The sequence below is a fragment of the [Pseudopropionibacterium] massiliense genome, assembly GCF_900607225.1.
In the GTDB taxonomy this organism is placed as follows: domain Bacteria; phylum Actinomycetota; class Actinomycetes; order Propionibacteriales; family Propionibacteriaceae; genus Arachnia; species Arachnia massiliensis.
The window spans coordinates 3,376,535-3,433,425 of the sequence record NZ_LR027842.1 but is presented as its reverse complement, the minus strand read 5'-3'; the positions used below and the strand labels follow the sequence as shown (position 1 = coordinate 3,433,425).

General features: G+C 65.0%; 55 protein-coding genes, 2 tRNA genes, 1 pseudogene and 1 riboswitch (1 of these 59 cut by a window edge). Of the genes and pseudogenes, 35 read left to right on the top strand and 23 right to left on the bottom strand.

Translation table 11 applies throughout. The features are described 5' to 3' along the window. The 6 genes from E0E39_RS15370 to E0E39_RS15345 all read left to right on the top strand — a co-directional run. Nucleotides 1-364 carry the end of an alpha/beta hydrolase gene (locus tag E0E39_RS15370; RefSeq protein ID WP_130875540.1) on the top strand. Its footprint begins 728 nt before the window's first position, so the window shows 364 of its 1,092 coding nt (coding positions 729-1,092); its start codon lies beyond the left edge, outside the window; it ends in the stop codon at nt 362-364. 121 nt (nt 365-485) lie between these two features. Beyond that, entirely contained in the window at nt 486-686 is a 201-nt protein-coding gene (locus tag E0E39_RS15365) for a hypothetical protein (RefSeq protein ID WP_130875539.1), read from the top strand. 176 nt (nt 687-862) lie between these two features. Next, a complete protein-coding gene (locus E0E39_RS15360; RefSeq protein WP_130875538.1) occupies nt 863-1,075 on the top strand; it encodes a hypothetical protein in 213 nt (70 codons plus the stop codon). Between the two features lie 287 nt (nt 1,076-1,362). Continuing rightward, a complete protein-coding gene (locus E0E39_RS15355; RefSeq protein WP_207302525.1) occupies nt 1,363-2,289 on the top strand; it encodes an ATP-binding cassette domain-containing protein in 927 nt (308 codons plus the stop codon). Further along, nucleotides 2,286-3,059, top strand: coding sequence for a hypothetical protein (locus tag E0E39_RS15350; protein WP_130875537.1), 774 nt, complete (start codon nt 2,286-2,288; stop codon nt 3,057-3,059). Before E0E39_RS15355 ends, E0E39_RS15350 begins: the two co-directional genes overlap by 4 nt. 59 nt (nt 3,060-3,118) lie before the next feature. Further along, nucleotides 3,119-3,751, top strand: coding sequence for a response regulator transcription factor (locus E0E39_RS15345; protein ID WP_130875536.1), 633 nt, complete (start codon nt 3,119-3,121; stop codon nt 3,749-3,751). 168 nt (nt 3,752-3,919) lie between these two features. On the opposite strand, the gene E0E39_RS15925 is transcribed toward E0E39_RS15345, so the two are convergent. Continuing rightward, complete coding sequence (locus tag E0E39_RS15925; RefSeq protein ID WP_165444840.1) at nt 3,920-4,078, bottom strand: aureocin A53 family class IId bacteriocin; 159 nt, start codon at nt 4,076-4,078, stop codon at nt 3,920-3,922. A gap of 427 nt (nt 4,079-4,505) precedes the next feature. Here E0E39_RS15925 and E0E39_RS15335 point away from each other — a divergent pair, with 427 nt between their 5' ends. After that, on the top strand, nt 4,506-5,645 hold the full coding sequence (locus tag E0E39_RS15335) for a sensor histidine kinase (RefSeq protein WP_130875534.1): 1,140 nt from the start codon (nt 4,506-4,508) through the stop codon (nt 5,643-5,645). Here the strand turns inward: E0E39_RS15335 and E0E39_RS15330 are convergent. The 3 genes from E0E39_RS15330 to E0E39_RS15320 all read right to left on the bottom strand — a co-directional run bounded on the left by E0E39_RS15330 (nt 5,583) and on the right by E0E39_RS15320 (nt 8,806). Next, entirely contained in the window at nt 5,583-6,959 is a 1,377-nt protein-coding gene (locus E0E39_RS15330) for a PH domain-containing protein (RefSeq protein WP_207302524.1), read from the bottom strand. The two genes, E0E39_RS15335 and E0E39_RS15330, sit on opposite strands and share 63 nt — an antisense overlap. Before the next feature lie 7 nt (nt 6,960-6,966). Continuing rightward, the gene (locus E0E39_RS15325; RefSeq protein WP_165444838.1) at nt 6,967-7,488 is read right to left on the bottom strand and encodes a PH domain-containing protein; all 522 of its coding nucleotides are present in this window, start codon (nt 7,486-7,488) and stop codon (nt 6,967-6,969) included. A gap of 142 nt (nt 7,489-7,630) precedes the next feature. Continuing rightward, the gene (locus E0E39_RS15320) at nt 7,631-8,806 is read right to left on the bottom strand and encodes an MFS transporter (protein WP_130875531.1); all 1,176 of its coding nucleotides are present in this window, start codon (nt 8,804-8,806) and stop codon (nt 7,631-7,633) included. A gap of 102 nt (nt 8,807-8,908) precedes the next feature. Between E0E39_RS15320 and E0E39_RS15315 the strand changes: the two genes are divergently transcribed. Continuing rightward, the gene (locus E0E39_RS15315) at nt 8,909-10,189 is read left to right on the top strand and encodes a thymidine phosphorylase (protein WP_130875530.1); all 1,281 of its coding nucleotides are present in this window, start codon (nt 8,909-8,911) and stop codon (nt 10,187-10,189) included. A gap of 76 nt (nt 10,190-10,265) precedes the next feature. Then, nucleotides 10,266-10,339, top strand: a tRNA-Pro gene (locus E0E39_RS15310). A 53-nt stretch (nt 10,340-10,392) separates the two neighbouring features. Here E0E39_RS15310 and E0E39_RS15305 read toward each other — a convergent pair. After that, nucleotides 10,393-10,698: a hypothetical protein gene (locus E0E39_RS15305; protein ID WP_130875529.1), complete on the bottom strand. Its 306-nt coding sequence runs from the start codon at nt 10,696-10,698 to the stop codon at nt 10,393-10,395. A 460-nt stretch (nt 10,699-11,158) separates the two neighbouring features. Here E0E39_RS15305 and E0E39_RS15300 point away from each other — a divergent pair, with 460 nt between their 5' ends. Continuing rightward, on the top strand, nt 11,159-12,358 hold the full coding sequence (locus tag E0E39_RS15300) for a hypothetical protein (RefSeq protein WP_130875528.1): 1,200 nt from the start codon (nt 11,159-11,161) through the stop codon (nt 12,356-12,358). A 6-nt stretch (nt 12,359-12,364) separates the two neighbouring features. Here the strand turns inward: E0E39_RS15300 and E0E39_RS15295 are convergent, their stop codons facing one another. Further along, the gene (locus tag E0E39_RS15295; protein WP_245988378.1) at nt 12,365-13,045 is read right to left on the bottom strand and encodes a metal-dependent transcriptional regulator; all 681 of its coding nucleotides are present in this window, start codon (nt 13,043-13,045) and stop codon (nt 12,365-12,367) included. Between the two features lie 282 nt (nt 13,046-13,327). Here E0E39_RS15295 and E0E39_RS15290 point away from each other — a divergent pair, with 282 nt between their 5' ends. The 4 genes from E0E39_RS15290 to E0E39_RS15275 all read left to right on the top strand — a co-directional run bounded on the left by E0E39_RS15290 (nt 13,328) and on the right by E0E39_RS15275 (nt 18,138). Beyond that, complete coding sequence (locus E0E39_RS15290) at nt 13,328-13,900, top strand: manganese efflux pump MntP (RefSeq protein WP_165444837.1); 573 nt, start codon at nt 13,328-13,330, stop codon at nt 13,898-13,900. Nucleotides 13,901-14,020: 120 nt separating this feature from the next. After that, entirely contained in the window at nt 14,021-14,992 is a 972-nt protein-coding gene (locus E0E39_RS15285; protein WP_130875526.1) for a sugar-binding transcriptional regulator, read from the top strand. A 54-nt stretch (nt 14,993-15,046) separates the two neighbouring features. Further along, the gene (locus E0E39_RS15280) at nt 15,047-15,964 is read left to right on the top strand and encodes an enoyl-CoA hydratase/isomerase family protein (protein WP_130875525.1); all 918 of its coding nucleotides are present in this window, start codon (nt 15,047-15,049) and stop codon (nt 15,962-15,964) included. Nucleotides 15,965-16,020: 56 nt separating this feature from the next. Next, the gene (locus E0E39_RS15275) at nt 16,021-18,138 is read left to right on the top strand and encodes a prolyl oligopeptidase family serine peptidase (protein ID WP_130875524.1); all 2,118 of its coding nucleotides are present in this window, start codon (nt 16,021-16,023) and stop codon (nt 18,136-18,138) included. A gap of 165 nt (nt 18,139-18,303) precedes the next feature. Here E0E39_RS15275 and E0E39_RS15270 read toward each other — a convergent pair whose 3' ends face one another. From E0E39_RS15270 to E0E39_RS15260, 3 genes are read right to left on the bottom strand one after another with little or no spacing between them, the layout of a single operon-like run. Next, on the bottom strand, nt 18,304-18,612 hold the full coding sequence (locus E0E39_RS15270; protein ID WP_130875757.1) for an AzlD domain-containing protein: 309 nt from the start codon (nt 18,610-18,612) through the stop codon (nt 18,304-18,306). After that, entirely contained in the window at nt 18,612-19,298 is a 687-nt protein-coding gene (locus E0E39_RS15265) for an AzlC family ABC transporter permease (protein ID WP_130875523.1), read from the bottom strand. The genes E0E39_RS15270 and E0E39_RS15265 overlap by 1 nt, the downstream gene beginning before the upstream one ends. After that, nucleotides 19,295-19,897 carry a TetR/AcrR family transcriptional regulator gene (locus tag E0E39_RS15260; RefSeq protein ID WP_130875522.1) on the bottom strand — a complete coding sequence of 201 codons (603 nt, stop codon included), beginning with the start codon at nt 19,895-19,897 and terminating at the stop codon, nt 19,295-19,297. Before E0E39_RS15260 ends, E0E39_RS15265 begins: the two co-directional genes overlap by 4 nt. A 137-nt stretch (nt 19,898-20,034) precedes the next feature. Between E0E39_RS15260 and trxB the strand changes: the two genes are divergently transcribed. Genes trxB through E0E39_RS15245 form a run of 3 tightly spaced genes read left to right on the top strand, consistent with a single transcriptional unit; the run spans nt 20,035 to nt 22,125 of the window. Then, nucleotides 20,035-20,967: a thioredoxin-disulfide reductase gene (gene trxB / locus E0E39_RS15255; protein WP_130875521.1), complete on the top strand. Its 933-nt coding sequence runs from the start codon at nt 20,035-20,037 to the stop codon at nt 20,965-20,967. A gap of 34 nt (nt 20,968-21,001) precedes the next feature. Continuing rightward, nucleotides 21,002-21,322 (top strand): thioredoxin, encoded by a 321-nt coding sequence (gene trxA / locus E0E39_RS15250; RefSeq protein ID WP_130875520.1) that lies wholly within the window; start codon nt 21,002-21,004, stop codon nt 21,320-21,322. Further along, nucleotides 21,322-22,125: a hypothetical protein gene (locus E0E39_RS15245; protein ID WP_130875519.1), complete on the top strand. Its 804-nt coding sequence runs from the start codon at nt 21,322-21,324 to the stop codon at nt 22,123-22,125. Before trxA ends, E0E39_RS15245 begins: the two co-directional genes overlap by 1 nt. 562 nt (nt 22,126-22,687) lie before the next feature. Here E0E39_RS15245 and E0E39_RS15240 read toward each other — a convergent pair. The 8 genes from E0E39_RS15240 to rpmH all read right to left on the bottom strand — a co-directional run bounded on the left by E0E39_RS15240 (nt 22,688) and on the right by rpmH (nt 31,317). Continuing rightward, entirely contained in the window at nt 22,688-23,605 is a 918-nt protein-coding gene (locus E0E39_RS15240; protein ID WP_130875518.1) for a ParB/RepB/Spo0J family partition protein, read from the bottom strand. Next, nucleotides 23,605-24,618, bottom strand: coding sequence for a ParA family protein (locus tag E0E39_RS15235; protein ID WP_130875517.1), 1,014 nt, complete (start codon nt 24,616-24,618; stop codon nt 23,605-23,607). The genes E0E39_RS15240 and E0E39_RS15235 overlap by 1 nt, the downstream gene beginning before the upstream one ends. 3,596 nt (nt 24,619-28,214) lie before the next feature. Beyond that, nucleotides 28,215-28,835 carry a 16S rRNA (guanine(527)-N(7))-methyltransferase RsmG gene (gene rsmG, locus E0E39_RS15230; RefSeq protein ID WP_165444836.1) on the bottom strand — a complete coding sequence of 207 codons (621 nt, stop codon included), beginning with the start codon at nt 28,833-28,835 and terminating at the stop codon, nt 28,215-28,217. A 112-nt stretch (nt 28,836-28,947) separates the two neighbouring features. Further along, nucleotides 28,948-29,448 carry a Jag family protein gene (locus E0E39_RS15225; protein ID WP_425470695.1) on the bottom strand — a complete coding sequence of 167 codons (501 nt, stop codon included), beginning with the start codon at nt 29,446-29,448 and terminating at the stop codon, nt 28,948-28,950. After that, complete coding sequence (gene yidC, locus E0E39_RS15220; RefSeq protein ID WP_130875514.1) at nt 29,445-30,542, bottom strand: membrane protein insertase YidC; 1,098 nt, start codon at nt 30,540-30,542, stop codon at nt 29,445-29,447. Before yidC ends, E0E39_RS15225 begins: the two co-directional genes overlap by 4 nt. After that, the gene (gene yidD / locus E0E39_RS15215; RefSeq protein ID WP_245988376.1) at nt 30,543-30,818 is read right to left on the bottom strand and encodes a membrane protein insertion efficiency factor YidD; all 276 of its coding nucleotides are present in this window, start codon (nt 30,816-30,818) and stop codon (nt 30,543-30,545) included. It lies immediately after the preceding gene. An 8-nt stretch (nt 30,819-30,826) separates the two neighbouring features. Then, nucleotides 30,827-31,171, bottom strand: a complete 345-nt coding sequence (gene rnpA / locus E0E39_RS15210; RefSeq protein ID WP_130875512.1) for a ribonuclease P protein component — start codon at nt 31,169-31,171, stop codon at nt 30,827-30,829. Between the two features lie 8 nt (nt 31,172-31,179). Next, nucleotides 31,180-31,317 (bottom strand): 50S ribosomal protein L34, encoded by a 138-nt coding sequence (rpmH, locus tag E0E39_RS15205; protein WP_130875511.1) that lies wholly within the window; start codon nt 31,315-31,317, stop codon nt 31,180-31,182. 326 nt (nt 31,318-31,643) lie between these two features. Between rpmH and dnaA the strand changes: the two genes are divergently transcribed. From dnaA to E0E39_RS15160, 9 genes are all read left to right on the top strand, one after another. After that, on the top strand, nt 31,644-33,011 hold the full coding sequence (dnaA, locus tag E0E39_RS15200; protein ID WP_130875510.1) for a chromosomal replication initiator protein DnaA: 1,368 nt from the start codon (nt 31,644-31,646) through the stop codon (nt 33,009-33,011). Between the two features lie 550 nt (nt 33,012-33,561). Further along, a complete protein-coding gene (gene dnaN / locus E0E39_RS15195) occupies nt 33,562-34,722 on the top strand; it encodes a DNA polymerase III subunit beta (protein ID WP_130875509.1) in 1,161 nt (386 codons plus the stop codon). Between the two features lie 101 nt (nt 34,723-34,823). Next, nucleotides 34,824-35,033 (top strand): hypothetical protein, encoded by a 210-nt coding sequence (locus tag E0E39_RS15190; RefSeq protein WP_130875508.1) that lies wholly within the window; start codon nt 34,824-34,826, stop codon nt 35,031-35,033. A 75-nt stretch (nt 35,034-35,108) separates the two neighbouring features. Further along, nucleotides 35,109-36,275: a DNA replication/repair protein RecF gene (gene recF / locus E0E39_RS15185; RefSeq protein WP_130875507.1), complete on the top strand. Its 1,167-nt coding sequence runs from the start codon at nt 35,109-35,111 to the stop codon at nt 36,273-36,275. After that, complete coding sequence (locus tag E0E39_RS15180; RefSeq protein ID WP_130875506.1) at nt 36,268-36,819, top strand: DciA family protein; 552 nt, start codon at nt 36,268-36,270, stop codon at nt 36,817-36,819. Before recF ends, E0E39_RS15180 begins: the two co-directional genes overlap by 8 nt. 344 nt (nt 36,820-37,163) lie before the next feature. Next, nucleotides 37,164-38,072, top strand: coding sequence for an ABC transporter ATP-binding protein (locus tag E0E39_RS15175; RefSeq protein WP_130875505.1), 909 nt, complete (start codon nt 37,164-37,166; stop codon nt 38,070-38,072). Beyond that, the gene (locus tag E0E39_RS15170) at nt 38,069-38,854 is read left to right on the top strand and encodes an ABC transporter permease (RefSeq protein WP_130875504.1); all 786 of its coding nucleotides are present in this window, start codon (nt 38,069-38,071) and stop codon (nt 38,852-38,854) included. Before E0E39_RS15175 ends, E0E39_RS15170 begins: the two co-directional genes overlap by 4 nt. A gap of 112 nt (nt 38,855-38,966) precedes the next feature. Next, on the top strand, nt 38,967-39,224 hold the full coding sequence (locus tag E0E39_RS15165) for a type II toxin-antitoxin system VapB family antitoxin (protein WP_130875503.1): 258 nt from the start codon (nt 38,967-38,969) through the stop codon (nt 39,222-39,224). After that, nucleotides 39,221-39,622, top strand: coding sequence for a type II toxin-antitoxin system VapC family toxin (locus E0E39_RS15160; protein ID WP_130875502.1), 402 nt, complete (start codon nt 39,221-39,223; stop codon nt 39,620-39,622). The genes E0E39_RS15165 and E0E39_RS15160 overlap by 4 nt, the downstream gene beginning before the upstream one ends. Nucleotides 39,623-39,666: 44 nt before the next feature. Here the strand turns inward: E0E39_RS15160 and E0E39_RS15155 are convergent, their stop codons facing one another. After that, nucleotides 39,667-40,554, bottom strand: coding sequence for a hypothetical protein (locus tag E0E39_RS15155; protein ID WP_130875501.1), 888 nt, complete (start codon nt 40,552-40,554; stop codon nt 39,667-39,669). 377 nt (nt 40,555-40,931) lie between these two features. Here E0E39_RS15155 and gyrB point away from each other — a divergent pair. The 9 genes and pseudogenes from gyrB to E0E39_RS15105 form a co-directional block, all read left to right on the top strand. Next, nucleotides 40,932-42,896 (top strand): annotated as a pseudogene (gene gyrB / locus E0E39_RS15150) (DNA topoisomerase (ATP-hydrolyzing) subunit B); the annotation flags it as partial. 109 nt (nt 42,897-43,005) lie between these two features. Next, nucleotides 43,006-45,567 carry a DNA gyrase subunit A gene (gene gyrA, locus E0E39_RS15145; protein WP_245988492.1) on the top strand — a complete coding sequence of 854 codons (2,562 nt, stop codon included), beginning with the start codon at nt 43,006-43,008 and terminating at the stop codon, nt 45,565-45,567. A 40-nt stretch (nt 45,568-45,607) separates the two neighbouring features. Next, entirely contained in the window at nt 45,608-46,552 is a 945-nt protein-coding gene (locus E0E39_RS15920; protein ID WP_165444835.1) for a DUF3566 domain-containing protein, read from the top strand. A 55-nt stretch (nt 46,553-46,607) separates the two neighbouring features. After that, nucleotides 46,608-46,681: transfer RNA gene (locus tag E0E39_RS15130), tRNA-Ile, on the top strand. 160 nt (nt 46,682-46,841) lie between these two features. Next, nucleotides 46,842-47,023, top strand: a riboswitch (cobalamin riboswitch). 146 nt (nt 47,024-47,169) lie between these two features. Further along, complete coding sequence (locus E0E39_RS15125) at nt 47,170-48,711, top strand: ABC transporter substrate-binding protein (protein WP_130875496.1); 1,542 nt, start codon at nt 47,170-47,172, stop codon at nt 48,709-48,711. A 15-nt stretch (nt 48,712-48,726) separates the two neighbouring features. Beyond that, nucleotides 48,727-49,650, top strand: a complete 924-nt coding sequence (locus E0E39_RS15120) for an ABC transporter permease (RefSeq protein WP_165444834.1) — start codon at nt 48,727-48,729, stop codon at nt 49,648-49,650. Next, complete coding sequence (gene nikC / locus E0E39_RS15115; RefSeq protein WP_130875494.1) at nt 49,647-50,474, top strand: nickel transporter permease; 828 nt, start codon at nt 49,647-49,649, stop codon at nt 50,472-50,474. Before E0E39_RS15120 ends, nikC begins: the two co-directional genes overlap by 4 nt. Next, the gene (locus E0E39_RS15110; RefSeq protein WP_207302523.1) at nt 50,461-51,273 is read left to right on the top strand and encodes an ATP-binding cassette domain-containing protein; all 813 of its coding nucleotides are present in this window, start codon (nt 50,461-50,463) and stop codon (nt 51,271-51,273) included. Before nikC ends, E0E39_RS15110 begins: the two co-directional genes overlap by 14 nt. Beyond that, on the top strand, nt 51,270-52,049 hold the full coding sequence (locus E0E39_RS15105) for an ABC transporter ATP-binding protein (protein ID WP_130875493.1): 780 nt from the start codon (nt 51,270-51,272) through the stop codon (nt 52,047-52,049). Before E0E39_RS15110 ends, E0E39_RS15105 begins: the two co-directional genes overlap by 4 nt. A 75-nt stretch (nt 52,050-52,124) precedes the next feature. Here E0E39_RS15105 and E0E39_RS15100 read toward each other — a convergent pair whose 3' ends face one another. From E0E39_RS15100 to E0E39_RS16200, 5 genes are all read right to left on the bottom strand, one after another. Next, on the bottom strand, nt 52,125-52,988 hold the full coding sequence (locus E0E39_RS15100; RefSeq protein ID WP_130875492.1) for a metal ABC transporter permease: 864 nt from the start codon (nt 52,986-52,988) through the stop codon (nt 52,125-52,127). Continuing rightward, nucleotides 52,985-53,890, bottom strand: a complete 906-nt coding sequence (locus E0E39_RS15095; RefSeq protein ID WP_130875491.1) for a metal ABC transporter permease — start codon at nt 53,888-53,890, stop codon at nt 52,985-52,987. The genes E0E39_RS15100 and E0E39_RS15095 overlap by 4 nt, the downstream gene beginning before the upstream one ends. Beyond that, nucleotides 53,887-54,603 (bottom strand): metal ABC transporter ATP-binding protein, encoded by a 717-nt coding sequence (locus tag E0E39_RS15090; protein ID WP_130875490.1) that lies wholly within the window; start codon nt 54,601-54,603, stop codon nt 53,887-53,889. The genes E0E39_RS15095 and E0E39_RS15090 overlap by 4 nt, the downstream gene beginning before the upstream one ends. Beyond that, complete coding sequence (locus E0E39_RS15085; protein WP_130875489.1) at nt 54,600-55,559, bottom strand: metal ABC transporter solute-binding protein, Zn/Mn family; 960 nt, start codon at nt 55,557-55,559, stop codon at nt 54,600-54,602. The genes E0E39_RS15090 and E0E39_RS15085 overlap by 4 nt, the downstream gene beginning before the upstream one ends. A 165-nt stretch (nt 55,560-55,724) precedes the next feature. Next, complete coding sequence (locus tag E0E39_RS16200) at nt 55,725-56,363, bottom strand: PadR family transcriptional regulator (protein WP_207302522.1); 639 nt, start codon at nt 56,361-56,363, stop codon at nt 55,725-55,727. Nucleotides 56,364-56,891: the final 528 nt, after the last annotated feature.

Here is a 56,891-nt window from a genome sequence, read left to right as displayed (position 1 = left end):
CGAGCTTCTCGGCGGTACCATCTACGGAGCCCCGGAAAGCAAGTGGCGTCAAGATCTCATCACCGCGGATAACCCCATCGAGAACCTCGAGAGCTACCGCAACAAGCGCATCTTCCTCGTCGCCGGCACCGATCGACTCAAGCCCGTGTGGGAAGGGCATGCCAAGGTGTCCGGGCTGCAGGAGCTCTTCAGCGTCTTGAACGAGGACACCGTTCTCAACACCCAGCGCGAGTTCGCAGAAAAACTCGATTCGGCGGGAATCAAGTACGAACGCTACGAGGAACAAGGTGGCCACTTCGTCCGCCTCGAACGCCTGCAGCAGGACATCGACGGCATCGTCGCCCACCTCCGCAAGGCCGAATGACAGTCCTTCCCGCGCCGCACCGGGAAATCAGAAACAAAACTGAATAAAGAAAAGAAAAGGATTTGACATCAGAGATCATCTGACATCAAATTCCTTCCACCACTCAACTCCAAGGAGAAAAATGCTCAAGCGCAAACTCGCAGCCATCGCCGGAGTCACCCTGACCTTGGCAACCCTGCTCGGAACCCCGGCAGCTGCACACGCGGATGATGGAGCGGACCCAGGCTGGGACCCGAAACTCAACCACACCTCGACGGGAGAAGAATTCCGCGGACTCTCCTTCTACTTCTGCAAGTACCTGGGAATCTTCTGCCGTAAGTGACTGATTCTCACACGACCCGTTCGCGCACCTCGCAGGTTTGGCGAAGCTCCGGGTCCACCCGTCACCGGGACGTGTCATGGCCAGTACCGCCGGAACCACCAATCACCGATCCCGTCGACGCGAATCCCATAGGGATGAAAATCATCTCAACCAACGAGAAATCCAAGGAGAAAGACATGCTCAAGCGCAAGATCGCCGCCGCCATCGGAGCCACCCTGGCCATCAGCACCTTGGTGGTGGGAACCCCCACGGTCGCGCAGGCCACGGAAACCCTGCCCGCCCAGTCCCAGCCAATGGAAATCGACCTTGGCGGCTGGTCCTCGAGCGAGTACAGCTTCATCCAGGACATGCTCTGCACGTATGTTTCACGCTTCTTCTGCAAACCGTGAAACAGCGTCACGGAACGCCTGCACTGCGATGATGTGACGTCATCGACACGGCTTCCTTCCCTGCAACGCCACACGCGAACACCTCAAACTGACGGATGACACGGTCCTCTCGGCCCTCGACGGTCGGGGGGATCGTGTCGTGCACACCTTGCGATCAATCCTCCGCCGATGTACCAAAGTAGGCAATTCACCCGACGACGGTCGTCTTTCGCGCAGAACTCCTCGATATCGACGTCCCTTGGTTTGTGGAATGGCAGTGTGACGGCCACCGGCCATGAATGAGAGGGATGATCTTGATCGAGATATCGCGGGTGACCCGTCGATTCGGGGAGCACCAGGTTCTACGGGAAGTGTCCTTCGAGGTACCCGCCGGTGCGGTGACGGGTTTCGTCGGTCCCAACGGCGCCGGCAAGACAACGTTGCTGCGCATCGTGGCCGGACTCGACCAGCCAGACGGCGGGCAGATCATCATCGACGGCACGCCCCTTCCCCGCGGTGCGGCACGGACGAACCTCGGCGTGCTGCTCGATGCCGGCTGGGTGCATCCCAGTCGCACGGCACACGATCACCTGAGGGCACTCGCACTGATGCAGGACGTACCACGTTCGCGTGTGGACGAGATTCTCGAACTGACCGGTCTGCACGCCGTTTCCAAGCGTCGAGCGGGCACGTTCTCCCTCGGTATGAAGCAACGTCTTGGCATCGCAGCAGCACTTCTCACCGACCCCGGCAACGTGGTTCTCGACGAGCCGGTCAACGGTCTCGACCCGGATGGGGTGACGTGGGTGCGCAACCTGGTCAGGATGTTGTCCGCCGATGGCACAGCGGTGTTGATGTCGTCGCATCTGCTCTCGGAGATGGCCCAGACGGCTGACCGGGTGGTGGTCATCGGGAAGGGCGAGATCATCAGCCAGGCAACCATGTCCGAGCTCACCCGGCTGGCGAACCCCGCGACCCTGGTCTCGGCCACCGACCCCACCGTTCTGTCGGAGGCCTGCCGCCGGGCCGGCGCCACGGTGGACGTGACGGGAAATGGGTTGCTGCGGATCTCGCTCGAACCGGAGGCCATCGGGCAAATCGCCTTGGCCGCCGAGGTTGCGCTGACCCACATGGAGCAGGAGACGATCAGCCTCGAGAAAAGATTCCAGGAACTGACCGCCGATCACGTGGAGTATCGCGGTGATCTCATCGCCGCCAGGAAGGAAGAGTCATGAGGGATGTCCGTGCGGAGCTGGTCCGTTCCAAGGCCTACCGAATCACCTACTGGGTGTGGCTCCTCATCCTGCTGGCCACCCTGGCCGCCGTCGCATTCAGTTCCTCGGCCGTCCAGAAGGCCTTGGAGGAAGGGGCAACGCACGCGTCACAAATCGAGGCCGTCGCCTTCATGCCGGGAAGCCCGACGTTCTTCTCCGGCCTGCTGCTGGCATTCTGGGCGACGACCCTGGTGACCGCCGACTGGTCCTCGGGCACGATCAATCACATCCACATGGCCATGAGCAACGGCCGGATCCTCCGCGCCAAGCTCATCGTGATCTCAACGGCATCCCTGCTGACCACCGTCATCACGACGGGGGCGGCAGTCGCGCTCTGCTTCTCACTCCTGCCGGCCTCCCTCGTCCTGGCGACACTGGCCTCACCCGTCCTCTGGATCAATGTTCTGGGTACGTTCGCCGTCCATCTCACCTGGGGCATCCTGGCGCTGGTTGCGGCCTGGTGGCTTCCCAAGCCGGCGCTTTCGGTGGGTACCGTCCTGATCGTGGTGGTTGGTGTGCCCGCCCTGGAGACCGCTCTCACAACCGCGGGTCTTGACACCCCGATCTTCTCCTATCTTCCGTCCTCCCTCATGAATGCGGCCACCCTGACCGGTTCCGAACTGGCGACGAGGGTGACGCCGCTGCTAGCGGGTCTCCTGCTGATCCTCTGGTGCGCCGTTGTGACGGCATCGGCTCCCATCGCCCTGCGCCGCGGCCGCATCTACCGCTAAACTCCGAGGAGGTTTCAAACATCGACACACAACCCAACCCGCAGCCCTACCATTGCAGAATGGAAACACACATCCGGGTGGTCATCGCCGAGGACGATCACTTCGCCGTCACCGCCCTGCAACGGTATCTGTCGGGGGCCCACTCCATCGAGGTGGTCGGGATCGCGCATGACGGCAGACAGGCATTGCAGGTCACACAGGAGCTGCAGCCGGATGTCCTCATCACTGATCTGATCATGCCTCAGCTCGACGGGATCGAGGTCACCAGACGCGTACTCGCCGAAGGGCTGATGTGCCGGGTGCTCATCTTCACCGCCATGGCCGACGAGACGACGATGATCAAGGCCCTGGAGGCGGGGGCCACCGGTTTTCTCCTGAAATCCGACCACCCCCACATGGTGGTCAACGGGGTCCTCGCGGCTTACAGCGGGGACACCCTCGTCTCCCCGAAGCTCATCACCGCCCTGCTGCCCATGCTGCGTCGCAGCACCGCCCCTCCGGACCTCAGCACCCGGGACCGCGAGTTCATAGTCCTGATAGGCAAGGGCAGGAGCAACGCAGAGATCGCCGCCCAAACCCACCTGGCGGTGAGCACGGTGAAGTCCTACGTCAGCAGGCTGCTGGAAAAATTCGGCCGGCCCAATCGAACTGCCCTGGCTGCGCTTGCCTACGAGTGGAACCTCATCGACTGAAATATTCCAGACGGAGTGGCCACACCCGCTTCCTCTCGGTGGAGGATCACTCACATGCTACGGTAGCCATCCCGTTGACGTCAGGAGATCCCTCCCGCCGCCACGGTCGCGTGGGTGTGGTGCCACTCCCATTGGCACCACACCCACGCGATGCATCAGGAAAGTCGATCAGATCCCCAAGTACCTGCGAACCTTGTCGATGATCACATCGAAGGCCAACCCATTACGAAGCCAGCCGAGGATGACATTCCTGTGTGCCCAGAGCCAGTTGACAATCTGCCTTCCGAAGTTCCAAGCGTAGGAAACGAGACGGGAGAAAAGAGCCATGATGCAATCCCTTCTTGAGTTACCGTGATTGATTTCCAAGCTTCCGCGGAGCCACCACCAGTACATCCTGTTTCGAACTGAACGGGAAGACCCTGCCGCTTGATCACCAACCTTCGTGCCACAACAAGCTACCTTGGCGGATAACACGATCAACTTTGGTATCGGAGCCACCACCCGCGGTGCATGTGCAGCGCGGGATGTTCCGCACACCAACCTTCACATGATCCACCGTATCCCCGATATTATATTAAGCAGCAAAACTAATTCCGCGAACACCCGGCCAAGGGAGCACCGAAGCAGGGAAGAACATCGATGAAAATTTCAATCGTATGGCCGGCGCGCACCCCTTCACCAGACTCGCGACCACCGCAACAGAACCGATCCGTTTCCCTGTGCATACAACATCGCACACTCTATACTGAGGCGCATGTCACGGATCGACAACATGACGCCGACCTCGCGCACGCTGAGGAGTGACTGGTCGGAGCCACTGCTTGCAGCACTTGCCTTGGCCCTGACAACCGTCTTCGCCCTTGTCGAGTCGGGCAACACCACGTATTGGCTCGTCAATGCACTTCCGTTCCTGAGCGCGGCCTTCGCGAAACGATTCGTCTTGCAATCCGCAGCCCTCACCACATGCCTGACCCTCCTCGGGCTGTACGTTCCAACCGAGGGCATGAGCGTTGGCGCGGCAGCTCTGTTGATCCATGTTTTCACGATAATTCGTTTGCGCATCAACCATGCCACGTGGTGGATGACGATCTGGATCATCATCATGGTCGGGGTCGCGATGGAGACACCGCGTCCCTCGGAAATAGCGATCGATGTGGCATCCCTGTTGATGGGATCAACGATAGCCGTGGGCGGGGCGGTGCTCTTGCGAAGCGGTGAGGAACGCGTCGCGGCCGCCGAGGAGCTCGGGCGTCAGAAACTGACCTCCTATCGATTCGAAATGGCTCGTGAGCTGCACGACACCGTGGCGCAGACGCTGTCCCACACAGCCATGCGAGCACATCTTGCACTGACTCATCCAGACCTTCCGGAGGAAATACGCGACGACCTGGAGAGGATCGCCTTTGACTGCAGCACCTCCGCGTATGATCTCAGAAGCCTGATCTCATCGCTGCGCACGTCGAGTTCCGTCGACAACCGGAAACAGCCGAACGACGTCATCACGTTGGCGGCGGAAACCAGACGGGAAGTCAATCGCCTCGAAAAAGCAGGTTTCTTACCCGAGGTCACCATTGACATAAAGAACATCACCCCCACCCGCGCCGTCACATTGTCAAAGATCACCCACGAGGCCGTGACCAATATGATAAAGCACAGTCCTCCCCGAAGCAGCGTGTCGATAATTCTTCGTGAAAACCAGGGTGACCTGATAGCAGAGTACGTGAATCCCGATTCGGGCAAGAAAGAGAACAAGGGTCGACTTGGACTGCTCGGAGTACAGGAGAGGATTCGACAGTTACGAGGATCGTTCGAGGTTGACAGAAACGATGGCCTATGGAAAACGATCGCCGTCATACCCCAGCCGCCGACATCGCTGTCCGGCAACCGACACTGACCGCGGGACGGCCATCAACATTCGCGCAAGGGTCACCGGAACCCCAGGAATGTGCAACCTCAACTTCCGGCGATCGAGCACCGTGAACGACATCAACACGGTGGACGACGGGGTCGGCCACACCCGCTGAAACGCGGAAACGCTGCGAACCATCTGTTCATCGATCACCCGCAGGCTGCGCCCCAGCAATCCCCTCTCCACGAGAACGACCCCGTCACCACGTCCCACCCTGGCCACCAGTGAGTTGGCCGCCGACAGGGCACCGGCGAGGGCGAGTCCCGCCAGCCACAGGTTCGAGGCCCACGCGAACACAACCGCCACCCCGACACCACCGGCAAGAACCGTGAACGGCAGTTTCCCGGCCCAGGGAGATCGTTGCTCGCAGTGAACCGGAATGAGGTTTTTCACCTCGTCAAATGCTCTGCCATACGCGATCACCGGAAGTATTGGAAGAGCCTCGAGATCCCTTCTCCCAGTGGCCAGGATGAGGTTCACCGAGCAGTATCCCGTCAACTGCATCAAGGGATTCCGATCAATTCGGATTCCCACCACCTCCGTCGCCCGCGCCTCGAAGGTCGTGCGCTGCACGATGCCGCCCTTCGTCTTGAAACCTGAAGGAACCCTGATCACACGGTAGCGGCCATAGGTGACCAACGCCCGCACCACACCATACGCCCCCGCTGCCACGACAGCGACGATCACGAGTTCCCACGTGACCTGAAGTCCAAACAGATCCACTCCAACATATTCGAGGAGGTCGGATCCGGTTCCGAGCAGGAATGGCACGAAGAGAAAGAACTTACCATGCGTGAATCCGATCAAAAAATAATCACGCGGACGAGCGCGATAGATCTCTTCGCCGGATTCCTCGATTGCGACGCATCCTCCCTCCTCATCTCCCGCAGGAGAAACGTCATGCAGGCTCAACAATCTTTCTGTTTCCGCCCTGGAGAGCGCATCGAGAACCAGACTTCGACGATTCTCGGCACCCACGGAGGCGGTTACCTGCGATACGCACAGCAGTCTCGCCATCCACCCCTGGTGCACCTCGAGACTACCCACCTCGGCCCAGGAGAGATGGGTCTCCTCCCGAACCGGCCAACCGGTACGAAATCGGATCCCCGCACCATCCGCGTGCCAGAAGGTCGTGAGATATTTGGTGAATATCACCTCAAGCCGGGTCACGGAATAGTACACCACCAGCATCATCCACAGGAAAGCCGCCCAGCCCGGTAGCGCCGCACCGACGCTTCCCTGGATCAGCATGAAGGGCACATAGACCACCATGGCCCGGTAGGTCGTCAAGACCAGCATGCGTGGATCATTGCGCCGCATGCCGCGCTCCGACACCGAATTGCTGCACTATTTCGCTGGCCCTGGCCGACTCCAGCGGCCCCAGATCGTGCGTTGTCCCGAGAGTACCGACCTCCAAGGTGCTGAGACCGAGCGCGCGTGCGAGCGGGCCCTGTCGAACGTCGACATAGAGGATCTGGGACGCGGGAATGCTGATGTATCGAGCAAACATGTATCCTCTACTGATCCGGAGTCCCGAGGAATCGGTCTCGTACCGGTAATATTTGTGACGCAGCCCCAACAGAACCACCACATCAAGAAATGTTGACACGAGTATGACGCCGAGCGCGGGCCATGTCACGATTTCCAGGAATCGTTGTCGGGGCCAGAGCCACCCGGCCACGAGTATCAGGAGCACAAGCAGGAAGGCACTCGCAAGAACACCCAGTCGCCACACCACGAGCGCCTGCCGCGGAAGTCTTCTGGGAAGTTCCGGCATCAGCTCGGGACCATGGCTCATTTCCACACCGCCTCTCACCCGCATGCTCATCCCGAGCATGGCACAGGGGTCCGCAGCGTGGAAGAAACGGCGACAAGAGGCCATCTTCAGTTGACGGGAAGACCGACTTAAGTACATCCAAACCGGTAGCCGCCCGAATCCACGGACCGCCGAGGGATTCGCCGGCACGTCATCATCGTCTCCCACCGGCACTCCGGCCCAACGACGGGCTCAACACCAGGATCACGACCGCGAAGGCCGGCACCACCCACAGCGCCAGCCGCAGGTCCGTGGCCTCCGACAGCGCACCGATCAACGGAGGACCCGCGAAGAACCCGATCCGCATCATCCAGGTGACGATCATCAGCCCGTCGCCGTGGTTCATGTCGGGCAGCTCGTCGGCGGCGTGCATGGTCGACGGGATCGCCGTCGCGACACCCCAGCCGACGCAGGCGAAGCCCAGAATCGCGGTGACCGGAGAAGGCCAGACCAGCGACCACCCCATGCCGAGAAAAGCGATGATGGCGCCCTGAACGACGGCGAACCGGGGCCCGATCCGCGAGACCAGGGCATCGCCGGTGAACCGGCCGACCAGCTGCGCACCCTGCAACCCGACGAAGGCCATGCCCGCCACGAACGGGATGACGTCGAACTGCCGGTCCAGGTAGATCGCGCCCCAGGTCGACCCGGTGTCCTCCATCAACCCGGCCGAGGCCCCGAGCAGCCCGAGCGCCGCGAGTCGCACGACGATCCCCGCGGGGAGGCGCCGCCGTCGCTGCTGCCGGCTCCATTCGGCCTGCGGCTCGTGGTCCAGGCCGGGCAGCAGCAGGGCCTTCGCCCCCAGCGACATCCCGCCGAACACCACCGTCGCGGCGAGGCACTGCACCCAGACGGGAATCCCAGCCTGCCGGGCGGCGGACCCGATGAAGCCCCCGCACACCGCGCCGATGGACCACCAGCCGTGGAAGCTGTTGAGGATCGGGCGGCCGTAGAGCTCCTGGACGCGCAGCCCGTGGGCGTTCATCGAGATGTCGGTCAGCGCGTCGAGACTCGCCATCAGGAACACCCCCACCACGAACACCCAGGCCGCGGGGGCGTTGCCGATGAGGTTCAGCATGGCGATCCCCACCACCTGCGAGATCACCGACACCCACGCCGACGAGTACCGCCGGATCAGCGCGGCCGTCACCAGGCCCGCGGCCAGACCGCCGACGGGTCCGATCGCCACCGCAGCACCCCACCACTGGTCGTCGAGCCTCAGGGCCTCCTTGATCTCGGGATACCTGGGCAGGATCGACGACCACGCCACCCCGTTCAACCAGAACAGCATGACAACACCCCACCGGGCCCGCCTGGCGTCAGCACTCATTCCGGGATTATGTCATTGTGAAAGATTTTGTGGCGTACACGGTACAAAATCCTTCACACCCGCGACGAAATCTTTCGCCGGACGGGCCCTAGACTCGTCGGCATGGACGCCATAGAGGTCATCTCCACCAAACGCGACGGCGGCAGGCTCAGCGACGCCCAGATCGACTGGGTGATCCGGGCCTACACCGACGGGGTGGTGGCCGACGAGCAGATGTCGGCGCTGGCGATGGCGATCCTGCTCAACGGCATGGATCGCGGCGAGATCGCCCGCTGGACCGCCGCGATGATCGCCTCCGGCCAGCGCATGGACTTCTCGTCGCTGGGCAAACCCACCGCCGACAAGCACTCCACGGGCGGCGTCGGCGACAAGATCACCCTGCCCCTGGCGCCGCTGGTGGCGGTCTTCGACGTGGCGGTGCCGCAGCTGTCGGGACGCGGCCTCGGACACACGGGCGGCACCCTCGACAAGATGGAGTCCATCCCGGGCTGGCGCGCCAACCTGGACAACGAGGAGCTGCTGGCGCAGCTGACCGGCGTCGGGGCGGTGGTCTGCGCCGCCGGTTCCGGCCTGGCCCCGGCCGACAAGAAGCTCTACGCCCTGCGCGACGCCACCGGCACCGTCGAGGCCATCCCGCTGATCGCGTCGTCGATCATGAGCAAGAAGATCGCGGAGGGCACGGGGGCGCTGGTGCTGGACGTGAAGGTCGGTTCGGGCGCGTTCATGAAGACCCGCGACCGCGCGGAGGAGCTGGCCCGCACCATGGTGGCGCTGGGGACGGACGCGGGCGTGCACACCGTCGCGCTGCTGACGAACATGGACACCCCCCTCGGCCGGACCGCCGGGAACGCCCTCGAGGTCCGCGAGTCGCTGGAGGTGCTGGCGGGCGGCGGCCCGCCGGACGTGGTGGAGCTGACCGTGCGACTCGCCCGCGAGATGCTGGCCGCCGCCGGGAAACCGGACCTCGACCCGGCCCCGGCGCTGCGGGACGGCCGCGCGATGGACGTGTGGCGACGCATGGTCGCGGCGCAGGGCGGCGACCCCGACGCGCCCCTGCCGGTCGCGGAACACACCCACGTCGTTTCAGCCGGCGAGAGCGGGTACGTCGCGCGCCTGGACGCGATGGCGGTCGGGGTGGCGGCCTGGCGGCTGGGGGCGGGTCGGGCCCGCAAGGAGGACGACGTGCAGGCGGTCGCGGGCGTCGAGATGTACGCCAAACCCGGCGACCATGTCACAGCGGGGGCCCCGCTGTTCACCCTCCACACCGCCACCCCGGAGCGTTTCGAACGCGCCCTGGAGGCCCTCGACGGCGCCGTCACCTGCTCCGGCTCGCCGGTCACCCCCGACCCGGTGATCCTGGGAAGGATCGACGCCGAGGCCTGAGGAATCCGCGGCCCGGGCGGCGATTTCACCCGCGCGCGTGCGCTGGTATAGTCTTTCCGCTGGCTCGATGAGCCGCCGGGGTGTGGCGCAGCTTGGTAGCGCGCGTCGTTCGGGACGACGAGGCCGCAGGTTCAAATCCTGTCACCCCGACACACTCGAGTTCTGGACCGCTTCGTCCCAGGACCTGTTCGGTTCGTATCACATCAGCGGAACACGCGGGCGATCCCCATCACCATGCTCGCGAAACCGATGACCACGAGCAGAAATCCCAGAAGACCGTCAACCGCCGGGAAACCCTCCCCGCCGCCGAGCACACCCCCCGCGGCCTTCACGACGTCCAGGCTGAAGACCACCACCAGGAGCCCGAAACAGAATTGGACGATACCCACGATCGCCCGGTGGGAACCCTTGACGTCGCGACTCACCGGTCTTCCCGGTGCTCCCCGTCCAACGCCGGATGCGGAACCGGCCCCGGGCACCGACGACTCGGGATCGTTGGCCTCTGACATCGTGGTCTCCCTCCGGAATCGAACCAGTCCCACGCTACACATCCCCGGATTCCTGCAGCCGGATCCCGCGGCCGTCCACCGTGCCGACCACGGCGGCGTGGCGTCCTCACAGGGTGTCATACATTACCGTATTCCGCACGATCCCTGATCTGATCACAATAACTGAGCGATACCCGGATGGCATCTCCCGCTCAGCGAGCCGGAACCCGTCGGTTCCGGCTCCTTCCTGATCAAACCCTTAATTTTTCCTGTGAAAATCACGGGGTTGTGAACAGGTCACCGGCCAGTCGCATTTGGTCCCGTTGAAGCTTCTGCAACAATGGGTGGTAGCCGGATCGCTGGCGACTACTTCGCCTCCGGAGTGGCGACAGCGACTGCTTGTCGACCGACACAGGTGTGTCAAGAAAGAGGGATTGTGGTTTCCGAGTGGAGGGTCGGAGTCGGCGATGTCGGAATTCTGGTGAGCAGAATTTTCGATTCATCGCGCGACGGCGCCCTGGTCGTGGTTTCCCCCGCCAGCGACACGAACCGACCCCGAATCGACACGAAGCTACTGGCCCAACGCCTGGCCCCCGGAACCGAATTGGCAGTCCTCGACTCCATGACCGCCTCCGAGCGCCTGTCGGACACGGTTGATCCGCAATTCCAGGTTTATGGCGGCGGTATTCGCGTGATTCTCGCCGGAGCGGCCAGAACGGATCACTGGAGGCGGCACCGGCTGTTCCGGGTATACCCGGGCGACGACGCGGACGGCGCCTGCCTCGACATAGCGGAATACGTCACATCCCACCAAGGGGCGGGCGGGCCGCATCAGAGCGGGACCGGAACCCCCCAGAAAGCCCTCTCGGACGACCAGATGGCAGCCCTCAACCGGTTCAGGGCCTCCCTCGACATCACGCCGCCGTCCGCACCCACTCCCGCGGGAAGGGTCCCGAAGCCCGGACCGCACCCGAGGCCGGGGCCGTCCCCCAAACCCGGCCCACACCGTCCGGCCAGCGCGCCCACCGCACCGGCCATCCCCACGCCTCCCGCGTCGACGGACACCGGGATCAGCGCAGCGGAGCTGAAGAACCTGCTGAACGCCCAGACGGATCGCATTGCCAACAAACTTCGCAGTTCCATAATCGACGATTTGATGCTGCTTCTCGACAGCGATCACGAATCCTTGGCGAGGGAACGCTCCCGTGCCGACGCCGCGGAGGAGGAATTGGATCACCTGCGCCGCCGAATGGCCGATCAGGAGGAGCGTCGCGGATATCCCCGGGTCTACAACGACCCGGAAAAACAGTTCCGCTGGGAGGTGGAATACGAATGGCTCACCGGGGAACCGGAGGAGGAACGCGGCGAGACGCTGAGTCCCTACGTCATCGGCGAGGGATTCCTGGATTCCATGGAAGCGGAACTGCTCCGCGACCGGGCAAAGATCATTCAGGTCGTCGTCGACGTCCTCTCCGGTCACGCCTGGGACCGGAGGAAAACCCATCAATTCATCATTCCCGGGAGGTCGGTGATCCAGAAATCCATTCCCGAGGGTGCCGTTCCGTGGCGGACGTACGTGAAACGCGGCGCCCCCGGTGCGGCGCGGTTGACCTGGTGGCAGTACCCGGACGGCACCATCGAACTGGTCCACGTCGGCCACCACGACGACCTGCTGCGGTAGCGGACCTCAGGTCGCGGGCGCGACGTGGATCGCCTCGGCTATCGGGGCGCTGAGCTCGATCTCGGTTCCCGCGTGCTCGACGGCCATCAGCCCCATCCCGGACAGCCCGGAGAGCACTTCCAGCCGCGTCCCGATGGCGATGCCGCGTTCCGTGAGGAAACGGAGAATCTCCGGGTTCGAGTCGGAGACCCGCACCACCCGCACCTCGGTGCCCGCGTTCACGTGCGCGATCAGCATCGCCCCGGGGTGGTCGATGTCCCTGCTCCTCGGGATGGGGTCGCCGTGCGGGTCCGCGGCCGGGTGTCCGAGGATCTCGTCCATCCGGTCGACGAGCGCCTCGGAGGCTGCGTGTTCGAGCCGGTCGGCCTCGTCGTGGACCTGGTCCCAGGGCATGCCCAGCGACGTGACCAGGTAGGTCTCGATGATGCGATGGCGCCGCACCACCGCACGCCCGATCCGTTCCCCAGCCTCGGTCAGTTCGATGTTGCCGTAGGGACGGTACTTGATCATTCCCTCCCTGGCCAGGCGCTTCAGACTGGCCGAGACCGTGGAGGGGGTGACGCCGAGGGCGGCTGCCAGGTCGGTGGTGTTCGGGCGGCGTCCGTCGTCGGGCCATTCGCAGGCCTTCCAGATCAGCGCGAGGTAGTCCTCCGTGACCCGGGTCACGTCAGCGCCGTTGGCCGTCATCATTCCTTCTTCCGGGTGGGTCGTCCTGCCGGAGGCTGTCACCGCCCCCTGCAGGCTGTTCGTCGCGGGCCGTGATTCTCCACCCGCGTTGACGATTCTTCCCGAAACGGCGACGGGTCTCAACAGGGCACCGGGTGTCGCAAAAGGTGTGGTCAGACACACTTTCAGTTACCCGTGGACACACCGGGACCGGCGGGTTCAGAGTGGTTTCACGAGCTGGATTTCCCCGGGAAACGAGGTCACCACAGCTCAATCCTCACAGGAGCTCTGGAAGGTCTGACGATGTCTCTGTGGTCCATCTGGTTGGTCGGATTCGGTGTATCCGCCGACGCGTTCGCCGCATCGCTGACCAGCGGCGTGAAGATGGGCCGGTTCAACTACCGGCACGCCCTGATCGTCGCCCTCACCTTCGCGGGTTTCCAGGCCGCGATGCCGCTGTTCGGGTGGCTGCTGGCCGCCAATTTCACCAGCCTCCTCGATCCCTTCGACCACTGGATCGCCTTCGTGCTGCTCGCGATCATCGGCGGCAAGATGGCCTGGGAGGCGTTCCATGCCGACGAGGACGAGGACGACGTCGGCCGGGGTGGCGGGCTCGATCTGCGTCGCCTGCTGATCCTGGGGGTCGCGACCAGCATCGACGCGGCGGCCGTCGGGGTGTCCTTCGCGATGCTGGAGATCTCCATCCTCCTGGCGATCCTCTGCATCGGCCTGATAACGCTGGTGGCGTCGTTCGCGGCGGTCGGTATCGGGCACCGGATCGGGGTGAGGTTCCGCAGGCCAGCCGAGTTCCTCGGTGGCATGGTGCTGATCATCATCGGGGCCCGCATCCTGCTGGAGGGGCTCGGCCTGCTGTAACCGGTTCCGCGGCCCCACGGCCGGGGCGCGCAATCCGGCCTCCCGCATCTGGTCAAACCTTCAGCAAGGGATACGCTGGCGCCGTCGTCACGCATCGGCCCCGACCCGTGAAGGAGCGCCATGGAACGCAACACCGAGTTGTTGCTCCGGGTTGCGCGCATGTACTACGTCCAGTCCGAGACCATGGAGGCGATCGCCCACCACCTGGGGGTTTCCCGCTCGACGGTGTCGCGGCTGCTGAAGGAGGCCAAGGACCGGGGGTTGGTGCGCATCACCATCACCGACCCCGACCGCCCCATGACCCGCCTGGCCGAGATCTTCCACAGGAACTTCCGCGTGCAGGCGCACCTGGTCGACGTCCGCCCCGGATCCAGCTACGTGCTGCGCCTCGAACAGGTCGCGAAGGTCGCCGCCCGGCTCCTCGACGAGATCGTCACCGACAACGATGTCATCGGGGTGGCGTGGGGAACCACCGTCTCCGCGATCGCCCAGAACCTGCGACCCCACGACCTGAACGGGGTGCTCGTCGTCAGCCTCAACGGCGGCGCCAACCAGCGCACGACGGGGCTTCCCTACGTCGGTTCCATCCTGCAACGCTTCGCCGCCGCGTTCCACGGCGAGGAACAGTTCCTGGCGCTGCCGGCCTTCTTCGACAACCCGGGCACCCGCACCGCCATGTGGGCGGAACGCTCCACCCGCCACATGCTCCAGGTGCGGGCCTCCTGCACGAAGGCGATCTTCGGGGTGGGGGGGCTCGGCTCCGAACTCCAGTCCCACGTGTACTCCGCCAACTACCTGGACGAATCCGAACTGGCCGAGCTGAAATCGGAGGGGGTGGTCGGCGACGTCTGCACCGTGATGCTGCGGGCCGACGGCTCCTGGCGCGACATCCCCCTCAACTCCCGCGCCACCGGCATGACCCCGGCGGAACTGCGAACCATTCCCCGCCGCATCTGCGTGGTCAGCGGAACGGGCAAGGCGGTGCCGGTGCTGGGCGCGCTGCGCGCCGGGGTCGCGACGGACCTGGTGATCGACGAGGAAACCGCCCGCGCGGTGCTGCACGAGATGCGTCCCGGGCTGCGCCTCGACTGAGTCGATTCCCGTTTCCGGTTCGGATGCGCTGCGTGAACCTCATAGGCTGTCCTCATGACTGATCTGCTCGTCACCACCATGGACGATGGGGTCGCCACCCTCACCCTCAACCGTCCCAACGCCATCAACTCCCTCAACCTGGAAATGCTCCAGGGCGCCAGCGAGATCCTCACCTCGTGGGCCCACGACGACTCGGTGCGGGAGGTGGTGCTCCGCGGCGAGGGGACGCGCGGGTTCAGCGCGGGCGCCGACGTGCGGGAGCTGTCGCGAGCCGTCGAGGACAACGGCCCCTGGCTGCGGTTCCTGGAGGTCGAGTACCTTCTCGACCTGATCGTCGCCCAGTTCCCGAAACACGTCACCGCCCACCTCAACGGCATCACCATGGGTGGCGGGCTGGGCCTGACGGTCAATGCCGACCGGCGAATAGTGGATTCATCGACCTTGATGGCGATGCCGGAGACGAAGATCGGTTTCTTCCCCGACGCGGGTGTCATGTACTGGCTGGCGCGGGCGGGGGCGCTGGGCACCCACATGGCGCTGACCTCCGGCACGATCGGCGGGGGTGACGCCCTGCGCATCACACTGGCCGACGAGTCGGCCGACGGCGACCTGCCCGCCCCGCTGTCGGAGGCTGCCTGGATCCAGGAGTGTTACGCCGGTGACGACGTGGTGGAGATCGCCCACCGGCTCGAGGAGCATCCCGACCCGGCCGCCCAGCAGGCGGGTCGCGAGCTGCGGGCCCGCTCACCGTTCGCGGTTCACGTCGCGCTGCGGGCGCTGCGCCGCGCCGCCACCCTCGAACTGAACGGGGTGCTGCACCAGGACCTGCGACTCGCGGAGCACATGATCCCCGTCGACTTCGTCGAGGGCGTGCGCGCGCTCCTGATCGACAAGGACAACCAACCCGCCTGGCGCTACGCCACCCTGGAGGACGTGCCCGCACGGGTCGTCGACGAGGTCTTCTCCTACTGACGGGAAAACCTTCACGGAGTACCACCGTGGCCTCTTGATGGCTAGGCTCGTGTCCCATGAGCGATGACCAGTCCCGCAATCCCGGCCTGCCCGCCCGCGACGGCTCCACCGACCCGTGGCTGTGGCTGGAGGACGTGACCGGCGAGGACGCACTGGGATGGGTACGTGAACGCAATGTGCGTTCCGAGGGGGAACTCGACGCGGACGGCGAGGTGTCGGCCCTGGCGGCGGAACTGAAGGCGATCCTCGACTCCCCGGCGAACATCCCGAACGTGGTGCGCCGCGGCGACCGGCTGTACAACTTCTGGACCGACGCGGAGCATCCGCGGGGGCTGTGGCGGCGCACGTCGCTGGACTCGTACCGCACCGAGGAACCCGACTGGGAGGTGTTGATCGACGTCGACGCCCTCAACGCGGCGGAGCAGGAGGACTGGGTGTGGCACGGCGCCACCGTGCTGCGCCCTGAGGACGGCCAGCCGTGGCGGCACGCCCTGGTCGCCCTGTCCCACGGTGGTTCCGACGCGGACGTAACCCGCGAGTTCGATCTGGTAACCAAACGGTTCGTGCCCGCCTCCGAGGGCGGGTTCGAACGGCCCGCCGCGAAGGGCAGCCTCAGCTGGATCGACTCCGACACGGTGTTCGTCGCCACCGATTTTGGACCCGAGAGCGTCAGCAGCTCCGGGTATCCGCTGCAGGTGCGTCGCTGGCACCGGGGAATGCCGATGCCGGAGGCGGATCTCGTCTACCAGGGCGAACCGACGGACATGCAGGTCGGCGCGGGTCGCGATCACGTGCCGGATTTCGTGCGCGACTGGGTCTACCGGGTCCGCGGCTTCTACGACTACGACCTGTTCCTGTTGAACCCCGACGACTCCCTGAGTCTGATCGACGTCCCCTCCGACTGCACGGCCGCGCCCCACCGCGACCTGCTGCTGCTCACGCCCCGCACCGACTGGGAGGTCGACGACGTCCTGGTACCTGCGGGATCCCTCGCGGTGGCACGGCTGGAGTCGTTCCTGCCCGGCTGGGAGGGCAAGGGCCCGCGCGTGCGGGTGTTGTTCGCCCCGTCGCAGTCGACGTCGATCGCGGACTTCTTCGTCACCCGCAACTTCATCGTGGTCACGGCCCAGGAGGACGTGCGCACCTACCTGCTGGTGTTCCACCACGACGGCGAACAGTGGCAGTCGCGCCGCATCCACCGCGACCTGCCGGGCACGGTGTGGGCATCGGCCGTCGACGACGTCGAGGGCGACGAGCTGTGGATCACGGCGACGGGTTTCCTCCAGCCGCCGACGCTGTACCTGGGCAATCTGGCACCCCTGCTTAAGGGCGGGGATCCGTCGCCGCTGGTGAGGATGAAGGCGGAACCGTCGCACTTCGACGTCACGGGTCTCGAGGTGAGCCAGCACTTCGCGATCAGCGATGACGGCACGCGTGTGCCGTACTTCCAGATCGGTCGCACCGACCTACCGCCGGCCGGGGAGAACCCGACCCTGCTCGGGGGGTACGGCGGTTTCGAGGTGTCGATGTCGCCGCAGTACGGGCCACTGACGGGCAAGGCGTGGCTGGAGCGAGGCGGCACCCACGTGGTCGCGAACATCCGCGGCGGCGGCGAGTACGGCCCGGCCTGGCACCAGGCCGCGCTGAAGGAACACCGGCACCGCGCCTACGAGGATTTCGCGGCGGTCGCGCGGGATCTCGTCGCCCGTGGCGTGACCACCCGGGAGCGCCTGGCCTGCCTGGGAGGGTCGAACGGCGGCCTGCTCACCGGCAACATGCTCACCCGGTACCCGGGTCTGTTCGGGGCGGTGGTGATCCAGGTCCCGCTGCTCGACATGCGCCGCTACACCAAACTCCTGGCGGGGGCGTCGTGGATCGCCGAGTACGGCGACCCCGACACCGCCGACTGGGACTACATCCGCACCTTCAGCCCCTACCACCTGCTGGACGAGTCGGCGGACTACCCGGCGACGCTGGTGACCACCTCCACCCGCGACGACCGCGTCCACCCGGGCCACGCCCGCAAGTTCACGGCGGCCCTGGAGGCCCTCGGCGCCGACGTCCGCTACTGGGAGAACACGGAGGGAGGCCACGGAGGTGCGGCCGACAACGCCCAGCGCGCCTGGATGAACGCCCTGATCTGGACCTTCCTGCACCGCGCCATAGGCCGCTGAGACCACGCACCGCGGCACCCGCCTCGGGTTGCTGGCCTTGTCGTCGTCCGCCTGCCTACCCGACGGAAACGCCAGCCTTACGGACAAACACCAGCGCTACAGCGCAAGCAAACGACCACAAGGCAAGCGAACCACGGCAAGGCGCCGAAACAGCACAACCCGACTTCACCCCGCTATCCCTGCGACCCTCACCAGGGCGGCCGCCGCAGCACCCAGTACCACGACCAGCAGGAACGGGGCCCGCAGTCGCAGGGCGATCACCGCGACCACCAGCGACGCCACCCGAGCGTCGACGGTGACGGCGCTGCCCGTGGTGAAGGTGGAGATCCCGATCAGCCCGGCCAGCACCCCGACGGTCATGCCGGCCATGGTCAGCACGGTGCGTTCGTCGTCGAGAAGGCGGCGCGGCACCAGCAGACCCGCCAGTTTGGTCGCGAAACACGCCAGCGACGCGACCAGCACCCAGCCCCACATCACCGCGCCCCCTCATCCCCACGGTTGGCGCGGCGACGCTGGAACCAGGCGGCGCCACCGCCGAGCACGACGGCCGCCAGGATCGGCAACCCGGCGGGCAGCACGGGCACCAGCGCGACCGTGACCGCTGCCGCGGCGATCGCGGTGGCCACCGCATCGCGCGCCACCAGGCGGGGCCACAGCAGCCCGCAGAAGGCGGCCAGGGCGGCGCCGTCGAGCCCCCAGACCTTCGGATCGCCCAGTAGGTTGCCCAGCAGCGCCCCGACCAGGGTCATCGCGTTCCACAGCGTGAAAACCCCGATGCCGGTGGCCCAGAACCCCAGCCTCCGCAGTCGCCGATCCGACTGGGCCGCGGCCACCGCGGTCGACTCGTCGGTGGTGACGTGCGCCATCAGGAGACGCCGTACCCCGCGGGGATGGAACCACGAGTTCACCTGCATCACGTAGACGGCGTTGCGCAGCCCGACGAGCAGGGCCGCCCCGGCGGCGGGCAGCCCACCACTCGCCAGCGTGCCGACGAAGGCGAACTGCGACCCGCCCGTGTACATCAGCAGACTCAGCACCATCGCCTGCCAGACATCGAGCCCGGCCGCGACGGCCAACGCCCCGAAGGACACCCCGTAGGCCCCCGTAGCGACGCTGACGGACAGCGCCATCCGCCACGTGGCGGCGGTTTCCGCGGTCAAAGATCCCCGCCCGTGATCCCCGCGACGAGACCACGTGCCGCCTTCTCACCGAGATCGACCACCACGTCGACGGGCATGCCCGAGTCGAGCTGCCGGAACCCCGCCTCCAGCAGGCCGCGGGTCAGCCCGGCCGCCACCCGCAGCTGCACCGGGTCGTGGACGAGGGCCGCCCACGCCTGGGCGATCGAATCGCGCATGACCGCGTGGGAGTCGTCCATCACCTTCGCGGTGGCCGGCGATGGCGTGATGGAACGGCTCAACCCCATCAACCAGCCGTGCCCGGTGCGGGCCGCCTGCTGCAGGTTCGCGCGGACCCACACGACGATGCGTTCGGCGGGCTCCTCGACGGCCTCCAGCTCGGCGGCGACCGCGTCGATCCAGGCCGGCAGGTGACGTGCCAGGACCAGGCCACGCAGGTCATCCACGGAATCGACATAGCGATAAATACTGTTGCGGGCAATTCCGGCGGCTGCGGTCACGGCGCCGGCTGTCAGCTTCTCGGGCTCGCCGGAGCGCATGATCTCCTCAGCGGCGTCGATCAGCCGGCGCTGAACCATCGCACGGTGCTGGGCAACGGTGGGGGCTGCGATCTTCGGCACTCGATTCCTTCCTGACTCCTTGGCGACCAATACTAGATCTTCGTCGCGAAACCGCACCAGAGGTAATCGCGATTCACTGACCACATCTTGAAACCCCATCTACACTGGACCGGCACCACGACGACCCGAGGGGAACCATGACCATCCACGAGCTCATCATCATCGGCTCCGGCCCTGCCGGATACACCGCTGCCATCTACGCGGCCCGCGCAGCGCTGAACCCCGTCGTGTTCGAGGGCGCCCTCGACAGCGGCGGCGCGCTGATGAACACCACCGATGTGGAGAACTTCCCCGGATTCCCCGACGGCGTGATGGGTCCCGACCTGATGGGGCAGATGCGCGCCCAGGCGGAGAGGTTCGGGGCAGGGCTGATCACCGACGACGTCGAGGCCGTCGACCTGACCGGCGAGGTCAAGAAGGTCACCGACTCCGCGGGCAAGGTCTGGGAGGCGAGGGCGGTGATCCTGGCCATGGGCTCCGAGTACCGCAAACTGGGTGTCGACGGGGAGGAGCGGCTCTCGGGCCGCGGTGTCTCCTGGTGCGCCACCTGCGACGGCGCCTTCTTCCGCGACAAACCCATCGCCGTGATCGGCGGCGGCGACTCCGCGGTGGAGGAGGCCACCTTCCTGACCCGCTTCGGTTCCCGCGTCACCCTCGTGCACCGGCGCGACGAGCTGCGCGCATCGAAGGCCATGGCCTCCCGCGCCGAGAAGGACCCGAAACTGGACTTCGCGTGGAACTCGGTGGTGGAATCCATCAACGGGGATGCGCGGGTGGAGTCCGTCACCCTGCGCGACACGGTGACGGGGGAAACCCGCAGCCTGGAGGTCTCCGGGGTGTTCGTCGCCATCGGCCACGACCCGCGCAGCGCACTGGTCAAGGGGCAGGTGGAACTCGACGGGGCGGGCTACGTGAAGGTTCTCGCCGACTCCCAGGCCACGAACCTTCCGGGCGTGTTCGCCTGCGGCGATCTGGTGGATCACACGTACCGCCAGGCCATCACGGCCGCCGGTTCCGGATGCCGGGCCGCCCTCGACGCCGAACGCTGGCTGGCCGCGAACGAGGCGTGACCGTAGACTCGCCACAAAGAACAAGGAGTGTGACATGGCCGTTGTCGATGTGACCGAGGCGACCTTCGCCGACGAGGTGCTGCGTTCGCCGATACCGGTGGTGGTGGACTACTGGGCCACGTGGTGTGGCCCCTGCAAACAGATGGCACCCATCATCGAGGAACTCGCCCGCGACTACGAGGGCCGGGTGAAGTTCGTCAAACTCGACATCAACGCCGAGGTGGCCTTCGCGGCCGAGAAGGGGATTCTCAGCATCCCCACGCTGGAGTTCTACAAATCCGGACAGGTGGAGAAAAGCCTGTCCGGGGGCAAGTCCAAGAACGCACTCAAGAAGGCCGTCGACGAGCTCATCTGATGACCGGCCGTTTCCCGCGTTACGGCGAGGGCATGCCTCGCCGTAGCGCGAGCAGTCCCGATTCCCCCCTGGAACCGGAGTTCCCCGCACCCCGGAGAACGACGGAGAGCGTCCCGACTCCTCCCAGGTTCACCGGACCACGCCGCAGCGCGGTCAGCCCCGAAAGCCCCGACACAACCACGGTTTTCCGGCGAATCACGGAACCGATCGCGCGTCGTTCGGCGGTTTCAGCGGAAACCCCCGCCAGGGATCCCGGTGAATGGCGCAACGTCCCGAGAGATGAGATCGACGCCAAGACACCGCAGCACCACATCCCACCCATCCCCGGATTCGTGAAGCTCATGGGGGTCGTCGCCTTGGTGGTGCTTCTCGTGATCGCGATCTGGGTGGGTATGAGCCTCAGCGGAATCGGAAGGCCCAGCGCGGATGCATCACCGGCCTGGGTTCTCAAGCTTCCGTCCCAGATCGCGGATTTCGCGCACGACGGGGTGAAGGAGTCCGATGCACCCGATGGCGAGGGAACAATCCTGCAGTCCAACTACTCCGACGGAAGCTCCAAGTTCACGCTGTTGTTGCAGCGCCCGGCACCGGATCTGAACTCCTACCTGTCCGAGTCCGGCATCACCAACGTCGCATCGGTGCACGACGCCTCGTGCGGCATCTACGAGAACCAGCAGAAACCGGTGTGCGCCCGGGTCATCGACAAGACGGTCATCATGGTCATGGGACTCAGTGGTCAGGACAACGAAACCTTGGCGGACCTGATTGGATCCGTCTACGACGCGGTGAAGAATCAGCGGTAGCTCCCGCGGTCGCGCACCGTGAGGCGGTTTCGAAGACTGCTTGGAGCGATCCAAACAGTCCTCGGTCCTGTTCCCGTTCCGCGGACTGAAGACGTCGGGAACATCAGCTGCCGGCACACCACTGTTCGCACTGGCGAACCGGCATGGAACCGTGTCGCTGGCAGGGCTGAGGTGCTGGCGCCATCCCCGGGACGGGATCAGAAGGCAAGACCCACGAGATCATGGCGGAGGAGTGAATCCTCGCGGAATCCGATGACGCCGTCGTCACCGCGGGTTCCCTGTGGGGCCCTGGACCGCGTCACCCGCATCTTCCAGAACCATGAGACCGAGGAATGCGCGTCGCATCCGAGGACCGCCGGCCTCGGCCCGGGAGAGGGAGGTGGTTTCCCGCTCGCTGTCACTCGCAGCCCGGGCGACGGTTCAGTCAACCGCTATCCCAACCCTTGGGACGTCTCATTGCGCTTCCAGGACAAAATCCCTTGTCAACGGCCAGAGCACCAACCACCGTATCCCGTTTTATCGACTTACCGATCAAACTCTATGGCTCCTCGCGAGAGGATTCTCAGGGTTCGACGGTGCGGCCGTCGATCACGGCCATGATCCGGTCGAGATCATCGGTGGATGCGAACTCGATGGTGATCCTGCCCTTGTTCCTACCGATGGCGACCTTCACCCGGGTGTCAAAGTGATCGGAGAGAAGCGCCGCGACGGCTGCTTCACGTTCTGACGGGAGCCTACGGACGCGGGGAGTGGGCTCCTCCTCGGTGGGGACGTTGCCGAGCCGAATGATCTCCTCGGTGCTGCGGACCGAAAGGCCCTCCGCGACGATCCGTTCTGCCAGCAGCTCCTGTGATCGTTGATTTGTCAATCCGAGCAGCGCACGCGCGTGGCCCGCGGAAAGAACCCCGGCCGCCACCTTCGTCTGCACGGTGGAGGGAAGGTTCAACAGCCGCAGGGTGTTCGAGATCTGCGGACGGCTGCGATGAATCCGCTGGGAGAGTTCCTCCTTGGTGCAGTTGAAGTCGCCCAGGAGCTGTTGGTAGGCGAGTGCTTCTTCCAGAGGGTTGAGGTTGGCACGGTGCAGGTTTTCCAAGAGCGCGTCGCGGAGGAGAGCGTCGTCGTCAGTTCCGCGGACGATGGCCGGGATCGTTTCCTTGCCAGCAATCTTGGAGGCCCGGAACCGGCGTTCGCCCATGATCAACTCGAAGTTCTTGGGGCCGACTTCACGTACAACGACGGGTTGCAGCACACCGAACTCACCGATGGATGCGGCCAGTTCGTTCAGGTCGTCCTCGTCGAAGACGTGACGCGGCTGCCGGGGGTTGGGGACGATCTGATCAAGCGGCAGTTCAACGAAATAGGAGCCGTCACGGAGCCGGTCGGAGGGAGCGGTGGTGTCGCGGGTGTTCTCTTCATCCGTCCGTGCAAAGAGGTCTCCCAGACCTTTCCCGAGGCCCACGTGTTGCTTTCCCCTGGCCATCAGGCGATTCCTTCCTCGTTCGTGGCGGCGCGGGCGATCTCCTCGGCGGCCTTGAGGTAGGCCACCGCACCGGGTGATTTGGGGTAATAGGTGAGGACGCTCTGCCCGTAGGATGGCGCCTCGGCGATTCGCACCGAGCGAGGGATCTCCACGTCAAGGGTTTCCTTTCCGAAGTGGGCCCGCACCTCACCCGCCACCTCGTGGGAGAGATTGGTGCGATTGTCGAACATCGTCAACAGCACCGTCGTGAGCTGCAAACGATCGTTCAGGTTTCCCTTGACCCGCTGGATGGTGCGCATCAGCTGGGAGACCCCCTCAAGCGCGTAGTACTCGCACTGAATCGGCACCATGATCTCGCTGGAAGCCACGAGCGCGTTGAGCGTGAGCAGCCCGAGGGAAGGGGGGCAGTCGAAGAACACGTAGTCGACTCCGGACTCCTCGATGTAGGCGGCCAGCGCCTTCTTCATCCTGGATTCACGACCCGGCTCGTTCACGAGTTCCAGCTCCGCCGTCGAGAGGTCGACAGTGGCGGGCAGGACGTGCAGGTTCGGAGTGTGGGGCGACTGCTTGGCAAGATCCTGAATGCGCTCACCGCGAAGCAACACCTCGTAGGTTCCCGGCGTCCCCGGATCGTGCTCTATACCAAGAGCGGTGGAGGCGTTGCCCTGCGGATCGATGTCGATCACGAGCACGTTGAGTCCACCGAAGGCGAGCGCGGTGGCGACATTCACGGTGGTGGTGGTCTTTCCAACGCCACCCTTCTGGTTTGCCACCACAAAAATGCGAGGGTTCTCGGGGCTCGGTAGCGTCGGCACCTGGGTCTCATCGTCATACTCCGTGCCGTACTCGTCATCGGCCACCCAGTCATCATCGGCACGATCGAAGTACGCGCGGCGCGGCCCGGTGGGGGTCTGGATGGCCGTTTCACGTGAAACGCTCTCGTGATCCTTCCAAGGCTCGACGTCCACGTCGTGTTTCGGAGTACGCTTGCGCTTGCGAAAGAACAGGGCCATTGAGTCCTCCTTTGACGGTCATCAACTTTATCCTGAGTCGCCGACGCGAACTGAAACCTCGCGGCGTTTCACGTGAAACGTACTGCACGAATCCGAACGGATGACAGATACCAACGGCCACACATCGTCGGACGCTCGTGGTGCCGCCGATCCATGGCGAAGTACAGCCACCGGCCCCCGCCGACGACTCATCTCGCCCCGCCACATCGCATGATCCATCGGGACAGCACTTTGGAATCCTGGGTTCTCGTTGTCCGACGGTCACAGCACGAGGTCATTCGAGGGCAGACGCGGGTGATCCACACCACTACACCACTCAGCCGGAACAGGATCACATCGTGAGGCTTGTTCACGACCTTCCTGACGCTGGTTGGGCCGGACCGTGGCGAAGAAGCACTCCACCTCGAAACCACCCAGCCGGCTCAACCGACTTCCATCCCTCGAGGTCCTGGCCACACGGCTCCCACGTGCGCATGCTCCCTGCCATTCTTGTCGTATCCCTTTTCAGCGGAGATCCATTGTATTTCGTGATGAATCCCCGCCGATGCAACGTCAACGGTGAGGCCTATTCACAGCCTCTCCGAAGCTGGTTGGGCCGGACCGCGACGAAGGAGCAGTTCGTGTCGAAACCACCGGAGCCCGCCGCAGTTCCCTGGACACGACCACCAGAGGATTGCGTCGGCCGGCGCCCCGCCTGTGAATATGCCTCGGTGTCCCGCGGCCTTGGTTTACCGGAGGAGGGATCGAATCGGACGCTGACCACCCCCGGCATCCGCGTCACGTCAGGATTCCGGAGCATCCCAGGACATATCGATCTCGCATTCTTGCGGGGTTGTGCGTTTCACGTGAAACGCACAACCCCGCGAGACGAATCTCTGCGCCATCGACGGATGCAGCGCCCCATTCTGTTCATCGAGAGATATATAGCCATATGGTTACATCTGCACATTGGTAAATTGCTACCATCCGAGCCACGGGGAGGTGCCCGATTAACGACCCACCAGCCTCGCGGCTCTCCCGACAGGTGCAGAACACCCGCTGTTTGCCCCTCGACGGCCCGTCATCGGGATCCCGCGGGGCGGAAACCACGCCCCAGCCATGCACATCGAACTGCACGCATCACCCTGCACGCATTACCGCCCAGGACCCACGAAAGCAGCGTTTCACGCTTCCTCACGCGTCATCGACTGGTCGCTCAACACCTAAAGAACTATCCATATTTATCGACATAGATACTATATCGAGGCAAATTCACAAGCCTCCCCCGAAGCTGGTTGGGCTGGACCGCGACGAAGGAGCAGTCTGTGTCGAGACCACCCGGCTTCCACCCCTCGAGACCCTGACCACAACCCCCTCACCTGCGAATGAGCCTCATGGCAAGACACGGATTGCTCATCGGACCTCATCCCTGCCAACCGTTCACCCAACGCACTCACCCGAAGGATCGTCCGGCTTCGTCATGATCGACCGAATCGTAATCGGTTTGGAAGTTGCGGCAGCGTCTCGACGATTTCATCATTGGATGGCACGGTACAGGTCAGCCACAACGATTGATGCCGGACAAGGAATAGAGCACCATGCCGACCGGATGCAATGGGTAGTGCGTCCGCGATCGCCACGCGGTATCAATCAGCGGCGCCGCTGAATGGGGCGAACCAAAAGACCCCTCCCCACCACAGGCAGGCGTTTCACGTGAAACGCCTGCGCAACCACGACATGGAAGGAACCGAGCGTGGAAACCAACCGCCGGGAGACCCTCGTGAATGGGAATGCGTCCTGCTAAATCCATGAACCAACCTGTACCTGTCAGAATACGCTGGTCGATCCCAGGCTTTCCACATCCCGGAAGAGCATAGGGATCGCACGCGTTCACGAAGTGACGGTTCGAAAAGATTCACAGGAAAGATAGAGGCTAATTCACAGGATGCTGGTTGAGCCAGCTCGTGAGCGCCAGCGAACGGCCGTGTCGAAACCACCCGGCAGCCGAGAAACACACTCGACCCCCGGATTCCTCAGACACCCACGGGGTGGTTTCGAGGTGGACTGCTCCTTCGTCGCGGTCCGGCCCAACCAGCTTCGGAGAGGCCATGAATTAGCGCATGACCTCTATCGAACGTCGCTCTCCTCGGCGATATGAGGGCTCCGTTCCTTGAGGCCTGTTCCATGTGGGCAGTCCCGGCGCAAGGGGTCCGGGTGATGGGCGGAAGCCGGTCGAGCAGGTCCCACGACACGCGACACGGGTACGCTGCCACAGAGGAAATTCTGATCGCAATTCAAACGTTTCACGTGAAACGCGAAAACCGCGTGCAACAAACGACACCAGTACCCACGACGAAACCAGATTCGTCAGATTTCCATCGCATCCCCATCACCCGGGGTCGTGCACTCGGAACTCTTCAACGACGTTCCTCATCCCGCAGAACTCTGGAAAATCACGAACTCTCACATCGCCATCCCCGGTGGTTCTGACCCTACCCCAGCGGTCGCCAGAGATCTGATCGTCCTGGCGCGAAGGCGCGTCCGGTTGCAGCCAGCGCGCTGGGCCAGACAATCCAAGATCTCCCTCCATGCATGAACAAGCACCGTCGCAGGGAGCCGCCCCGTGTCCTGATGCAACACAGCAACACGGTCCTCGAAAGAACTACTGTGCTCTGGTTCCGCGTGCCCTACTCCGAGCATCGAGTCGCATCCGACCAGATGCGATGCGTTTCAAGATTTCCAACCATCGGCACGCAGCCATATCGCAAAGGCACCACTGCTAGCTCTCCAGCAAATCAACGGTATGGAATTGAAATGATAAATAGATTAACCAATAAAACTAGTGATCGATCAATCCGTGGCAGAAGTCACTGGGATCTGCTCACGCCTTCACGAAGCTGGTTGAGCCGGACCGCGACGAGAGAGCGGTCCACCTCGAAACCACTCGGCAGTCGCACAGCAGAGCCCACCGCAATTCCTTGGAGGCTTGTTCATGAGACCTACCCGGAAGCCGGTTGAGCCGGACCGCGACGAAGGAGCAGTCCGTGTCGAAACCACCAAGCCCACCGCAGTTCCAGGACACGACCACCAGAGGATTGCGCTGGCCGGCGCCCCGCCTGTGAACAAGCCTCTTGGAACACGACCACCGGGGTTCGATGTGGCCAGCTCGCGGAGAGAGCAGGCCGGCTCAACTGACTTCCCCCTCGCCCGCGAATGGACCTCGCTCTGTCCCGCTTTGGTTCCGGCCCGGCGCGCGAGGTTTCGAAAACCCCTCCGCTGAAGATCGGGAAACCATCAGATTTCGCTCGCCCCGGGAGGGGCATCACGCCCCCAGAAACGTCAGTCGGCGTGCTCACCTCACCGGTTTCACGTGAAACGCGCAGCACACGTCCTTGGTTCTCCCCTGCACGCGCCGGAGGCGCGCGGCCGATTCATCAACCCGTGAGCGATGGTTCCGATCCGGGCGCCGCCCAGGTGCGCCATGCATCAGTGCAGACACGATCACCTCATCCGGGTCATCGACTCCTACCGTTTGATGGTTTTGTCGATAAAACTTTTTCACCACAGAAAATACGGAAACCGGCTCGGAGGTTCGTGTGTCGACGGTGCAGGAACACCTACCTCCGCGCCACCCGAACCACGCGCGTCCCTTCGATTCCCGGAGCTGCATGGACGTGAAGTACCCGGGCGGTCATGTGGTAGTCGTCCAGGCGCTTACGCGCCATCTCCATCTCGCTCTCCGCCCCTGTCCCCTTCAGGGCCAACAATTCGCCGTCCGGGAAGAACATGGGGGTGGTCCATTTCAGCAGCTTCTCCAATGAAGCCACCGCCCGGCACGTCACCACGTCAAAGGTTTCATCGCAGTCCTCGGCACGCAGTCGCTGCACACGTACCCGATCACCCAGATCGAGTTCCTCGACCACACGAAGCAGGAAGTTGTAGCGTCGCAGGAGAGGTTCCAGAAGAGTGATACGGAGGTCATCCCGACACAGCGCCACAGGGATTCCGGGTAGTCCGGCGCCCGAACCGATGTCAGCCACATCCATTCCCTGCCCCATCACATCCACCAGGGCCAAGGAATTCGAGATGTGTCTGCTCCATATCCTGTCGGCCTCACGCGGCCCGAGCAAACCCCATTCAATGGCCCGGGTCCGAAGAATTCCGGCGTAGGACTCCAGATTCCCGAACTGCTCCGGAAAAGTCTTCCTGAGAATGCTTCTCGCGCTTTCTTCCGTCACATCCAACCCCTTCGAACCCGCGCTCGACACGGGGTCTCACGGACAGTGGGCATTTCGCGCATTCCTGATGTCATTGGAGCTCGACCGGCTCGTGGGTGACGAGGTGAGGCTCTCAGGGCTTGGAGACCACCACACGACGAAATGGCGGTTCGCCCTCCGACTCGCTGGTCAGTCCGGCCGCCGCGACCTCATCGTGAACAACCTTGCGCTCATAGGCGTTCATTGGCGCCATCCGTACGGGTTCTCCGCTCTCGACGACCTCCGCGATGGCATCTTTGGCCAGGGCCACCAGCTCGAGGCGACGCTTCTCCCGGAAGCCGCCGATGTCCAGGGTGAGCCGGGAGCGGTGCCCCGTCTCGGTCATCACCACCAGCCGGGACAGTTCCTGCAGGGCGTCGAGTACTTCGCCATCCTTGCCAACCAGACGGTCATCCTCGGTGTCGATGACGACATGGGCTCGGCCATTGTTGACGGAGTTCTCGATGTCGCCGTCAAGGTCCGCGATGTCCAGCAGTTCCTCGAGGTAGTCAGCAACCAGGTCACCCTCGGCCAACAGGGTCTCGTTGTCGGTTTTCTCAGTCATGTCACTCCGATCGGATGGGGTCCGATTCATTTCTTCTTTCGGGCGGATCGCGTGGTGCTGCGGGGTTGCCGACGAACTCCACCCTGCGCACCCGAGGATTCACCCGAATTGTCGGTTTTCAAGGTCGTCCGATTCACCTGCTGACGCACGACACGACGCCTCCCGTTCTCGTCGACGGGCTGCTGCTGCACGGCGGCTTCAACGGGGCGCTTGTTCTTGCGTCGTTTCGCGTTGCGGGCCTCCATGATGGCCTTCGGGTCCTTGCCCCGGGCGCGCATCCGCTCCTCCCAGTCGATGTAGGCCGGGGTGTTGGGGGCCGGGTTGTTGCGGATAAGCAGCCCCTGCTGACCCATCGTCCAGACGTTGCTGGCGCTCCAGTAGAGCAGCACACCGAGCGGGAGCACCGCCGAGGAGGCCGCGTACATGACCGGGAAGATGTAGAGCATCACCTTCTGGCTCTGCGCCATGGGACCGCTCAGGGCCTCCGGCGGCATGTTCTTGCGCATCAACTGGAGCTGGGTCAGGAACAGGGTCAGCACCAGGACCAGTATCAGAACGATGCCCAGGACCTGGGTGGCGCCGAACGGCTCGAGGGGGAAGATGCGGCCCGCCAGTTTCGCCCCGAACAGGTCGGCGCCCTGGAGCGAGGCGACGAGGTCCGGGTTGGTCTGGAACCAGTACCCCCGGATCTGGTTGTCGGCCACGCCCTGGAGCACCCGGAACAGGGCCCAGAAGACGGGCATCTGCAACAACATGGGGAAACAGGAGGCCATCGGGTTGACCCCCTCCTCCGCGTAGAGCTTCTGCATCTCGCGGGCGACCCGTTCCCGGTCCGACCCGTGTTTCTTCTGCAACTCCTGGATCCTGGGTTGCAGCATCTGCAGGGCCCGGGACGAGTTGACCTGCTTGACGAACAACGGGATCATCAGGGTCCGCACCACCAGGGTGAGGGTGACGATCGCCAAGGTCCACGACACACCGGAATCGGCCCCGAACAGCGGGGACCAGAAACCGTGGAACAGCACCATCAACCCCGAAATTACCCAGTACAGGGGCTGCATCATCGCGGAGAGCAATCCGTAGAGGCCGTCCCAGATGGACAGCGGCACCAACAGGTCGATCATCTAGGACACCTTCTGCCCGGACAACGACCGGGCCTCGTCTCGTCGGACTTCCTCGGCCCACTCTGCGGCCTCGGGAGTCCCGGGAACATACTCGACCCCACCCGCCGACCACGGGTGACAGCGCACGATTCGCCACACGGTCAGGAAACCTCCCTTGATCCCACCGTGGAACTCGACCGCGCGCTCCCCGTAGGCGGAGCAGCTGGGATGAAACTTGCAGACCTCCCCGTACGACGGGGAGATGAATCTACGCCAGGCCCTGATGAACCAGAGCATCGGATACTTCAACACGTCGCCCTCGCGAAGGCCCGTCGCCAGGCCGATTCCAGATCATCCGCCAGTTTCTCGGGCTCGGAGAAGGACGGCGGCAGGGCACGCACCACCACGTCTGCGACGAATGGAGTCGGAAGCCCGGCGACGAGGTGCCGCAGGCGACGCTTCACCCGGTTACGGGCCACGGCGTTACCGATGGCCTTCGACACAACAAAACCCACCCGAGTCTCCTCGGGTGGATTCCGGTCGCTCACGGCCACGTGGACCACGACACTCGGGGTACCGGCCCGCGCACCCTGTCGGAACGTGGCGGTGAAGTCGCCGGAGCGACGCAACCGACGGGATCGGGGCAGCACTACCGGGATCAGGCGGACAGTTCCGCGCGGCCCTTGCGGCGACGCGCACTCAGGATGGCACGCCCGGCGCGGGTGCGCATGCGGGAGCGGAAACCGTGCGTGCGGCTACGACGGCGGTTGCTCGGCTGGAAGGTGCGCTTGCTCATGCGATGACTCCGTAGGTGATCTTCGACTCGGGAAGGTCCGCTCCCGTGGGCAGCGGCTGTCCAACGATACGCGCAGGGACGGATTTCCACAAACTGCGACCCCGACATCCGGGCCCCGCGAATTACACGGTTGTAGTCCTTGAACACGGGTATTTCCATGTTGCGGATGGCTTCCCGGGGCACTAGTTTCATGTCCCATGCGGCTGGCTTATCCACAGTCCCCGGCGGCCGCCGTCCAGGGTGGGGGAAGTTATACCCTGTTGTGGACAACCCTGTGGAATACCGCTCCACCCTGTGTGGAACGCCTTGTCAGGAAGGAGTCGCTCGTGTCCGTACCCGCCGTCCCCGAACTGGACGCCATGTGGGCGCGGATCGTCGGCGACGCCCCCATCTCCTCCAGGGCATGGCTGCGCCGCACCAAACCCATAGCCATGCACAGCAACACCGTGATGCTCGCGGTCTCCGACGAGACCACCCGCGAACGCATCGAGACCAAGCTGCGCACCGAGATCGAGACGAAACTCAGCACGGTGACGGGAACCAGGACCTACCTGGCCTTCGTGATCGACCCATCGCTACAGGTCGAGACCCCGGACCTCGACATCGCACCGCCCCTACCACTCATCGACGAGAAGGTCCGGCACCATCGTTCCGCGAACCCCAACTCCGACCTGAAACTGAACCCGCGCTACACCTTCGAATCCTTCGTCGCGGGCTCCTCGAACCGGTTCGCGCACGCAGCAGCGGCCGCCGTCGCCGAACAACCCGGCAAGTCGTACAACCCGCTGATGATCTACGGCCCCTCCGGGCTGGGGAAAACCCACCTCCTCCACGCCATCGGACACTACGTGCGCAGCTACTACGAGAACCTGCGCGTGCGGTACGTGTCCACCGAGGAGCTCACCAACGATTTCATCAACGCCATCTCCGACAACCGGACAGCCGAGTTCCGGCGCGCCTACCGCGACGTGGACGTGCTGCTGGTCGACGACATCCAGTTCCTGGAGTCGAAGATCCAGACCCAGGAGGAGTTCTTCCACACCTTCAACACCCTCCACAACGCGCAGAAACAGATCGTGATGTCCTCCGACCGGCCCCCGAAGCTGTTGGAGGCGCTCGAACCACGGCTCAGATCCAGGTTCGAGTGGGGTTTGATGACCGACATCCAGCCCCCCGACCTGGAGACCCGTATCGCCATCCTCCGCAAGAAGGCGGCATCGCAGCGGCTGACCGCCGGCACGGAGGTGCTCGAACACATCGCCTCGCACATCACCACCAACATCCGCGAACTCGAGGGTGCGCTGACCCGCGTCGCCGCCCTCGCGAGTCTCAACCAGCAGGAGATCACCCTCGAACTGACCGAACGGGTGTTGCGTGACCTGATGCCGGAGGGCAACGACACCCACGTCGACGCCGATTCCATCATCGCAGCCACGTGCGCCTATTTCGGGATCTCGGCAGACGATCTGGCGGGGGCCAGCCGCGTCGCCGCCCTGGCCCGGGCCCGCCAGATCGCCATGTACCTGTGCCGGGAACTGACCGACCTGTCGCTGCCGAAGATCGGATCCCGCTTCGGGGGTCGCGACCACACCACCGTGATGCACTCGGTGAAGAAGATTGACACGAAGATGGGCGAGGACCGCCAACTCTTCGACCAGGTGACCGAGCTCACCAACCGCATCAAACAGAGCTGAGAGAAACAGAGCTGAGAGCGCGAACACACCCGGTTGGTGTCGAAACCACGGCGCGGGTGGCCGGGGACCCGGGGGCGGGGTCTGGATACCGGGTGTCGGTGGTGGTTTCGGCTCAGCCGTTCGCTCCGCTCACGTGCTGGCTCAACGAGCTCCGGGAAGGGCACCGTGCCTGTGGAAAGTTGTCCACAGATCTGTGGATTCCGCGGTGGACATCGTGGTGGACACCGGACCGACGTCGAGCAATCCACAAATCCTCCCCGTGTAATTTTGGGTTAATCCACAGCTCGTACACACCCTCAAATCCAGCCTGACAAGGAGTTTTGCACGTTTTCCACAGGTTCCACAGGCGTTACTACGAGTATGAAGATGTAATTACAGAAAATTTCTTCAAAGTCACGGGCGGTGGAAACGTGGAAGACCCCGTCCAAACGGCTGACGTGGAATCACGGGAACCGAGGGCGTCAAACCCGTTCCGATCAGGCCGACTACCGGTATGCTGACGAAATACCACGCCGTGGTGGCTGCTGGTACGACTACCTAAGGGGACGATGTGAAGATTCGAGTGGAGCGCGACGCACTGGCCGACGCAGTTGCCTGGGTGGCCCGCAGCCTGCCGAATCGCCCCACGGCCCCGATCCTCGCCGGTTTGCTGATGAACGCCTCCGGCGACGAGGTGACGCTCTCCAGCTTCGACTCCACCACCTCCGCACAGGTGACGATGCCGGCCGAGGTCACCGACGAGGGCACGGTGCTGGTCTCGGGGCGGCTGCTCAACGAGATCGCACGTTCCCTGCCGAACAAGCCCGTCGAGATGACCGCCGACCACACCCAGGTCGAGCTGACGTGCGGGTCCGCGCGCTTCAGCCTCCAGACCCTGCCCGTCGACGAGTATCCCACCCTGCCCGAGATGCCCACCCAGACCGGCCTCGTCGACGCATCCGTCTTCGAGAAGTCCGTCAGCCAGGTCGTGATCGCCGCGGGCCGCGACGAACTGCTCAACGTCTTCACGGGCGTACGGGTGGAGATCAACGGCGACCAGCTGTCGCTGCTCGCCACCGACCGCTACCGGATGGCGCTCAAGGAACTCACCTGGCAGCCGTCCTCACCCGACATCGAGGGCGCGGTGCTGGTGCCGGGCCGGGTGCTGGCGGACACGGCGAAGTCCTTGACCTCCGGCAAGACCGTCACCGTGTCACTGTCCACCACCGAGTCCGAGGGCGAGGGCCTGGTCGGGTTCATCGGCGAGGGCGCGAAGGGTCGTCGCGAGGCCACCACCCGCCTGCTCAACCAGGCCTTCCCGAAGGTGCGGCACCTCATGGACGTCGTCGGCACCGTCACGGTGCGCGTCCCCACCGCCGACCTGCTCGCCGCCGTGAAACGCGTCTCGCTCGTCGCGGAACGCAACACCCCGCTGCGCATGCTCATCGACGACGACCACATCGCCCTCGAGGCCGCCACCGGAGACCAGGCCCACGCCTCCGAGGCCATCGAGGCGCAGGTCGACGTGGTCGGCGAGGAGAAATCCGTCGAGGCAGCGGGTTTCAACCCGCACTACCTGCTCGATGCCCTCGGCGCCCTCGACGCCCCCTACGCGCACTTCTCCTTCACGGCGCCCGGCAAACCCTGCCTCATCACGGGCCTGGCGACGATCGACGGCGACCAGCTGTTCGATTACCGCCACGTCATCATGCTCATGCGTCTGCCCGGCTGAACGACCCGATCCGGCCGATGAACACACGGCCGACAGGGCCCCGGTGGCGTTCGATACACATATGTATTAAGTTGAGGGTAGTCACACGAAAGGAAAGACCTATGACCTCCATTGGAGGCCTTCTGGCCATCCTCGGCTTCGGGTCGCTGATACTCCCCGCCTTCGGCATGCAGTTCAGGCTGCTGTCCGCGGTCGAGGGAGCGCAACCCTGGTTCGGCATCGTCCTGGGCGTTGTCGGGCTTGCTCTCCTGGTAGTCGGTTTCATGCAGAACGGCAAGCAGCAGGAACAGCAGCCACAGCAGACCCAGTGAGCCATTGACAGACCTGACGGGAGGGAACCACCGGTTCCCTCCCGTCCCCATTTCCGGGGAATAGGATCGGACCCGATGTTCGTCACTCACCTGTCGGTCACCGACTTCCGCAACTACGCCGCCGCCGAGCTGGACCTCGTCGCGGGCGTCAACGTCTTCGTCGGGTCGAACGGGCAGGGCAAGACGAACCTGGTCGAGGCCGTCGAATACCTCTCGACGATGTCCTCCCACCGGGTCTCGTCGACGGCTCCCCTGATCCGCGCCGGCGCCGACTCCGCGATCCTGCGGGGCCGGGTGCAGGCCGCCCGCGACGACGAACGCCTCATCACCCTGGAGATCGAGGTGGCCAACGGCCGCAGCAACGTCGCCCGCCTGAACCGTGCTCCCCTGCCGCGACCCCGCGACCTCGTCGGCGCGCTGCGCACCGTCGTCTTCTCACCCGTCGACCTGGCCATCGTGCGCGGCGACCCGTCGGACCGGCGGGCCTGGCTGGACACCCTCGTCACCACCCGCTGGCCGCGCATGGCCGGGGTGCGGGCGGATCTGGACAAGATCCTCCGGCAGCGCAACTCTCTGCTGAAGGCGATGTCCGGGAGGTCGCTGCGGCAGGCCGCACCCGAGGAGGACGCGACCCTGCAGGCCTGGAACGACTCCCTCGCGCGGATCGGCGCCGAGCTGCTGCACGCGCGCCTCGACACCCTGGCCGACGTCCTCCCGCACGCCGCCGGGGCCTACGAGACCATCGCGCCCGTGAACAACCGGATCTCGGCGCAGTACAAGACCTCCCTGGACCTGGCCGGCATTCCCGGCGATGCGGTCCGCGAAACCCTCGAGGCGCGGCTGCTCGACGCCATGGCGGAGCGCCGCCGCGAGGAGGTCGCGCGCGGGGTGACCCTCGTCGGCCCGCAGCGCGACGACATCACCCTGTCCATCGGCGACCTGCCGGCGAAGGGATACGCCTCCCACGGCGAGTCGTGGTCGCTGGCGCTGGCGCTGAAGCTGGGGGGATTCGCCCTGGTGCGTGCCGACGGCATCGAGCCCGTCCTGGTGCTCGACGACGTGTTCTCGGAGCTGGACGCGACTCGTCGCGAACGCCTCGCGGGAGCGGTCGCCGACGCCGAACAGGTGCTCATCACCGCCGCCGTCGGGGCGGACGTCCCCGACTTCCCGTCCGCGCGGCGGTTCCGGGTGCAGGACGGAGCGGTCGATCCCGTGGAGGAACCGGGGGTGACGGATGACTGAACCACCTTTCGACGACGACCTTCCCGACGAGGAAGCCCACGACCCGAGTGGGCTGGAGCTGGCGACCGAGATCGCCCACCAGACGGCCCGCACCTCCTCGCTGCTGCCCGAGGTCCCACCGCCACCCCCGAAGGCTCCAAAACGCCGTCGCTGGGCCGGAGAACAGCGGTCCGGGGCCCACCCCGACGACCGCGACCCGCAGCTGATCGGCAGCGTTCTGGAATCCGTCGCGAAACGCCGGGGCTGGCAGCGCCAGATCTCCCTCGCCACCGTGCTGCGCGACTGGCCCGGGCTCGTCGGCGCCGTGAACGCCGAACACTCCTCCCCCGTCGAGTTCAACGACGGTGTGCTCACCGTCCAGTGCGACTCCACCGCTTGGGCCTCGGCCATGAGGTACAGCGCCGGACCCCTGATCGCCAAACTGAACCAGGCCCTCGGGGAACGTTCGGTCCTGCGCATCGAGGTGCTGGGCCCCCACACGCCGAGCTGGAGGCACGGTCGCCGCTCGATCCGGGGACGCGGCCCCCGGGACACCTACGGGTGAGGGTCGTTTCACGTGAAACCACCGGGTGCAATGATCAGTCGCCGACCACGCCGTTCTGGCTGGCCGGGCACCTCGCCTGGGTCTCCCCGCCTCTGCCGGGTAGTGTTCATGATGCGAAGGCCATCACGGAATCCGGATTCCTCACAACCTTTTGGGAATTATCACCCTCGTGAGGAAACCCGCCCGCGATGAATTCACCGACGCCGATAGAAGAAACAACACGACCATCATAAACCGCATCCGTTGTCTCGTTGAGCGTGTCATTGCGATGGGAAATGTGTATAAGAGAATTCCTGCATGACGTGCCATAGTGGCTAGAACTGTTTACTGGATTGGGAGCAAGCATGAAGAAGGTCATCGTCGCTGACAACGTGACTCGCACCTACGGCAAGTTCACGGCCGTGGACGGGGTGTCGTTTCATGTCGCACAGGGTGAGCTGGTCGCGTTGCTGGGGTCGAACGGTGCCGGCAAGACCTCGTTGCTGGAAGTGCTCCAGGGGAGTACGCGTTCCAACGATGGTCGTGTCCAGGTCTTTGGGCTCGATCCAATAGCGGATCGAGCCGCCATTCGCCAACGCTCGGGCATCATGCTCCAGGAGGCGGGGTTCGCCAAGGACCTCACCGTGCGGGAGACCTTGGTCATGTGGGCCGGAACCCTGACAGCTCCCCGTCCCGTGGCGGAGTCCCTGGCCATGTGTGGCCTTGAGGATCGTGCCAACATCCGGGTGGGGAGCCTGTCTGGTGGGGAACGTCGCCGCCTGGACCTGGCGATGGCCACCCTTGGGCGTCCCGAATTGTTGTTCATGGATGAGCCCACCACCGGACTCGATCCTGCGGTCCGCCAGCACACGTGGGAATTGGTCAGGCGCATGCTCGATGAGGGATCGACCGTGTTGCTCACCACCCATTACATGGAGGAGGCCGAGGAACTCGCGGACCGCGTCCTCATCATGGACAAGGGACGCATCTTGACCGAGGGCTCGGTCGCTGAAATCGTGGCTCGGCATCCCTGTGAGATCACCTTCACGGACGTCGAGGTCAGCGATGTCGAGTTCGAAAGACTGTCGCACGTGGTGTGCCCGGTCAGCCATGATCGGGGGATCACCCACGTGCTGAGCACGGACCTCCACGCCACGCTGCGTGAGCTGTTGGCTCTGGCCGATAGCCGCAACATTCACCTGGATGGGCTCAATGCCCGGGCTGCGTCCCTGGAATCAGCCTTCCTTCACATCACATCGAGGAGCCATTCATGATTGCAACAGTTTTCCGTCGCACATGGGCCATTTCCAAGGCTGAGACGAGCCTCTATATGCGGAATCGCTCCATTGCGCTCACCGCGCTCCTGTTCACTCCCCTGCTGGTGCTCGCCAGCAGCCCCGTGATCCTGCGGGAGGAGAACAACGTCTCCATACCCACAATGGTCCTTCAGCTGGTGGTGAACACGAGTCTGCTGCTGGTCGTGTATTTCAACTTGACGGCCATCTTCGTGGCACGTCGAGAGGACGGTGTCTTCCAACGTATGGACACCGGAGAAGCAACCCGGTGGGAAACCGTGGTGGCCACCACCGTGCCCAGTGCTGCTGTGTTGTTGCTCCAAGTGCTTTGTGGGCTGCTCCTGGCCGGGCTGATTGCGAGGACATGGCCCGTCGCAAATCCCCTGCTCCTGATGCTGGCCCTGCTGTTGTCCCTCGCCCTGTTCGCGGCGTGTGCCGCTTTCACGTCGTCGTTCTGCCGAACCGTCGAATCGGCCCAGTACGGGGCGTTGCCCGGGTTTTTGTTTTTCTACTTCCTCTCAGGCCTCATCATTCCGCTCCAGTTGTTTCCTGAACCGGTACCGACCATATCCAGGTGGAGCCCATTAATCGCCGTCAACCATCTTCTGACCCTCAGCTCGGGGACGGACCCGCTGACCAACCAGAGCGCCACTTTCCTCCAGTCGTGGATCCAAGCCGGGCAGCCTCTGGCCGCGTTGACCCTGTGGCTGGTGTTGTTCGCCTACCTGGCGCATCGTCACATGCGTTTCAACCGGCGCTGAACACCGGGTCGAGAGCGGATCGAGCCAGGGCAAACCGCGGCCCGCAGCTGATCGGCAGTGTCCTGGAAACCATCGGGTGTAACGACCTGACGCGCAGGTGTAAATTTCTTTCATGGCGCTCAACATCAAGAACAAGCGGGTCTGCGAACTCGCCCGGCGGGCGGCCGACCGGTTCGGGACCACACAGGTCGACGTCATTGAGCGGGCACTGCTGGGACTGCTCAACCATGAGGAACGACTTCGACAGGCTCGGTTCGACAAGGTCATGGAAGTCGCCAAGGAAATCCATGACAGCATGACCGATGAGGAACGCGAGGCCCTCCGAAACGTGAACCAGGAAATCTACGACGAGGACGGATTGCCGCGGTGATCGTGGACTCGTCGGTGCTGATCGCCCTGATCCTGCAGGAATCAGGACACCAGGGGCTCGGCCGTGTCCTGAGGACCGGGGACACGCTTCACATGTCCACCGCCACCTGGGTCGAGCTGGGGGTGGTTGCTGATCGTCGGCTGTCCGGGGCGAATCAGCGCAGACTCGACGCCATGATTGACGGCCTGGGAATCGTTCTTGTTCCCCTGTCCGTAACCCAGGCCCGGCGTGCGCGGCAGGCGCACCGGCGTTACGGACCGGGATCCGGGTCATCGGCGCGGTTGAACATGGGTGATTGTTTCTCCTACGCACTGGCAATCGAACTCGACGAGCCGTTGCTGTTCGTCGGTGACGATTTCACCCACACCGACGTGCGACAGGTGGACCTCGACGCCTGAGCCGACTCCGGGGTGCCGATTCTCTTGGTTCAAATTCCCTTGGTTCAAGCCGGTTTTCGCACGCTCTTGACGACGGCGACCACCAGACCGACGACCATCAGGCCCAGATAGCCGTACCAGAGCGGATCGAGCGAGGATGCCAGCGACGCGGTCAGGTGGTTCGTGATCCGGTTCTCCAGGGCCCAGATCAGCTGATTTCCCCGATTCGGGACGGTGATCATCCCGCTCATGCCGCGCGTCGCCACGATGGCGAGCATCCCGAGCAGGGAGAACACCGCCAACAACACCCACCGACCGATTCTCGTCCCGAGCAGCAAACCCCCGACGAGCAACAGCCCGGCCGCCACGTGGAACAACCACCAGTACGAGGCCAGGGCCAGGATCTGGCTGGCCTGGTCCGCCTGCTGCGCCGGAATGTCGGCGACCTTGACCTGGACGCCGGACGGCAGCTCGATCCTGTCCATGAGGTCGGAGACGTCGGAACCCGCCGTCGAGCGGATGTTCTGCCACACCCTGGAGATGAGCGGGTCGAGGTTGATCGTGACCGACGGTGGCGTCCTGGTCCTGCCGGAGCCGTAGTCCGTGAGGTCCTTCAGCAGCGTCGCGCGGGTGTCGTTCAGCGTCAATTCCCACGCCGACTGCACCTCGGCGTCGGACATGGCGGCACCGACCCCGGCGTCGATGCTGCTCTTCAGGGTCGTGCGAAGGCCCGGAACCTTGTCCACCGAGTCCGGGAAGCGCTGCTCGATCGAACTGCGGATCGTGTCGGTGGCGGCCCCCCTAACGGTCTCGTCCCTGGCGATCTCCTGAACCAGTTGCCGGGTCGGATCCGGTGAACCGGCCGTGCGATCGGTCCATTGCAGAACCGAGCCGGCCAGTGCGCACAGGGTGGCGATCAACAGCAGGACGGCTGCGAAGAAGTTGCGGATCATTCGGTGCTCCTCAGGTAGACGGGGCGCGCACATCAATGCTAGGTCCTGTTCCGGAGGCGATACCCGGATGTGGTGCACCGGATCGGGTGATCGGTGGCCGGGGTGGCGTGACCCCGGCAGAAGGCCTCCAGGCGCTCTGGACGCCCCGGGGTCTGTATCCCGAGTCATCCGCACCCCTGGCGGGAGGTCAGAGAGTGGATTCTGGCCGGATGGCAGGGTGTTCAGAGGGTGCGGCGCTCCGTTTTCGGGGTAGAATTCCCAAGGTTGTACACGCCGTCGGTTCACCCGGCGGCTGTTTCATGGAATGGGAGCACCGCGTGACACAAGAGCAGGCCGGCGAGTTGGAACCCCAGGACGAGGCCGGGCAGTCCGGCAGCACACACACAGACTCGGCCTACGATGCGGAACAGATCTCGGTGCTGGAGGGCCTGGAGGCGGTCCGCAAACGCCCCGGCATGTACATCGGATCCACCGGTGAACGCGGCCTGCACCACCTGGTCTACGAGATCGTGGACAACGCCGTCGACGAGGCCCTGGCCGGCTACTGCGACCAGATCGACATCGCCCTGCTCGACAACGGCGGGGTGCGCGTCGCCGACAACGGCCGCGGCATTCCCGTCAGGGAGCACCCCGTCGAGAAGATCCCGACGGTGACCCTGGTGCTCACCGTCCTCCACGCCGGCGGCAAGTTCGGCGACGGCGGCTACAAGGTCTCCGGTGGCCTCCACGGGGTCGGGTCGTCGGTGGTCAACGCGCTGTCGCAGGAGTTCACCGTCGAGGTCTCCCGCGACGGCCACCGCTACGTGCAGACCTTCGACCTGGGCGTGCCCCGCTACGACCTCCAGGAACTGGAGGAAACCGAGGACACCGGTACCACCGTCACCTTCTACCCCAGCCCGGAGATCTTCGAGACCACCGTCTTCAACTACGAGACCTTGGCCACGAGGTTCCGCGAGATGGCCTTCCTCAACAAGGGGCTCAGGATCACCCTCACCGACCTGCGCACCGTCGACCGGGAGGGCGAGGACGCCGAGGAGGAGCAGCGCCACGACTCGTTCCGCTTCGAACACGGCCTGATCGACTACGTGCGCTACCTGTCGCAGTCGAAGGACCCCATCCACCCGAGCGTCATCGACGTCGAGTCCCACGACGAGGCCCAGGGCATGAGCCTGGAGATCGCGATGCAGTGGAACGCCTCCTACGCCAGCTCGGTGCACACCTTCGCCAACACCATCAACACCCACGAGGGCGGCACCCACGAGGAGGGATTCCGCGCCGCCCTGACCAACACCGTCAACCGCTGGGGCGAGACCTGGGGACTGGTGAAGAAGAAGGAGGACCGGGTCTCCGGCGACGACATCCGCGAGGGCCTGACCGCCATCATCTCCATCAAGCTCGCCGAACCGCAGTTCGAGGGCCAGACCAAGACCAAGCTCGGCAACACCGAGGCCAAGTCGTTCGTGCAGAAGGTCCTCAACGACCGTTTGGGCGACTGGTTCGAACGCAACCCCTCCGAGGGCAAGGACATCATCCGCAAGTCGCAGGCGGCCGCGCTCGCCCGGATCGCCGCCCGCAAGGCCCGCGACATGGCCCGCAACCGCAAGGGTCTCCTCGGCGGCGGTGGCCTGCCCGGCAAGCTCGTCGACTGCCAGTCCCGCAACCCCGGGGACTGCGAGGTCTTCATCGTCGAGGGTGACTCCGCGGGCGGTTCGGCCCGCGGCGGGCGCGACCCGAAGACGCAGGCCATCCTCCCGATCCGCGGCAAGATCCTCAACGTCGAGAAGGCCCGCCTGGACAAGATCCTCGCCAACAAGGAGGTCGAGGCGATCATCAACGCCCTCGGCACCGGCATCCAGGAGGATTTCGACCTCGACAAGCTGCGTTACCACAAGATCGTGCTGATGGCCGATGCCGACGTCGACGGCGCCCACATCCGCACCCTCCTGCTGACGCTGCTGTTCCGGTTCATGCGCCCCCTCATCGACGCCGGACACGTCTACCTGGCCCAGCCGCCACTGTTCCGGTTGCGCTGGACCAACGCCCCCCACGAACTGGCCTACACCGACGAGGAACGCGACGCGATGCGCGACGCCGGGCTGGCCGACGGCAAGAAACTGCCCAACGTCAACCCGATCCAGCGCTACAAGGGTCTCGGTGAGATGAACGCGGAGGATCTGTGGGAGACCACCATGGATCCGGCCAAGCGCATCCTGCTGCAGGTCAACCTGCAGGACGCCGCCATGGCCGACCAGATGTTCTCCGTCCTGATGGGCGAGGACGTCGAGCAGCGGCGCAGCTTCATCCAGCACAACGCCCGCGACGTCCGATTCCTGGACGTCTGATCACCGCGACCCGAAGGCAAGGAGTTAGTTACCCGTGGCTGACGAGACCGACCGCCCCGAGGGCGTCGACGAACAACTCGAGGCCGAGGCGCAGGGCCTCGAACAGAAGATGCAGGGGCACACCACCCCCGTCGACCTCCAGGTGGAGATCCAGAAGTCCTACCTCGACTACGCCATGTCCGTGATCGTGGGGCGCGCCCTCCCGGACGTGCGCGACGGCCTCAAACCCGTGCACCGTCGCGTCCTGTACGCGATGTGGGACGGCGGATACCGGCCCGACCGCGGCTGGAACAAGTGTTCCCGCGTGGTCGGCGATGTGATGGGTCTCTACCACCCCCACGGCGACAGCGCCATCTACGACGCCCTGGTGCGCCTGGCGCAGCCATGGGCGATGCGGCATCCCCTCGTCGCCGGGCAGGGCAACTTCGGTTCCCAGGGCAACGACAAGGCCGCCGCCATGCGCTACACCGAGTGCAAGATGGCGCCGCTGGCCGTCGAGATGGTCCGTGACATCGAACAGGACACCGTCGACTTCAAACCCAACTACGACAACCGGGACTCCGAACCGACGGTGCTGCCGTCGCGGTTCCCGAACCTCCTCGTGAACGGCTCCACGGGCATCGCGGTGGGCATGGCCACCAACATCCCCACCCACAACCTGCGCGAGGTCAACGACGCCGTCCAGTGGGCGCTGACCCATCCCGACGCCACCAGGGAGGAACTCCTCGAGGCCGCGATGGCCCGCATCCAGGGCCCCGACTTCCCCGGTGGCGGGCTGATCGTCGGGCGGCGCGGCATCGAGGACGCTTACCGCACGGGACGCGGATCGGTGATCATGCGGGCCGTCATGGAACTGGAGGAGGACTCCTCCGGGCGTCAGCGCATCGCGATCACGCAGCTGCCCTACATGTGCAACCCCGACAACCTGGCCACCAAGATCGCGGAACTGGTGAACTCGGGGCGCCTCACCGGCATCTCCGACATCCGCGACGACACCTCCGCCCGAACCGGTCTGCGCCTGGTGATCGTGCTGAAACGCGACGCCCAGCCGCGGGTCGTGATGAACAACCTGTACAAGCACACCGCGCTGCAGGACACCTTCGGCTGCAACATGCTGGCGCTCGTCGACGACGTACCCCGCACCCTGCGGCTCGACCAGTTCATCGCGCAGTGGGTCAAGCACCAGATCGAGGTCATCCGCCGCCGCACCGCCTTCCAGCTCGCCGACGCCGAGAAACGCGCCCACCTGGATCGCGGCCTGGTCAAGGCCCTCAACATGCTCGACGAGGTCATCGCGCTGATCCGGGCCTCCCGCACCGCCGAGGAGGCCTCGCGGGGCCTCCAGGAGCTCCTCGACATCGACGAGCTCCAGGCCCGTTTCATCCTCGACCAGCAGCTGCGGCGGCTGGCGTCGATGGAGATCCAGAGGATCATCGACCGGCTGGCCGAGATCGAACGCCTCATCGCCGACCTCAAGGACATCCTCGCCTCCGAGGCCCGGCAGCGTGCCATCATCGGCGCCGAGCTGCAGGAGATCACCGACAAGTACGGCGACGAGCGGCGCACCCGCATCGTCGCCGCCGACGGCGACTTCTCCGAGGAGGACTTCATCGCCGACGAGGACGTCGTGGTCACCATCACCCACGGCGGCTACGCCAAACGCACCCGCGCCGACCAGTACCGGGTGCAGAAACGCGGCGGCAAGGGGGTTCGCGGCGCGACGCTGCGGGCCGACGACGAGGTGGCGCACCTGTTCAAGGCCACCAACCACGAGTGGCTGCTGTTCTTCACCAACCTGGGGCGGGTGTACCGGGCGAAGGTGTGGCAGCTGCCCGAGGCCGGCCGCGACGCGAAGGGCGGGCACGTCGCCGGGCTGCTCAGTTTCCTGCCGGACGAGCACATCGCGCAGGTGCTGACGCTGCGCTCCTACGACGACGCCCCCTACCTGCTGCTGGCCACCCGCAGGGGTTTCGTCAAGAAGACCGCGCTCAGCTCCTACGACTCCCCGCGCCAGGCGGGCGTGATCGCCATCAACTTCCGCGAGGAGGGCGACGAGCTGATCGGGGCGTCGCTGTGCTCGTCCCTCGACGACGTACTGCTGATCTCCCGCAAGGGTCAGGCCATCCGATTCCAGGCCTCCGACGACCAGCTGCGCCCCATGGGTCGCGCCACCTCCGGGGTGACCGGGATGCGGTTCCGCGACGGCGACGAGCTGCTGTCCATGGCCGTCCTGGGCGGTGACGACGACTTCGACGGGCGGTTCGTGTTCACCGTCACCGACGGGGGTTTCGCGAAGCGCACCACTGTCGGCGAGTACCGTCAACAGGGCCGCGGGGGCCTCGGCATCAAGGCGATGCGTCTGTCCGACGGCCGCGGATCCCTGGTCGGTGGATTGATCGTGGGAGACGGCGACGAGGTGATCTCGATCAAACAATCGGGGCAGGTCGTCCGTTCGGCCGTCGCCGATGTTCCCGTCAAGGGACGCGACACCATGGGTGTCAAGTTCGTCGGTGTCAGGGGTGACGACGCCGTCGCGGCGATCGCCCTCTACCCGGAGGCCGCTGCGGAACTCCCCGATACGGATGCGGAAACGACTGGGGAACCGGGTACGGTGAACCAGACAGCAGTCGAGACGGCCGAGGAGGCCGAGGAGGTAAGCGGCGATGAGTGACAAGTCTCCCCATTGGCCCGGAGCGGATGGGAAGCCGGGTGTGAGTTTCGGTCCCAAGTCGCTGCCGGAGAACGAGGGTGAGGAGGCCGATGCGCCGGATGCCGCCAAGAAGAACTCCGCAACCCCACGTCTCGATGCCGCTGTCGCCCGCGAACACGCCACCGAGAAGACGGCGCAGAGCCCCACTGTGAAGGACCGACCGGGTCAGGAACTCGCAGTGCCCGGTCAGAGTGCCAAACAGGTGAGCAGGACCGGTGAAAAAGCACGGCAGGGCGGCAAGAAGAAGCCAACCGGACCCAAGGGTGCCCCCCAGGCTCTCCCGGAACCGGGGGCGGACGCCAAGCAGGGTGGCAAACCCGCCCAGAGGACCCCGCGGCCGATGCCGCACCAGGCCAGGGCCGCCCTACCCGGTTCCCGGACCGGGAAACCGGCGGCGCAAGGCGCGGGTGCTGCTGCCGGGGCCACCGGGACGGCCGCTGCCGGAGCGGGTGCTGCTGCCGCATCGGCCAAGGCCGCTCCCTGGTCCGCCACCCCCACTGCCGGTGCATCGAGCAACCCGACCACCAGGGACAAGTCACACAGACCCGAGGGAAGGCTGTCGAAGGTCGGCGAGGTGCGTCGCACCCGCAAGGCGAGGCTGCGCATCTCCCGTGTCGATCCCTGGTCGGTGATGAAGACCACGTTTCTGTTCTCCATCGCCTTCGGGATCATGCTGGTGATCATCGTCGCCGTGCTGTGGGCCGTCGTCGCGGGCTCCGGTGCGCTCCAGTCCATCAACTCGACCATGACCCAGCTGATCGGGGACTCCGGAACCAAGTTCAACATCGAGGACTACATCAACGCCGGACGCGTCATCGGACTCTCCGCGGTCCTGGCGGCGTTGAACGTCGTCATCATCACCGCGGTCTCGACGCTGTTCGCCTTCCTGTACAACCTGGCGGCGGCCGTCATCGGCGGCCTCGAGGTCACTCTCGCGGAGGACTGAAACCCAACTTGTCAGGTCAGCGACGGGTGTTGTAGAGTTCAGCGTCGTTGACGACGGGCCTATAGCTCAGGCGGTTAGAGCGCATCCCTGATAAGGATGAGGTCGCTGGTTCAAGTCCAGCTAGGCCCACACAGTTGGAGAACTTCTGGGGAAATCGAGGAAGCCGACGCATTTTCGCGTCGCATGATTCCGGCCACAACGACAGCAACCCGATCGTGCCGGGGAAGCGCTACACGAGAAAATCAATATTGATTCTCGTTACAGTAGAGGTGGCCATCAAACTCATGTTACGCTCTGCCTGCGAACTGGTGGTGGGCGGCCCCCGCTCACCACGGAACCCGGTGGGAATCCGGGACTGACGCGCAGCGGTGAAGGTGACGAGACCGGCAGCAGGCCACTGGGAGAAATCCCGGGAAGGTGCCGGAGGAGGACGATCCTGAGTCCGAAGACAGCCAGTTCGCGACGTCGACGGGCTTCGCGGTAAGGCTTCGGAGCGGCGATGTCCCGGGTGCGCCCTGCGCATCTCGCGGAATCATCGTGATGGAGCACCGTGGCAGGCGCCGTCGAACAACCTGAGCACCACCAACGCCGCTACCCGACGAAAGGCTGCACTCCCCATGCTCACACGACCCGCCACGTGGCTGGCCGCGGCTCTGGCCGCCGTCGCCCTGCTGATCAGCGCCTGCGGTCTTCCCTCGAACCAGGCGTCGACCGACGGCAAAACCCTGAGACTCATCACGGTTCTCGCCGCTGACAACACCGACGCCCACCGGATCCAGACCGCCTTCATCTTCAACTCCGGGACGGTCGAGACCCTCGTCGGTCTCGATCCCCAGACCCTGCAGCTCAAGCCCTGGCTGGCCGAGAAGTGGGAGACCACGGACGCCCAGAACTGGACCTTCACCCTCCGCAAGGGCGTCAAGTTCCACAACGGCACCGAGATGACCGCCGAAAAGGTGAAGGCAAGCCTCGAGAACGCCATCGAGGTCAATCCCGGCATCAAGACCGCCCTGCGGGCCCAGTCCATCGAGGCCACCGACGACCACACGCTGAAGATCGTCACCGAGACCCCCTACCCGGCACTGCCCTCCAGTCTCGTGCACTACAACTCCGTGATCGTCGACACCTCCGCCACGGATTCGAAGTTCCCCATTGGGACGGGCGCGTTCAAGTTCGAGAGCTTCGACATCTCCGGTGAGGCGGTGCTGGTGCGCAACGACGACTACTACGACGGCAAGGCGAAGCTCGACCGGGTCGTCATGACCGCCAACCAGGATGCCAACGGCCGCAGGTCGGCCCTGCAGGCCGGGGACGCCGACGTGATCTACCGTCCCTCCCTGGATTCCCTGAGCACCATCCAGGCCGATGACACCCTCCAGGTCGACAGCAGGCCCGGTACCCGCGTCTACCACATGCTCTACAACTACTCCGGTTCCAATGCCGCGCTCTGGAACAACGAGGAGTTCCGCAAGGGGATCGATGCCCTGGTGGACCGCGAATCCATCGTGCGTGACGTCATGGGCGGCCAGGCCGAGGTGGCCTACGACGTCTTCCCCGGCGACTACCCGATCTCCCCGAAGGTCGCGGCCCACCCGTTCGGCATCGAGGAGGCCCTCAAGCACTTCGAGGCCGCCGGTCTCCAGGTCAGCGACGGCAAGGTGACCCGCGACGGTCAGCCGCTCACCCTCAACCTCATCACCTACGAGGCCCGTCCCGAGTTGCCGAAGATCGCCCAGGTCGTCCAGGACCAGGCCCGCAAGGTCGGCATCGACATGCAGATCGCCAAGGCCGACAACATCGACGAGTACCTCCAGCAGAACGACTGGGACCTCGCGACTTACTCGCTGCTGACCATCACCCGGGGCGACGGCTCCTTCTTCCTCAACAGCTCCTTCGGTGAGGGCGCGGCCCAGAACCACGGCAAGCTCGACGACCCCGACCTGCTGGCCAAGCTGGAGCAGTACAACACCGAGGTCGACACCACCGCCCGTACCGCGCTGGCCAAGGAGATCGCCCAGTACATCGACACCAAGTACTACAACTCCTACATCACGGTCCCCTACGAGACCAGCGCCAGCAAGAAGACCGTGACCGGCTGGGTGACCCCCGGCAACGAGTTCGAGTTCCAGATGGTCACCAAGGACCTGGACATCTCCTGAGCCATGAGGAAATGGTTGATCAGACTGGCCGAGGTGGCGGTCTTCCTCCTGTTGCTGACCCTCGTCAGTTTCCTGGTGGTGAAGCTGGCGCCCGGCGACGAGACCCGTTCGCTGCTGCGGATGGACACCATTCAGGTCACCCAGAGTGACATCGAGGCCCTCCAGAAGGAACGCGGCCTCAACGCGCCCATCTGGGAGCAGTACCTCGCGTACCTGATGAACCTGCTGAGGCTGAACTTCGGCACCTCCGCGATGACCGGGAAACCGGTCATCGACGGGATCGTCAACGCCTTCCCCAGCACGCTCGTCCTGGCCGGGTGGTCCCTGGTGGCCGCCTTCGTCCTCGCCGGGCTGCTGGGGACCCTGGCGGCCCGCAACGTCGGGAAGTGGCCGGATCACCTGGCCCAGGGGTTCACCCTGGTCTCCTCCTCCATGCCGACGTTCTGGCTGGGGCTGCTGCTGCTGAACGTGTTCGCCATCGGGCTCAAGTGGCTGCCCTCCCAGGCGGCGCGTCCCGGCGGTCTGGTGATGCCGATCATCTGCATGACCATCGCCATCGTGCCGCCGTATGTGAAGGTGTTCCGCAACAGCCTCGTCGAGGCGCAGGAGGCGGACTTCGTCCGGGCGTCGCGTTCACGGGGCCTGAAGGAGTCGACGGTCTTCGGCAAGCACGTGCTGCGGGCCAGCCTCATCCCCCTGGTCACCATCATGGGGATGAGCCTCGGCGGCCTCCTCGGGGGAACCGTGGTGGTGGAGAAGATCTTCGCCATCCAGGGCATCGGCATGCTGGTGCTCGACTCCCTGACCAAACGCGACTACCCCACGATCCAGGCCTTCATCCTGCTGATCGGCATCATCGTGTTCCTCATCAACGGGCTGGTGGACCTGTCCTACCGCTGGCTGGATCCCGCCATCGCGCTCAAGGGGAGGAAGGCATGAGCACCGGAAAACGAATCGTCATGATCGCGGTCGCGGTCTTCCTGGTGCTGCTGATCATCGGCCCCTGGATCGCGCCGCAGGATCCCAACCTGACCGCGACGGCCGACAGGCTCCAGGGACCGAGCGCCGCCCACTGGCTCGGGACCGACGACCTGGGCCGCGACGTGTTCTCCCGCATCCTGACCGGCGGGCTCACCACGGTCGGGCTCAGCGCGCTGGCGCTGGGGATCTCCATCCTGATCGGGGTTCCGCTGGGTCTGCTGTCCGGCTACCTGGGCGGGCGGACCGACTGGGCCCTGATGCGGGTGGTCGACATCTTCCTGGCGCTGCCGGAGTACATCGTCGCCATGATCATCGCGGGCCTGATGGGTCAGGGGTTCGCGAACCTGCTGCTCGCGATTCTCGTCATCAAGTGGGTGGGCTACACCCGCCTGGCCAGGAGCGTCGTCATGCAGGAGAAGGCGAAGGACTACCTGATGGTCTCCACCATCAGCGGGGCCTCCACCCTCTCGATCATGCGACGCCACCTGCTGCCGCACATCGTCGGCCCGGTCATAGCCCTGGCGACGGTGGACATCGGCAAGGTGATCCTGCTCGTGGCATCGCTGTCCTACCTGGGGTTGGGTGTGCAGCTTCCCTCCGCCGAGTGGGGTGCCATGCTCAACGAGGCCCAGACGTTCTTCACGCAGGCCCCGCACCTGATGCTGGCGCCCGGCCTGGCGATCTTCCTGGTGGTGTGCGCCGCCAACTGGCTCGGTGACCAGCTGCAGAGCCTCTACGCCATCTCCGGGGAAAGGAAGGAGGAGACCGGTGTCGCTGCTTGAGATCGAGAACCTGCGCGTCACGACCCGCACCAAGGAGCTGGTCCACGGCATCGACCTGCGCATCGAGACCGGCGAGTGGCTGGCCGTCGTCGGGGAGAGCGGATCGGGCAAGTCCCTGACCGCCTTCTCCATCGCCAACCTGCTTCCGCGTGGCCTCAGGCGCACCGCCGAGACCATGACCTTCGGTGACAAGGACCTGCTGACCGTCTCCCAGGAGGAGATGCGCCAGCTGCGCGGCAACGACATCGCCTACGTCTTCCAGGACTACCAGGCGGCGTTCTCGCCGTACTACCGGATCGGGCGGCAGCTCGACGAGGTGATGCGCAGCCACACCGACTGGGACGACAGGCGCCGGGGGGAACGGGCCGCCGCGGTCCTCGAACAGCTGCGGCTCCCCGCCGAGCTGCTGAGGCGTTACCCGTTCCAGGTCAGCGGTGGGCAGCTGCAGCGCGCCGCCCTCGCGGCTGCGATCCTGCTGAAACCCAAGCTGATCATCGCCGACGAACCCACCACGGCCCTCGACGCGGTCAACGCGTCGCTGGTGCTCGACCAGATCGAGGAGATCCAGGAACAGGAGGGCTGCGCGGTGCTGTTCATCACCCACAACCTGCGGGTGCTGAGCCGGTTCGCCGACCGGATGGTGATCATGCAGGGCGGCGAGATCAAGGAGCGGGGCACCACGAAGGAGATCTTCGAGTCCCCGAGGGAAAGGATCACCCGCAACCTGATCGCCGCCATCCCGCCGCTGCGCAACATCCCCTCCCGGCTGCCCGTCTTCACGGAAGGAGCCAGCGCATGAGCGAATCCGAAACCCCCGTGCTGGAGGTCGAGGACCTGCACAAGACCTATCCCGGCGGCACCCACGCGGTGAGGGGGGTCTCGTTCACGATCAACAAGGGCGAGTGCCTCGGGGTCGTGGGTGAGAGCGGATCGGGCAAGTCGACGCTGGCCAAGTGCCTGCTGACCCTGGAACCGGTCTCCTCCGGTCGGGCGACGCTGGAGGGCGAATCCCTCCTCCAGCGTCGCGGCAAGGAGCTGCGCGACATCCGCCGCCGCCTGCAGGTGGTGTTCCAGAACCCGTCGAGCTCGTTCAACTCGCGCCTGACGATGTACGACTCCCTCCTGGAGCCGCTGCGCACCCGGGGATTCGCCGCGCCGAGTTTCGTGCAGCCGGGCACGCAGCGGAAGGTCGCCGAGCAGCTCGTCGACCTGGTGCACCTGCCCGTCGCCTGCCTGGACCGCAAACCCCACGAGCTCAGCGGCGGCGAGAAGCAGCGGGTCGCGATCGCGCGGGCCATCAGCGTGGAGCCGACCCTCCTGGTCTTCGACGAGCCCACGGCCAGCCTCGACGTCTCCATCCAGGCCCGGGTGCTGAACCTGCTGCAGGAGCTGAAGGAGGAACTCGGCCTGTCGTCGATGTTCATCTCCCACGACCTCAGCGCGGTGCAGTTCATGAGCGAACGCTCCATCGTGCTGCGCGGCGGCGAGATCGTGGACCGGTTCGGTCGCGACGAACTCTTCGAGGACGGCCGCGACCAGTACACCAAGGATCTCATCAAGCTCTTCGAGGGCTGAGATCCCCACAACCCGGTTGGGCCGGGCCGCTCTCGTCGCGGCCCGGCCCAACCGGTTTCAAGGGGTGGTTCCGGATCAGCTGGTGCTCGGGGTGCGGAGCCTCCGACCGATCACCGTCACGGCCACCACCGCCAGGTAGACGATCCCGTAGAAGAACGCCAGGCCCGACGACGTGGAGGCGTCGAGGACGTAGGCGGCCCAGAAACCCACCACCGAACAGGCGACGGTGATGCCGACGGTGATGATGTACATGCCGTGGATGCTGTGGGACAGCAGCTGTGCGATGGCCGCGGGGACGATCATCAGCGCCATGACGAGGACCGCCCCGGCCGCGTTGAAGGCGGCGGTGATCGTCACCGAGACCACCAGCATGGTCAGGTGGCCCAGGCGCTTGACCGGGATGCCCATGGTCTGGGCCAGTTCCGGGTCGAAGGCGATCAGCTTGAGGCGGGTGTGCAGCACCGTCAGGTACGCGACGTTCAGGGCCAGCACCCCGGCCATCACCCACAGGTACTGCGGACCGAGCAGCACGTTCCCGACCTTCAGCGGCAGGAAGGCGGCCAGGTTGAGGTCGCCCACCAGCACCGCCGACTCCGTGATCTGGACCCCGTTGAACCGGGTGCTGAGCAGCAGCACGCCGATGCTGAACAGGGCCGGGAACACCAGTCCCTGGGGGCCGTCACCGGAGACCAGGCCCGTCGATTCGAGCAGCTCCGCGCCCAGCACCACGACGGTGCCCATCACGGCCGCCCCGACGATGGACCACGGCGACTGGATGGTGCCCGTCGCCACGGCCGCGATGACGATGCCCGGCAGCACGGCGTGGCTGATGGCGTCGGTCAGCATCGCCTGCTTCCGCAGCACCAGCCAGATTCCCGGCAGGGCACAGGTGACGGCGGTGACGACCGCGAGGATCATCACCCACAGCACGAAGGTCATGCCGTCACCTCCCTGCGGTGGCGTCGCCGCGCCCGGAGCGTCAGCAGGAGGCTGCGTTTGGGGGCGAACAGGATCGAGGCGAAGGCGATGACCGTGACCACCAGCACGATCACCGGGCCGGTGGGAACGCGGCCGATGGAGACCGCCAGCCACGAGCCGGCGAGGGCGCTGAAGGCCCCGATCAGCCCCGACAGCAGCAGCATGCTGCCGACGCGCGTGGTCCACTGCCTGGCCGCGACCGGCGGGGCGATGGCCAGCGCCACCATGAGCACCAGCCCGACGGCCTTGAGACCGATCACGATCGACAGCACCACCACGGCGTTCAGCAGCACCGACAGCAGCCGCGACGAGAAGCCCAGCGTCGCCGCGTACTCCGGGTCGAAACAGCTCAGCTTCAACTCCTTGAACGCCACGGCCGCCACCAGGAAGGTCGCCAGGGAGACGACCACGCTGGAGACGATGTCCTCGACCGTCAGGTGGGAGGCGTTGCCGAACAGGTACTCCGCCAACCCGCCCTTGCTGGGATAGGGCCCGGCGAGAATGACCCGGTGCAGCACCATGCCTCCCCCGAAGAACAGCGCCAGCACGATCGCCATCGCCGCGTCCACCTTCGTCACCGAGACCTTGGGCAGCCAGTCGACCAGCTGCACCGCAATCAGGGAGACCACCGCGGAGCCGAGGATCAGCACCCAGTTGCTGCGGCCGTCGATCCCGAAGGACGCGGCGACGATGAAGGCCAGCATCACTCCCCCGATGGAGGAGTGGGAGACGACGTCCGCCAGGAGGGTGCGTTTCCGCAGGTAGGCGAAGGTGCCGATGGCCCCGGTGGTGAACCCGATGATGACGGTGCCGAGCAGCATCATCCGGTAGGTGTGGTTGGTCAGCAGCTCGGCGGGGTTCATGTCGTCGCCAGTCCGTAGGCCTGTTTCACCGCCTCGTCGGTGAACACCTCCTCCGTGGGGCCGAAACCCATCACGGTCCGGTTCAGCAGGCAGGTCCAGTCGCACAGCGTCGGGACGGTGGCGAGGTCGTGGTGGACGATGACGACGGTGCGTCCCGCGTCGCGCAGCCCGTGCAGCACGTTCGTGATGGTTTCCTGGCTGGCGGCGTCCACCCCGGCGAAGGGCTCGTCGAGGAGCAGCAGGTCGGACTGCTGGGCCAGCAGCCGCGCCAGGAAGGTACGTTGGCGCTCACCCCCGGAGAGCTGGTTGATGGGCCGGTGTGCCAGGTGGGGGATGCCGACCCGCCTCAGCGCGGCCGCCGCCACGTCGCGTTCCTTCGCCCCGGGCCGGCGGAACCATCCCAGGCCGCCGTAGGTGCCCATGAGGACGACATCGCTGACCGTGGTCGGGAAGTCCCAGTCGACGCTGCTGGCCTGCCGCATGTAGCCGACGCGGCGGCGCACCTTCGGCAGCGGCTGGCCGAAGCAGGAGACGGTTCCCCTCGTGGGTTTCAGCAACCCGACCACGGCCTTCAGCAGCGTTGACTTCCCCGCCCCGTTGGGCCCGACGATGCCCATGACCACGCCCTGCGGGAGGTCGAGGGTGACCTCCCGCAGCACCAGCGAGTCGCGGTAGGCGAAGCTCAGCCCGGAAACGTTCAGGGCAGCCGTCATTTGGTGAGCGCCTCAACGATGGTGGTGACGTTGTGCTTCATCACACCGAGGTAGGAGTCGACGCCGGCCTCGTCGCCGAGGGAGTCGGCGTAGAGCTCCTGGTCGGAGACCTCGACCTGCCAGCCCTTGGCGGCGACGGCCTCCTTGACGGACTGGATCGCCTGGGGGTTCTTGAGGTTGTCCTGGAAGATCACGGGCAGTTTGTGCGTGGCGATCAGGTCGGCCAGTTCGGCGATGTCGTTGGCGGACATGTCGGCCTCCGAGGTGACGAAGTCGGTGGCGTGGATCTCGATGTTGTAGGCCCGCCCGAAGTAGTTGAAGGCGTCATGGCCCGTCACCAGCACCCGGCGCTCCTCGGGGATCTTCGCGGTCTCCTGCTTGGCCCAGGTGTCGGTTTCCTCGATCTGTTTCTTGTAGGCCTCCGCGTTCTTGTCGTAGTCGGCGGCCTTCGAGGCGTTGATGGTCTTGAGGTGTTCGGCCATCAGGGTCACGACCTGCTGCCAGATCTTGGTGCTGTTCCAGATGTGCGGGTCGTGGAGATCGTTGCCCTGCTCGTCCTTCTCCGGCCAGGGCAGCAGCTCGCTCTGGTCGATCTTGTTGCCGACGGCGATGTGCTTGGATCCCAGCGATTCGAGCTGGGTCAGCATCTTGGCCTCCAGGTGCACGCCGGAGGAGAAGACCGCGTCGGCGGACTGCATCTTCTCGATGTCCTGGGTGGTGGGCTCGTAGGTGTGGGGGTCGCCGCCGGGCTTGACCATCGTCGTGATCTCTGCGTCGGGATCGAGCACCTTGGCGGCGTCGGCCAGGTAGCCGGTGGTCGCGAAAATGGCGAGCTTCTTCCCGCCGCCGGCGCTCTCCGAGGCGGAACCGCTGGAGCATCCCGCGACGAGGGCAACGGCGGGGACCGCGGAGAGCGCGGCGATGAGGGAGCGGCGGGTGAGAGTGGTGGATCGCATGGTTTCCTTCAGTACAGCATTAAATTAGTCTGACCAAATACAGATTTGCGAGGAATCTAACATGCGATGGATTCTCAGTATTGACTGGGGTTGGGATGTGCACACCCGTGATGTGCACATCGTGTCCGCATGCGGCACCCGGGGGCGGAAACCCTCGCTCCCCGCTCACTCCCCGCCGGGCGAGGGCTGCTCGTCCCCGGCGAGGATCAGATAGATCCGCCGACGCACGTCGACGAGCTCCCTGGCCGCCTGCTGGCGCTGGTCATCGGTGCCGGTGCGGCCGACCTGGCGGACGGCCTCGCCGAGCGAGTGCACGAGCTCCCGCAGGCGGGGGCCGTCATCGGTCGCCAAGGGGTTGGGCCACTCGGCGTGGTGCTCCTCGACGTGGGCCCGGCCCGCCTCCGTCAGGGATACCTCCCTGCGACCCCCGCTCGTGTCGATCCGGACGAGCCCCTCGTCCTCGAGCTGGCTGAGCGTTGGATAGATGGCGCCGGGACTGGGGGACCACGCTCCGTCGGTGCGCTCGGCGATGGTCTGCATCAGTTGGTAACCGTGCATCGACTCCTCGGCGAGCAGCAGGAGGACCGCAATCCGGACATCCCCACGACGCCGGGAGCGGCGACCGTGGTGTTCCCGGTCATGGCCCCCGGGGCCTCCCCGGGGACGTCCGCCGAACGGGCCGGGGCCGCGACGCCGGCCGTGTGGGCCGCCCGCCGGACCGGATGCCTCCCGGAAGTCGTCGTGATCGTTCCCGTTCTCCGGGTGGTACGGGAAGCCGTGCGGGGTGTGACTGTGCTTGTTCACGTCAGATCCTTTCGTAGTAGATAGCTCTACGATATATCGTGATCCTTCGTGTTGCAAGTCGATGGGTTCTGTGTCTCGCCGGGGTTGCGCGCAACCTGGAAAGGGTGTAGTGTTTTCACTCGCCCCGGAAGCCGCTGGGAAGCGGCAGGTCAGGGCGATCCCCCATCGACGAGCCCCGTGGCGAGTGTGCGGTCACATGGATCCCACTCAAGGTCACGGAACCCGCGATGCCCCGGGAGACTTGGTCGGGAAGCCCGACTTGCGAAACCGGGTGTGAGGGAGTATCTTGGAGAAGCTGCCCTTCGGGGTGGTGAAACCACAACGGCACAACTTGATGCAGGAACACGGGATTTGACACTCGGTGGAAATGCAGTAAAGTTTGTCGGGTTGCCAAACTGATTGGCTTCCGAATTTTGAGAACTCAACAGCGTGCTTTAAGTCAATGCCATTTTTTGGGGATGGACCATTTTTTGGTTTGTTTCTTGTTTTTTCCTTTGATTGATGGCCCCTGCAGTGTGTGCGTTTTGT

Bases quoted from the DNA above. Each gene is read 5' to 3' on its own strand.
- E0E39_RS15365 (WP_130875539.1), top strand. From the start codon at position 486: ATGCTCAAGCGCAAACTCGCAGCCATCGCCGGAGTCACCCTGACCTTG.
- E0E39_RS15360 (WP_130875538.1), top strand. From the start codon at position 863: ATGCTCAAGCGCAAGATCGCCGCCGCCATCGGAGCCACCCTGGCCATC.
- E0E39_RS15355 (WP_207302525.1), top strand. From the start codon at position 1,363: ATGATCTTGATCGAGATATCGCGGGTGACCCGTCGATTCGGGGAGCAC.
- E0E39_RS15350 (WP_130875537.1), top strand. From the start codon at position 2,286: ATGAGGGATGTCCGTGCGGAGCTGGTCCGTTCCAAGGCCTACCGAATC.
- E0E39_RS15345 (WP_130875536.1), top strand. From the start codon at position 3,119: ATGGAAACACACATCCGGGTGGTCATCGCCGAGGACGATCACTTCGCC.
- E0E39_RS15925 (WP_165444840.1), bottom strand. From the start codon at position 4,078: ATGGCTCTTTTCTCCCGTCTCGTTTCCTACGCTTGGAACTTCGGAAGG.
- E0E39_RS15335 (WP_130875534.1), top strand. From the start codon at position 4,506: ATGTCACGGATCGACAACATGACGCCGACCTCGCGCACGCTGAGGAGT.
- E0E39_RS15330 (WP_207302524.1), bottom strand. From the start codon at position 6,959: ATGCTGGTCTTGACGACCTACCGGGCCATGGTGGTCTATGTGCCCTTC.
- E0E39_RS15325 (WP_165444838.1), bottom strand. From the start codon at position 7,488: ATGAGCATGCGGGTGAGAGGCGGTGTGGAAATGAGCCATGGTCCCGAG.
- E0E39_RS15320 (WP_130875531.1), bottom strand. From the start codon at position 8,806: ATGAGTGCTGACGCCAGGCGGGCCCGGTGGGGTGTTGTCATGCTGTTC.
- E0E39_RS15315 (WP_130875530.1), top strand. From the start codon at position 8,909: ATGGACGCCATAGAGGTCATCTCCACCAAACGCGACGGCGGCAGGCTC.
- E0E39_RS15305 (WP_130875529.1), bottom strand. From the start codon at position 10,698: ATGTCAGAGGCCAACGATCCCGAGTCGTCGGTGCCCGGGGCCGGTTCC.
- E0E39_RS15295 (WP_245988378.1), bottom strand. From the start codon at position 13,045: ATGACGGCCAACGGCGCTGACGTGACCCGGGTCACGGAGGACTACCTC.
- E0E39_RS15290 (WP_165444837.1), top strand. From the start codon at position 13,328: ATGTCTCTGTGGTCCATCTGGTTGGTCGGATTCGGTGTATCCGCCGAC.
- E0E39_RS15285 (WP_130875526.1), top strand. From the start codon at position 14,021: ATGGAACGCAACACCGAGTTGTTGCTCCGGGTTGCGCGCATGTACTAC.
- E0E39_RS15280 (WP_130875525.1), top strand. From the start codon at position 15,047: ATGACTGATCTGCTCGTCACCACCATGGACGATGGGGTCGCCACCCTC.
- E0E39_RS15275 (WP_130875524.1), top strand. From the start codon at position 16,021: ATGAGCGATGACCAGTCCCGCAATCCCGGCCTGCCCGCCCGCGACGGC.
- E0E39_RS15270 (WP_130875757.1), bottom strand. From the start codon at position 18,612: ATGTGGGGCTGGGTGCTGGTCGCGTCGCTGGCGTGTTTCGCGACCAAA.
- trxB (WP_130875521.1), top strand. From the start codon at position 20,035: ATGACCATCCACGAGCTCATCATCATCGGCTCCGGCCCTGCCGGATAC.
- trxA (WP_130875520.1), top strand. From the start codon at position 21,002: ATGGCCGTTGTCGATGTGACCGAGGCGACCTTCGCCGACGAGGTGCTG.
- E0E39_RS15245 (WP_130875519.1), top strand. From the start codon at position 21,322: ATGACCGGCCGTTTCCCGCGTTACGGCGAGGGCATGCCTCGCCGTAGC.
- E0E39_RS15240 (WP_130875518.1), bottom strand. From the start codon at position 23,605: ATGGCCAGGGGAAAGCAACACGTGGGCCTCGGGAAAGGTCTGGGAGAC.
- E0E39_RS15235 (WP_130875517.1), bottom strand. From the start codon at position 24,618: ATGGCCCTGTTCTTTCGCAAGCGCAAGCGTACTCCGAAACACGACGTG.
- E0E39_RS15225 (WP_425470695.1), bottom strand. From the start codon at position 29,448: ATGAATCGGACCCCATCCGATCGGAGTGACATGACTGAGAAAACCGAC.
- yidC (WP_130875514.1), bottom strand. From the start codon at position 30,542: ATGATCGACCTGTTGGTGCCGCTGTCCATCTGGGACGGCCTCTACGGA.
- yidD (WP_245988376.1), bottom strand. From the start codon at position 30,818: ATGCTCTGGTTCATCAGGGCCTGGCGTAGATTCATCTCCCCGTCGTAC.
- rpmH (WP_130875511.1), bottom strand. From the start codon at position 31,317: ATGAGCAAGCGCACCTTCCAGCCGAGCAACCGCCGTCGTAGCCGCACG.
- E0E39_RS15190 (WP_130875508.1), top strand. From the start codon at position 34,824: ATGACCTCCATTGGAGGCCTTCTGGCCATCCTCGGCTTCGGGTCGCTG.
- recF (WP_130875507.1), top strand. From the start codon at position 35,109: ATGTTCGTCACTCACCTGTCGGTCACCGACTTCCGCAACTACGCCGCC.
- E0E39_RS15180 (WP_130875506.1), top strand. From the start codon at position 36,268: ATGACTGAACCACCTTTCGACGACGACCTTCCCGACGAGGAAGCCCAC.
- E0E39_RS15175 (WP_130875505.1), top strand. From the start codon at position 37,164: ATGAAGAAGGTCATCGTCGCTGACAACGTGACTCGCACCTACGGCAAG.
- E0E39_RS15170 (WP_130875504.1), top strand. From the start codon at position 38,069: ATGATTGCAACAGTTTTCCGTCGCACATGGGCCATTTCCAAGGCTGAG.
- E0E39_RS15165 (WP_130875503.1), top strand. From the start codon at position 38,967: ATGGCGCTCAACATCAAGAACAAGCGGGTCTGCGAACTCGCCCGGCGG.
- E0E39_RS15155 (WP_130875501.1), bottom strand. From the start codon at position 40,554: ATGATCCGCAACTTCTTCGCAGCCGTCCTGCTGTTGATCGCCACCCTG.
- gyrA (WP_245988492.1), top strand. From the start codon at position 43,006: ATGCAGGGGCACACCACCCCCGTCGACCTCCAGGTGGAGATCCAGAAG.
- E0E39_RS15125 (WP_130875496.1), top strand. From the start codon at position 47,170: ATGCTCACACGACCCGCCACGTGGCTGGCCGCGGCTCTGGCCGCCGTC.
- nikC (WP_130875494.1), top strand. From the start codon at position 49,647: ATGAGCACCGGAAAACGAATCGTCATGATCGCGGTCGCGGTCTTCCTG.
- E0E39_RS15105 (WP_130875493.1), top strand. From the start codon at position 51,270: ATGAGCGAATCCGAAACCCCCGTGCTGGAGGTCGAGGACCTGCACAAG.
- E0E39_RS15100 (WP_130875492.1), bottom strand. From the start codon at position 52,988: ATGACCTTCGTGCTGTGGGTGATGATCCTCGCGGTCGTCACCGCCGTC.
- E0E39_RS15095 (WP_130875491.1), bottom strand. From the start codon at position 53,890: ATGAACCCCGCCGAGCTGCTGACCAACCACACCTACCGGATGATGCTG.
- E0E39_RS15090 (WP_130875490.1), bottom strand. From the start codon at position 54,603: ATGACGGCTGCCCTGAACGTTTCCGGGCTGAGCTTCGCCTACCGCGAC.
- E0E39_RS15085 (WP_130875489.1), bottom strand. From the start codon at position 55,559: ATGCGATCCACCACTCTCACCCGCCGCTCCCTCATCGCCGCGCTCTCC.